This window comes from Candidatus Symbiopectobacterium sp. NZEC135 (genome assembly GCF_025962695.1).
The window spans coordinates 1-57,671 of record NZ_JAGFPF010000017.1 but is presented as its reverse complement, the minus strand read 5'-3'; the positions used below and the strand labels follow the sequence as shown (position 1 = coordinate 57,671).

Below are 57,671 nucleotides of genomic sequence, written 5' to 3'. Positions count from 1 at the left end.
GGTTATCCCGCCTCTGCCTCTACCTGCCGCTGGCGGCATTGCTGGCGTTTTTTGGCGCGCCGATGCTCAGCATTCTGTGGCACAGTCTGCTCGACGATCGTAGTGGCACGTTTGGTGTGTCGAACTATCTGGCGCTGATGAATGCGCCGGGCGTGTGGCGCGCGATGTGGAACAGTCTGGTGCTGGGTATTGTTACCACGCTGGTGACGCTGGCACTGGGGTTTATCGTCGCGTATGGGCTGGAATGCACGGCTATGCCCGCCAAACGTTTTATCTCTTTTGCCACGTCGCTGCCGGTATTAGCGCCCTCGTTGGTGCTCGGTCTCGGGCTGATTTTTCTGCTCGGGCGTAATGGCATCGTGGGAAACCTGCTTGGCGTGCGCCTCAATATTTACGGTTTTTGGGGATTGCTGATCGCCAACGTGCTGTATGCCTTGCCGCAGGCAATTTTGATCATTCGTGTCACGCTGCGCCAAAGCGATACCCGGCAGTATGAGGCGGCGAACGTGCTGGGCGCCACGGACTGGCGGCAGTTTTTGGACATCACCCTGCCGGGCGTGCGCTACGGCATACTGAGCGCGGCCTTTGTGGTGTTTACCATCACCATCACCGATTTTGGTAATGCGGTGGTGATAGGAGGGGATTTCTCGGTGCTGGCGACGGAGATTTACAGCCAGGTCAGCGGGCAAATGAAGTTTGGCATGGGGGCCGTGGTGGGGATTCTGTTATTACTGCCTGCGGCGGCATCCATCTGGATCGAGCGTGCCGCTTCACGTCGCCAGAAAACCATCGGCACGTCCTCCGCCATTGCGCATGTTCCTCAACCGTTGCAGCGCCGCGATATTCCGTTTTATTTGGTGAATATGACCATCGCGCTGTTGATTGTAACGGTGATTGCCACAGTGGTGATTGCCAGCATGATTCGCCTGTGGCCTTATCGCTTGGATTTGACGCTTAAGCATTACAACATCGATCTTGCCGGGGGGTATGCACCGCTCTGGACATCCATCTGGATCTCGGCGTTAGCGGCAGTTATCGGCACGCTGCTGCTGTTTTTGCTCACGTTTGGCATTCGTCGCCAGCCGGGGAAAAGTGCGGATTTTGCCGCGTTGCTCAGCGCGCTGCCCGTGGGCGTACCGGGGCTGGTGCTCGGGCTGTCGTATGTGTTCACGTTTAACACCGCCGATCTGCCGTGGGGGATGCTGTATGGCTCGGCAATTCTGGTGGCGCTGTGTAACTACTACCACTATCACACGCAGGGTTACACTACGATGATGATGGGGATGCGTAATGTACCCAACGCCATGGAGGATGCCACCACCGTGCTGGGCGGCGGCGTGGTGCGTATCCTGCGCGATGTGTATTTGCCTGCCATGCGATTGACCCTGATCTCTGTCGCCATGTTCCTGTTTATGCGTTCCATGGTAACCCTTTCGGCGGTGATTTTTCTGGTGACGCCATCGCTACCGCTTGGAGCGGTAACCGTGATGCGACTGGACGAAGCGGGTTTCACCTCGCAGGCAGCGGCTTTTTCTACGTGCATTATGGGGATTGTCGCTATAATGGCGCTGCTGCTTCATCTCTTGACGGCGAAACGCCAATGACCGCCGTTTACGCCTTTACGCCAGAGAATCACTATTGATGCTAGAAGAGACTCGCTTACACCGTATCCGCGCGCTGCTGTCCACATTGAATCGGGTCAGTACGGAAAAAATCATCCAGCATCTCGGTGTCTCGCGAGAGACGGTGCGGCGCGACATTCTGAAGCTGGAGTCCATGGGGGCATTACGCCGCGTTCATGGTGGGATTGTCGCAACATCGCTGGAGCCGGAACCGCCGCTGTCGGTGCGCAACGCCGTGCGTGAAAAAGAGAAGCAGGATATTGCTCGCGCTGCGGTGCAGCAGCTTAGCGCTGGGCAAACGCTGTTTATTGATGCGGGCAGCACCACGGCGTTGTTGGCAGATGAGCTACTGTCGATGCCCGGCATGACGGTGGTAACCAACAGCCTGAACGTTGCGCTGAAGCTGACTACGGCGGAATCGACGATGCACCATGAGGTGATTCTGCTTGGCGGCCATATGGGGCCGTCGATGCAGGCCACCAGCGGTGATTTGACGGTGAGCGAGATCCAGCGCTATCGCGCTGACGTTGCGCTGTTGTCACCGGTGGGGATCACCAGCGCTTCGGGTGCCAGCAGTTTCGCACACCATGAAGCCGCCATTGCTCGTGCCATGGTCAAGAATGCCAAAACGCGGATTATCCTGGCGGATAACAGCAAGATAGGTGTCACCAGCCGGGTGATTTACGCCACACCGCAGGAAATCGATATCATCATTACCGATGCAGGCTCGGTAGCTAAACCTGAATGGGAGCTGCTTCAGACGCAGTGTGCCCACGCCATCGTGGCGTGATCGGCAACGGTTTACACCGTTGCCGGGACTTCCGCGTGTTGCAATGCTTCTCCCAATGCCTGTCTGTGTGCCAGTAACGTTTGGCTGGTGCGATCGCGCGGGTAGGGCAGTGAAATTGGCAATAGCGCGCTGATGCGACCCGGTCGGTGCGACATCACGACCACTCTGTCGGCTAGGAACACTGCCTCTTCCACGTCGTGGGTTACCAGCAGAATAGTCAGCGTGGTGTGACGGCGGATCTCTGCCAGTCGATGCTGTAGCTGCTGTTTGGTCATGGCATCAAGCGCACCAAACGGCTCGTCGAGCAACAGAATTTTGGGGCGTGAGGCTAACCCCCGTGCGATGGCAACGCGCTGTGCCATGCCGCCTGACAACTGATGTGGCCAGGCATTGGCAAAGTCTTCTAATCCCATCATTTCAAGGTAGTGCGCAATCTGCTGTTCGGATTGTGCGGCGGAAAGGGGCAGGTTAATCATCCCCAGACGAATATTTTCCTTCACGCTCAACCATGGGAACAGGCGTGGTTCTTGAAACACCAGACTGACGTCAGGGTGAATACCCGTCAACGGTTGCCCATCAATGGTAATGGAACCTTGTTGCGACTGCTCCAGCCCGGCGGCCAACCGCAATAATGTCGATTTGCCACACCCACTGCTGCCGATAATGGCGACCAGTTCGCCGGGTGCCAACGACAGCGAGACATCCTGCAACACCGTGAAGGGCTGATGTTGTACGGTAAATTGCTTGGTAATGTGATGAAATTGCAAAGGCATGACGTCTCCTTAATGTCGGTTACTGGAAGCGCCAGGCGGTCAGGCGACGTTCAGCGAAGGTGATCAGGCGGGAAAACAGTGCGGCAACTAGCGCGATCAACACCACGCCAGCAATAATCCGATCGGATGCCAGCAATTGTTGAGCACGAATCATCATGCCCCCCAACCCCGCGCCAGACGGAATAAAATATTCAGCACCAATTGCGCCTGTCCAAGCGTGCATCAGCGCCAGCCGCAGGCCGGAAAACACCGGTGGCATCACCGAGGGCAGCACCAACTTGCTTAAGATGCGGTATGGCGAAAGACGCAGTACATAGGTGGCTTCACGCAGCGTTGGCGGTAATTGAGCAATCCCCTGACGCGTGGCAAGTAGCAGAGGAAAGAAGGCGGCGACAGACACAAACACCACCTTGGAGGTGTCATCCAGCCCGAACCAAGCGGTGATCAGCGGCAGCCAGGCGAAGAGGGCTACGCTGCGCACGGCGGAAAGTAGCGGGTTAAACAGCCGATCGGCGAGCGGCAAACCACCGAGCAGGGCACCGGCGGCGATACCAAGCAGGCTGCCGAGCAGAAATCCTTGCAGTGCGCGTGTCAGGCTGGCAAGCAGATCGGTGAGTAAATCCCCCTGGGTTAATCCATTGACCAACGTCTCAACCACATGCTGTGGTGCGGGCAGAAAGGCGGTGTTAAACCAGCCAAGCTGGCTGCCCACGCTCCACAACAGCAATAGCGTTAGCGGCGCATACCAGGGCGTTAATGAGGTGAAGGCAACACTGGGACTGAGGCTGTCTCGCCCTAATACCGGCGCGGGCCAGTGAATCCAGCGTTGCTCCAGCCTGAGCAGCAGCCGTTCTCCCACATACCCGCACAGGCCGATAATCAGAATGCAGACAAACACAAAATCCAGCATAAACAGCTGGCGGCTTTGTACCAGCAGGTAACCCAGCCCTTCACTCGAGGCGAGCAGTTCGACGGCAATCAGCGACACCCAGCCCTGTGAGAATGCCAGCCGGATGCCGGTCATTACGTAAGGTAACATCGTGGGGATAATCAGACGACGTAGAAATAGCGTGGGAGGAAGACGCAGACTGCGTGCCATCTCATACAGCTTTTGCGGCGTTTGTTGAATACCAGCACAGGTGTAAAGCGTTACCGGAACGGTGATAGATTTGATCAATACCGCTAGCTTTAGCGCTTCTCCGATACCCAACAGCAGCATCAACAGCGGGATCCAGGCCAGCGTAGGAATTTGCGCCACCACGGTGAACAGAGGCATAAACAGCGAATGACTGCGGCGGTGTAAACCGAACAGGCAACCCAATAACAGACCGCACAGGATGCCGCCACCAAGGCCGATAAATAAGCGTGCCAGGCTGATGGGCAACTGGTGTAGCAGTTCTTCGGGGATAAAGGTTAATGCGCCGCTGGCAACGGTTAGCGGGGAAGGCAGGATCTGTTCTGACATCCACTGATGGCGGCTAGCCAGCCACCACACGGCGAGCAGCAGCAACGGGACCAGCCAGGCGCTGTAACCGGTGTCGGAAAAGCGGTACGGTAGGGGGGAAACCGCCCCTGTCCGTGGAGCCTGTTGAGGGATCATCATGCTGGCGTTCCGCGTGGGCTATTTCTGGGTCAACAGGGAGAGGCGCGTAATCCCTGCCTGCTCCACATCGGCCAACAGCGCGGCAACCTCGCCGTAGTTGGCCTCTTTGTCTGCCTGCACCTGCACCACCAGATTGGCATTATTGGCTTTGGCCTGTTGCAAGTGGGCGGATAACCGATCGCGTGGGAAAGGATCTTTATTGATAAACAACTGCTGCTGGGCATCAATGCTGATCACCAAGGGATCGGTTCGCTCGGCAGGTGCGACGGCCGCGGTTTTTGGCAACTGCACCGGAATCGCATTGGTCAACATCGGTGCCGTGACGATAAACACCACCAAGAGCACCAGCATCACGTCTACCAGCGGGGTAATGTTCATTTCACTCATCATGTCGTCATCGTTACGGGAGGCGAAAGCCATATCACACCACCTCCCTGATGTTTTTTACGCTATAAGGCGTAGCGGATGGCGGTGTTACCTGAAAGTCGTGTGCCTGCAACAGGCTGAAAATATCGTGGGCGAAATCATCCATATCTGCCACGGCCAGTTTCAGACGACGCAAAAAGTAGTTGTAAATCAGCACCGCAGGAACGGCGACGGCAATACCAATACCGGTTGCAATCAGGGCATTACCGATGGGGCCCGCAACGGTATCCAGACTGGCTGAGCCGGATAGCCCAATGTGTTGTAGTGCTGCCATGATGCCCCACACTGTCCCGAACAGGCCGATAAACGGCGATGTGGTCCCGATACTGGCCAGCACGGCAAGTCCGGTTTCCAGCGTGCGGCGCTCGCGTTGGATCTGCTGTTGCAATGCGCGTTCTACGCGATCGGGCAGATGAAGCCCGAGTGTGAGTTTACCGTTTACGGGTTGTGGCGCTTGCAGTGCTGCCTGAGCGAGGTTCGCAAAGGCACCTGTCTCAGTAAGACTGTGGCTCAGCGAGTGGCTCAGATCGTCCTGTTGCCAAAAAAGGGCACGAAATTGCTGAGCGCGCCGCTGTAAACGGCGGTATTGCAGTAGTTTTAATACACCGAGCGTCCAGGTCAGCACGGAGAACAGCAGTAACAGCAGAATAACGCCCCCTTCAGGGGAAAGGAGTTCTACGTGTCCGAAAGTCATAACCACTACCTCATGAATTAAGCGAAAAATCGACGGGAACCACCACCCAACCGCTGACAGCCTGGCTGCCACGCTGTGCCGGAACGAAGGACCAGCGCAGCACCGTGTCTCGGGCGGCGTTGTCCAGCGCCGGATAGCCGCTGGATTTTTGGATAGTTAACGTTTGTACCTTGCCATCGGGACGCACCTGAACATTCAGCAACACCGTACCTTCCTGACCACGACTGATCGCCACCTCAGGGTAAGGCGGTGGAGGGTTGCGCAGGTAATCGGCGTTCGCCAGCGGCGGCGTCAGGGGCGCTTCCTGTGCTGCGCGGGTGACCGGTGCGGTCGTGGCGCTTGGGGCGTTGCTCGTCGATGCGACAGGTTCCTGCCGTACGGGCTGCGGTGTGGGCTTACGTTTGGCCGGTACCGCTTTTTTGACGGGCGGCGGTGTTTTCTTTTCCGGCGGCGCGGGCGTAATCGCATCTTCATCCACCGGTTTTACCGCATCCTCGGGTTCTTGCGGCACAACCGTTTCAGGTAATACGGTCTCTTCTGGGGGGGCGGTTTCTGCAATGCTAGGGGCAGGTTCTACACTGGGCGTCGCCGCCACCAGTTCCACGCTCACGGGCTGTGGCTGTGCAGGCACCGTAACCGGCATATCCGCTGCACGTGCCAGAAGCGTCAGCACGATCGCATGTAGCATTACAATGAAGAGCGCAGCCACTATGCGCTCTGGCTTAGAGCTATGCAGTATCGCTAACTGTTGCAAACGAAACCCTGCCAGAGAGGACGATGTCAACGGCACCTGAGCAACGTCATAAGAATACGGGCCACTGTTATTATCGGCATACACGAGTTGCGTCATGAATAATGACTCCTGACCGCGTTAATTTATCTATAGTCCGATTTTTCTCACTCACTCATTAATGTCAAAGCATGTATTTGCATATGGATATGCATTAATGCGTTTATTTATGAGGTGTGTTATTTTTTCGGGGCTATTTATTACCCATGCAGCGTAAGGGAAATAATTACGTTATTGCTAATGCATTCTTGGCATAGTTTTATTTCACGCGTTGCATACCGGATGAAAACCACCGTAACGCCTGATTTATCTGATTAGTTAACATAGAAATGCGTTTTTTGTATTAGTCAGTTTATTTGTCAGCGTTTACATCTGACAGGGAAATAATGTGATGCGATAGCGTGTTGTTCTATTAACAGCGACGCTGTCGCCGCGACAGATAGGGAAAATACCATAACGTTTGATGCAATGTTTCATGACAAGAAACGTTATGCGGGAAATTACAACCATCGGATATATAAATATGACAAGACGGGGAAGAACGTGGGCATTGGCCGGGCTGTTGGCATTTGGGCTGGCAACTGTAAGTGACGCATTGGCGCTGACCGAAATTCGCATTGCCGCGCCCGATATTGGCGCAGGCAGCAAACCCAGCGGCGGCGGATTACTGGATGTGATTCATAGTCAACAATTGCTGGAACATGAATTTGCCAAAGACGGTATTACGGTGCGCTGGACCTTTATCAAAGGCGCTGGGCCCATTATCAATGAAGCCTTTGGTAACCATCAGGTCGATGTGGCGTATCTGGGGGACCTGGCCAGTATCATAGGCCGTGCACGCGGGCTGGATACGCGTGTGATCGCCGTGGCATCACGAGGTATTAATCACTATCTGGCGGTAGCCAAAGGCTCCGGCATCACGCAACTTGCCGATCTTAAAGGGAAACGTGTCGGCCTGTTTCGCGGCACGGCCGCCGAGCTGTCGTTTGTGAACGCACTGGATTCACAGGGGGTAAAACCCGCCGATATCAAAATCATTAACCTGGATTTTGCTGCGTCCAGTGCGGCGTTGGCGGCTGGACAAATTGATGCCACCTGGGGCGGCAGCAACACGCTCTCTCTGCGCGACAAGGGGCTGGCGGATATTCCGCTCTCAACGCGGGACTTGCAAGGGGCTGGGCAACTGAGTGGTTTCGTGCTGGCGGATGGTGCTTTCGCCAATGCGAATCCAGATATCATCAAACGCTTCGTGAAGGTGCAGAGAGAAGCGGCGGCTTGGGCAAGCGATGATAAAAACAAAGATGCTTTCATTCGCCTGCTGGCAACCCAATCTGGCTATCCGGAAAATATTCTGCGCGTGGAGTGGGATACCTTGCCCCCGTTATCAGAGCGGCTGTCTCCTGAGCTGGATGCCCCCTATGTAGCAAAATTGAAAAAAGCAGTAGAACTGGCCTATGAGACGCGCCTGATTCGCCAACCTTTTGATGTGGATAGCTGGCTGGATAAAAGTCACCTGCAAGCCACGCCCTGATTTTTTCGGTTCCTCATTTTTCTATTACGCCCTTATTGCCGTGGCATTCACGGCAATAGGCACCCTTTTGTCTGTGCGGAGTCACACATGATGTTTACCAAGAAGTCGCTATGGCTACACCCGGCATTAATCGGTTGCGCGCTGGCGGTTCCCGTTAACGCGCTCGCGGCTGACAACGATACGTCCGAATCAGCCACCACCACTCCCGCGCCTGCCTCGGCGGTTCAGCTCAAGCGCGTAACGGTCAATGCGCGCCGGGCACAGTCGCAGCCCCCTGCGACGTTGGCCTCTGTGATCGACGGTCAAACGTTGGAGCAGGAGCGGCTATATCGCTTTGAAGATTTGTCGCAACTGGTCACCGGCCTGGATATTGATGCGGTGGATGCCATGGACACCACCGTCACCATTCGCGGCATTGGCGATGGTGGCGAGAGCGGCACCAATATCGGGATGCCGGGCAGCGTGGGCGTATTTCTTGATGGCGTCTATCTGTCGCGTCCGGGGGCGGTCTCCAACGATTTGTTGGATATCGACAACATTCGGGTCCTGAAAGGGGCGCAAGGGGCCGGGTTTGGCTTCAACACCACCGGTGGTGCTATTGATATTCACACCCGTAAACCCACCTTCAAACCGGAATATGCCCTGGAACAATCAGTGGGACAGCGCGGCTATTTGCAGTCGAGATTGATGGCATCTGGCCCACTGAGCGAGCATTGGGCGGGCAGAATTAACCTGTCGCGCACCGAGCGTGATGGGTTTGTCACCAACGTGCTCAATGGCAACAAACTCGGCGGTAGCACGCGAAATGGGGTACGTGGTCAACTGTTATACCAGCCAAGCGATGCGTTTAGTTTGCGAATCACCGGTGATTACAGTGATATCAAAGAAAACCCGGTGATGACGCTGATCGACAGCTACTCGGTAGGGGGAAGCGATCCTTTCCAAACCAAAGCGGACAGTCTGGGGATCAATACCATCAAAGGGCGGCAGGTAGCGCTTGATGATGAAAGCGAAAGCCGAGTAGCACAAGGTGGTGGCTCTATTGAAGCCAACTGGACGCTCAAGAGCGGTTACACACTGAATTCGCTCTCCTCGCTGCGCTATTTCCGCGTATTGCCGCAATCGGCCGATGCATTGAATATTCCGCTGTATCGCAACAGCGGTGCCGCGGTGCGCGATCGTACCTGGTCGCAGCGTTTGTGGCTAAATTCTCCCAAAGGCGGTGCGGTGGACTATACCGTGGGGGCCGATTATTGGGGTGAGAATCTGGATACCGATGCTCACACCTTCTACTACGACGATTCGCGCGTAACCCAGTGGCTTGGCAGCAGTAGCTATCGCGGCAAGGACATCCAGCGCATAGGGACATTGGACGATACGCTCTACTCGCTGTTTGGCCGTGGTACCTGGCATGCCAATGATGCACTGGATGTGACATTGGCACTGCGTCAAACCTGGGAGACGAAAGAGGGATCCTTTGTGCGCCGTAATCGCGCTAATTTCGATTCCGGGCCGCTGTCTCAGTCTAACCGTCTGCCTTCCGGCATGTTGAGTTTTAACTGGTTTGCCGCGCCGAATGTCACGCCTTATCTGACGTTGGCCTATGGTGAAAAATCGGGTGGGTTGAACGTCTCATCTGGGGCGGCAAAAGCGTTGGGTATCGATTCTCTGTACGTTAAACCGGAAAAGACCCGCTCGGCAGAACTTGGGGTGAAAACCAACTGGTTACAGCGCAAAGTGGAATGGAATACGGCGTTGTTCTGGAGCGTGGTGGAAGATTTCCAGACCAATGCTTATGACGTGGAAACGGATACCAGCTACCTGATTAATGCCGGTAAATTTCGCTCACGCGGTGGGGAAACGCAGTTGACGCTGCGCCCGCTTGATGGGTTAAGCATTAGCATGGCGGGGACGTTACTCGATGCTCGCTATCTCACCTTTAACAATGCCCGTTGCCCGGCAGAGGTGACGCTGGTGTCTGGTGCGCCGGCATCGTGCGATCTGTCTGGTCAGCGCGTGTTTAAATCGCCGCGTTTCAGCTACAACTCGCGGATACGCTATGACTGGCAAACGGCCAATAATCTGGATGCTTTTGTCTCTGGTCAGTGGTCATGGCGCGATTGGTCTTACGGCACCGTGAACAACTCTGCTTTCTCGCGTATTCCGGCCTACGGCATTCTCAACCTCTCCACTGGGGTCAGCGGGAAGCAGGGGGATAACCGCTGGCGTGTCTCGCTGTGGCTGAAGAATGCGTTGGATGAAACCTATTACCGCACGGTGAGAAACGGCGATTACAGTTCCGCCTATGGTGTGTTGGGTGAGCCGCGTACCTTTGGTGTCACCTTTGGCTATGACTTCAAGGGCTGAGGATATGCGTCATTTCTCTTTCTCCCGTCGCCGCTTTTTGCGTGATGGCACGCTGTTGGCGCTGTCTGCGCCGCTCTGGTCACCGGTGCTGGCTCAGCCATTTCGCGGTGACAGCGCGACACATGATGTTACCCCCGTCAGCCTGCGCTGGCTTGATGGGGAGACACCCGCGGCGTTTGCGGGGGTGACCTGGGGGGTTCCCTGGCCGCAAGGCCAGGTAGCGGGCGACAGTGGTTTCCAATTGCGCGATGCGCAGCAGCGCGACTATCCACTGCAAAGCTGGGCGCTGGCTCGCTGGCCGGACGGCTCTCTGAAATGGTCCGCGCACGCGTTGGGGGGCGAACAGCCTCCGGGCATCGGCTTGGCCCTGCGCCCCGTGCCTGCCATAACGGGGGACCTGTCGCACGGCGTGAGCGAAAACGATAACGGCTGGACGGTAGACACCGGGCGTATTCGCTGCCGCATTGCGCGATCCGGCAGTCATCTGATCGATGAAGTCTGGCAAGGGGAGCGACTGGCCTTAACGCGTGCGCGGTTAGTGCTGCGCGTGCAGCAGGGTGATGAATATGCAGAAACGCTGGCGCGACACACGTACCAAAGCCAGATCGACCGCGTGGAGGTTGAACAAAAAGGCTCGCAGCGAACGGTGATCGCGCTGTGGGGGCACCATCAACAGCCAGGAGAAAGCCGAATTCCCTTCGTTATTCGCCTGTATGCCTATGCTGACTCAGCTTCGCTGCGTGTGGTGCATACGTTGATCTACGATCTTGATGAGACGCGGCAACAGTTGGCGGGGATTGGGCTAGCGTTTGATGTTCCCTTGGCAGGTGAATTGCACGATCGCCACGTTCGTTTTGTCTCGGCAGACGGGGGTGTATTTGCTGAAGCGGTGCGCGGTCTGAGTGGGTTACGTCGCGATCCCGGCGCGGGGGCGATCGCCGCACAGCTCAGCGGTAAAGCCACGCCACCGGTAGCCGCGTTCTCTCCTGAAGTCGGAAAGCGGCTGGCCTATATCCCGGCATTTGGTAGCTATCGTTTGACACAGCATCATCCAGATGGGTTTCAGATCCACAAACGCACATCAGCAGGGCAGGGCTGGGTGTTGGCAGCAACCGGCGGACGTGCGGCGGGAGTTGGGTATCTGGGCACGCCGCAGGGCGGCGTTGCCTTTGGCGTTCGCCATTTTTGGCAAAGCTATCCGGCGAGTTTATCGCTGGAAGATGCCCACCGACATAGCGCCACTGTGACCATGTGGCTCTGGTCGCCCTGGGCGGAACCGATGGAGATGCGTGGTTACCATGATGGATTAGGCCAGGAGAATACGGCTGAGCAGTTGGAAGGGTTGGCGATCACCTATGAGGATTACGAGCCGGGGTTCTCCACGCCACAAGGTATTGCCCGCACCAGCGAGCTGTTTATCGATGTACTGCCCGCTACGCCGGATAACGCCCAATTGGTGCGTCTGGCACAGCGGATGCAGCAACCACCGTTGCTGGTGGCGCAGCCTGAGGATCTGGCGCGCGCCCGGGCTTTTGGCCCGTTGTGGTCACCGGCCCGAGGGGATTCGCCGCAGCGTAAACAACTGGAGGGGCAACTCGCTTGGTATTTCGAGCGTTATCAGCAGGAGGTTGAGCAGCGCAAATGGTACGGCTTCTGGGATTTCGGCGATGTGATGCACACTTATGATAGCGATCGTCATGTGTGGCGTTATGACGTGGGCGGCTACGCTTGGGATAACTCGGAACTCAGTACCGATCTCTGGTTATGGTACTACTTTTTGCACAGTGGGCGCGCTGATGTATTTCGTATGGCGGAGGCGATGACGCGCCACACCGGCGAGGTGGATGTTTACCATCAGGGACGTTTCTCCCCGCTGGGCTCCCGCCACAACGTGCGCCACTGGGGGGACAGCGCCAAGCAACTGCGCATTTCGACCGTTGCCAATCGCCGTTTTCTCTATTACCTGACGGCGGATGAGCGCATCGGTGAACTGCTGGATGAACAGGTTGAGGGGGCACGAGCGTTGGCTACGGTTTTGCCAGGACGCAAAATCGGTCAGGTTGCACCAACCGACCCGCACTGGGTCAATTTGGCGTTTGGCACGGACTGGGGTGCTGTAGCTGCCGCCTGGCTCACCGCCTGGGAGCGCCACGGCGATCCGGCTCAACGTGAACGTCTGCTTAACAGTATGCAAACCCTTGCTCGCCAGCCGCACGGCTTTTTTACCGGCAGCGCCGATTTCGATCCCCGTAGCGGGCGTTTTCAGCCTGCACCAGCGGAACAGATTGGCATTTCTCATTTGAGCGCTGTGTTTGGCCTGACGGAGGTTTGCAGTGAACTGCTCGATCTGCTGCCAGATCCTGATTTCACCCGCGCCTGGCTGGACTACTGCCGACTGTATAACGATCCCGCCGCGCTAAGTGCGTTTATTGGTCAGCGGGTGAAAAAAAACAACCTGGCACAAGGCCATGCCCGGCTGACTGCGTTTGCGGCACGCCGTTTAAACGATACGCCATTGGCGCAACGTGCCTGGCGAGAATTTAGCGGCGGGGGCGGTGGCATGGTTGCTGCCGTGGGTCACCTGCGCCACCTCACTCCCCCTGACGTGATGGCACCGCTTGACGAAGTCGCCTTTGATGACGGTGCGCCGCTATCAACCAACGCAGTAGCGCAGTGGGGACTGGCGGCGATCGCGCTACTGGCTCTGCTGGATGAGATCCCCCCTTCACTTTGAGCCTGCCGGTTGAGCAGGCAAGACAGGATAACGCACCATGACGGATTCAAACTGTACCGACACAACGATACTGGCCTCGCCAGCGGCGCAGGTATCGGAAGAGGAGCACAATCCTCATCATTTTTCGCTGCGCTGGTCACGGGATGCGCAGGGCGAACCGCTCATCTGGCGGGGGGAACAAGAAGATCCACTGCATACACATCTCACGCTGAACGATGACGCTCTGGCGTTTGAGAGTGCTGCGGGTCTGACGCTGTGGTTGGATAAACCTCTGGTGGGGAATTATCGTATCGCCTTTACCCGTGAAGTGCGTTTGGCGGGGGGCGCTTACGATCGATTGTCAGACGTTAACCAGTTTTGGGCTGCACGAGATCCGCAACGTAGCAATCTTTTTACTCGACGCGGGCAGTTGAATGAGTATGACAACCTCGCACTGTATTATGTCGGGATGGGCGGTAACTGGAACAGCACCACCCGTTTTCGCTACTACAATGGGCAGGGCGATCGCGCATTGCTAGGAGAATACACCGATGCTGCACACCTGCTGCAACCCGGCAGGCAATATCGCATTGTGATTGAAGTAGCGCAGGGAGAAACCCGCTTCTGGGTGGACAACACCCTTTACTTCAGTGCTCACCTGTCTGAATCCTCTCAAGCGGGTTATTTCGGTTTGCGTACTGTGTTTTCACACCAGGTTATCCGGGACTTCACCCTCACCTGCGGGTAACACATCCACTACCCCGTGCAGGTCTTGGTCGACCTGCACAAAGGTATCGATCAGCTTACGCGTCAGCAGTGACAATCGGGCATCGGCCAGTGACACAATGCCATAATGGGTATAAAACGCCTCGCTGTTGTCATCCAGTCCGGCAATCTTCAGCATGTGCAGCCCTTGCTGTGCCGAGGAGTGACCGTGGTTGGTGGTGCCGATCGCATCCGAATGGCGGATGGCTTCCAGTAGACTGTAGCCGTTTTCACATTCAATGTTGGTGCGGATGTCCTGTTTGCCGCTCAGTTCAACCAGTGCACGGTGTAAATTGGGCGGGCGAATGGTGGCCGCCAGCGGATAAGCAAACAACTGTTCGACGCTTATCTCTTCAAAGGCGGTCAGTGGATGCCCCTTGCGGCAGCAGAAACCCCAGCGGTGCTTGCTCAATGGCTGCACCCGGTAGCGGGTATCAAATTCATAGTTACGGGTGTCGGCGACGATAAAGCTCAGCGTTTCCGCCATCAGTCGCTCGCCGAGTGCCTGCCAGTTATCCACGCGAAACACCATGCGTACCTTGGGATAGTCGCGGGAGAAACGGCCAATCACCTGTGGCATCAACCAGGCTGCGGGAGCAGGACCGCAGCCAAAATGCACTTCTCCTGCTTCTTTTTCGTTGAATTGCTGAATATCGTTGAACAGATCCTGCGTTTGGTTGATCAATCGACGCGCATGATCCAACACCACGCGCCCTTTGGGGGTGGGTTGCAATGGGTTGTTGCGATCGATCAACCGCGCACCGAATGCGTGTTCCAGTGATTGGATGCTGCGGCTGAACGCCGATTGAGAAAGCTTCATCGCCTGCGCTGCCGCAGTGAAATTGCGATGTTCAATCAAGGCGATAAAATGCCGTAACTGGCGGAGATCGATATTCATATCAGCAGGATGCTTCCGAGCAGAAAAACGGACAATACTGCGCACGCTAACAGTATCCTGCGGTAAAAAAAAAGAATAAATCCCTTCGAGATATAGCGTGTAGTTATAAAAAAATCGAGCGGCTACCCCTCAGTGAGTAATAATAAAAAACGCTTTTGAATTTGAGGGATATATGTTCATGATAGCGCTAATCCCTTGTTAATCAGCAGGAGTAGCGAGCTATGTCAGTGTCGGCAAGAAATCAACTTTCTGGTGTGGTGGCGTCAGTAACGGAAGGCGCGGTCAATAATGAAGTGGTTCTGACGTTGGAAGGGGGGGAAACCCTGACCACCGTGATCACCCGTGCCAGCAGCAACACGCTGGGCCTGGTACCGGGTAAAGTGGCGATTGCACTGGTCAAGGCTCCTTGGGTGATTCTGGCTTCGGCCAACAGCGGCCTGGTGTTCTCCGCACGCAACCAATTTCGTGGCAAAGTGACCTCTGTTATTCCCGGCGCGGTCAACTCTACCATTCATTTGGTCACCGACAGCGGGTTGGCGTTGACCTCGACGATCACCAATGAAAGTGTGGCAGAGATGCAGGTCAGCGTGGGCAGTGAGCTGATTGCCCTGATTAAGGCCTCCAGCGTTATTTTAGCGACCAAAGCCTGACAAAGCCGCGTTCGGTATGCCATTACGGCTCGCGCTCTGGGCCGAGGGTGATGACTCTATCGGCGCTGGCGAGAGTCGATTCTCGATGCGCAATGATGATTCGGGTAATGTTCATCTGCCTGATCGCCAGATTGACAGCAGCTTCACTCTCTTTGTCCAGCGCGCTGGTGGCTTCATCCAGAAACAGAATGCCCGGTTTACGATAGAGGGCGCGAGCGATAAACAGGCGCTGTTTCTGTCCGCCAGAAAGCCCTTCACCCAGTTCCCCTATCAGGGTTTCATAGCCCATTGGCAATGCCATGATGGTGTCGTGAATGTAGCTGGCTCTGGCACACTCCATCATCCATGTGTCATCCATCTCTTGCTCAAAACCGCAGATGTTCTCGCGTATCGAGGCGCTGAACAGCCGATCTTCTTGTAATACACACCCGATCATTTTGCGGTAATTGTTCACGCCCATGTGCTGAATATCGTTACCGTCGATCAGGACCTTTCCAGATTCTGGCATAAACAGTCCGCACAGCACTTTCATCAGCGTGGTTTTTCCCACACCGGAGGGGCCAGCAATCGCCACGCTTTCTCCCGGCGCGATAGTGATGTTCAAATCGCAGAATACCGGGGCAGAAAGGCTGTCGTAACGAAAGCTCAACGCCTGAGTGGTTAATGCGCGCGGGCGCATGTCAGCCTGAGCACCGATCGTGGGCATGATGGCCTCTCGCTCACACAGTGCGATATCGCTGATGCGCTCGTTGTGCAGGCCCATCATGCGCAGTTGCAGAATAAACGCGACCAGCGAGGCAATGCGGTCAGAAAATTGGCTGCGAAACGCCGAGAACGCCACAAACATCCCAAGGGTCATCTGATTATCGATAACCAGATCGATACCGAACCACAGGATCACCACTTGATCGCAGGCGGCGATAAAGGTGTTCACACCGCCGAAGAGCAGATCCAGTCGGGTGATGCGGATGCCGGTATTGAGGGTGTCGACTTGCAGATTCAGCCAGTGGGTGTGCCGTCGTTCGCCCATGCCTTGCATCTTGATGGTGGCAATGCCGTACAGCGTCTCCATAAAATAGGAGCTGGCACGCGCGCTCCTGACCAGCGCCTCTTCAGACAACTGCCGATAGTAGCTGTAAGTAGCAAAACGGGTCAGGATATAGACAAGGGTGAAACCGCCCACCAACAGTGTCAGGTGGCCGCCATACAGCCACATCATAATCAGCACCCCCACCACCATGATGCTATCCATGATGGCACCGACCACGCTGGCGGTGAAGGTGGCTCGCAGCGTGTCGAGAGAGCCAAAGCGTGAGTGGATGTCTCCCAGTTTCCGCTTTTCGAAATAATCCAGCGGCAAATTCAGCAGGTGCATAAAGAGGCCTGATTGCCATTGCACGTTGATCAGCGTTCCCATCACCAGTGATGACCAGGCGCGAACCATACTGATGGCGGCCCGTAGCAGAATAAAAAACATCAGCGCAAGACAGATCAGGCTCAATAACCCGCGATCGGCGGCGGGAAGGGCATGATCCATGACCAACTGCGTGCCAACGGGAACGATAAGCGTGATGGCTTCGATGACCAGAGAAAGACAAAAAATCTTGATCAACGCCCCTTTGAGTCCGTGCACGCTGCGGATCAACTGCCAAGCGCTGAGGCGCTGTGTGACCTCTTCTGCCTTAAACTCACTGCCCGGCCACACCTCCAGCGCGACACCGGTGAAACTGCGTGATAGCTCGGCCAGTTCAACGGTGCGACGTCCCTGTGCCGGATCGTGCACCACAACGCGGTTATGCGTGGCGCTGACCAACACAACAAAATGGTTGAAGTTCCAGTGCAGGATACAAGGGGTTTTCAGCGCTTTAAGCTCGTGCAGATCCACCGTTAGCGCACGCGTTGTCATCCCCAACTGTGTGGCGAAGTCGTTCAATCCGGCAAGCGTGGTGCCACGGGTGGAGAGCCGAAACTGTTGGCGCAGTGCGTTCAGATCGATATTTTTACCGTAGTAGCTACAGATCATCGCCAGACAAGCCAGCCCGCATTCGGCTGATTCGGTCTGGTGCAGCATCGGGAGTCGGCGGCGCAACCCCAGATCCAACTGATCGATAATACTTTTGCGCCAACGGTTATTCATGTACCGGCCCTGTGGCGCTGTGTTTCATGTCGTAAAACGGCGCCAGCATCCACTGATATATTTTCCGCTTTTCGAGAAACAACGTGGTTTGCGCTTTCATCCCGTTTTCCAGATGGAGTATTTTTCCGTTGTAAGGGATCGTTTGTTTATCCGGTTTGACCAATACCTTGTAATAGGGAATCGCGGCGACACGGTTAGTCGGTGCGCCCTGATAGGTTTGCATTTCCTGTTGTGAGGCGGGCGCTTTTGAGATCAGTTGCACCGTGCCGGAGAATTGGCCAAATTTTCCAGCAGGAAAGGCCTCGTAGCGAATATTGACGTTGTCGTTGATGGCGATGTAAGGCACTGCATCGTTAGGTACCCAGATCACTAAGTAGAACGCGGAGACGGTATCCGGCATGATTTGCAGCAGACTATCGCCCACGTTAATCATTTGCCCCACGCTAACGCTTAAGGAGTCTATTTTTCCGCTGGATAACGCGCGAATAATAATTTCACCTTCTGCATCTGCATTCACCCGTTCCTTCTGTAATTCATAGCGTTGTAATTCCATATGATAAATTCGATTATCAAACTCGGCTTCCTGCGTACGCAGTTCGCTTTCCAGTCCGGTAATTTTTAATGCATTTTGTTCATTCTGAGTGTTTAAGCTAAGCAGGTTATTCTGTTGCTGATAATAAAGTGCTACCTGATTGATTAACTGATCCTTGTTAATTAAGCCTTTCATCTGATAACGGCGATAATTCTCCATGTTGGTTTTCATTATGCTTATACCTTCTTCAGCGCGCGTCAAAATGGCAGAAGAGCGTTCAAGAGCGTCACTGTATTGTTTTTTTTGTTTATTCAATGCCTCTAATGTGGATGATTTGCTCTTTTCAATACGTGAAATGATATTGTCGATACGCACCAACTGGTTTTCTATGTCTTTACGGTGGTTATCACTGACAACGCCACTGCGGGTGCTTTTACTGACATCAATACGATAAAGGGGATCGTTTTTTTTAATTTCTTGCCCTTCGGTAACATATTTCTTCACAACAAACCCCTGTACACCTGAATAAATACTCACGGGGCGAGGGTGTGTGCTAATTTCTCCCCCGACATTGACGCGTCGGGTGTAAGTGCCAAAAGTGACAAAGAGTATAAAAGAGAATAGAAAAAACAGGCAAACCAGCGCGGTTAACCACGGTGATATGCCAGGGAGTAAAAGGGCTTTTCCCTGCCATGGCATTTTTCTGTGTCCTAACGCTTCCTTGCGAAACACGCATACCTCTCTGCATATTATTTATAGCTAATACAGGGGTTAAACTTTCGAAAAACGCACCTATTCAACGGTGGTGCGCTATAGCATAGTTATTCCCCTACTGATGTCAATGTTGTGGGAGGGAATTCATATTTTTATAAAGGTAATGATTAATTTAAAAAATAAATAAAGAAAAAATAAAACAAAGGTTAAACCACTTTCAGTGAAGCGTTGGCAGGATGAAATAAATGAAGTTAGAATGAGCGAAAACGTAAAAAAGTTACATTCTATTTTCTCATCTTCTTGTATGCATGTTGATGTCTGCTTATGAGATGTGGAGCGAAAAATGTTATCAGAGATTTTTACTCCAGTATGGTTGCCAGTGATGTCCTACATTATTTTTTTGCGTAATAGAAAAACAAAAAAACATTTTGTTCATGTTTCATATATTGTGTTTGTTTCCTGTTTTGCTGGATTCTTCTATCCCTTATCAAAGGATATTCTACACGACACAGACATTCATTTTTCACTGGCAACAAGTTTGGTTTCTTCATTGGTATCAATCTTTTTAGATATGATAATTTTCTTTTTATTTGTATTTAACAGGAGGTCGTATGAGAGAAATTGATGAAAGCATGTTGATAACTATCTCGGGTGCAGGGAATGACCAGGCGAGCAGTAATAAGGAATTGCTTAACACGCTGGGAGAAAATATGGCGTGGGGCGCCGGGTTCGGCGCTATCGCTGGCCCTGGAGGTGGTGTCGCTGGCGCTGTAGGAGGGGCTGCGACTGGTGCAATACAAGCCGTTGTGCAGGAAGCGGTTAAACACGGCCCGGTCAATGTACCGATCCCTGTTGTTCCGATGGGGCCGACCTGGAACGGCAGCGGCGGTGGTGTGTCACCCTGTGCGATGGATAAAGAACTGGCCATTGCTCGTCCTCAATCGTGTTAAGTTCGTTAGTGGTATAACATTTATCGCAGGATGAATGTGCAGAAGGGCAGCATTTTGCAGCCCTTCTGTCGTTGTACCAACGATTATTTATTCGCCTTCATTTTAAAGGTTACATCGCCCCAGTTGACGCAAGCGAGTTCGACATCTTTAGTGTCAAATATATAGGGTGAAATTCAATTTTTTATCAAACTAATGCCCAATTTAATAAATAAATAAAGAAAAAATCAAACTGCTTTCGTGAAGTACTGGTAGGATGGAATGGATAATATCAGAATAAAAAACGTATTGAAGGTACATTGCATTTGCTTATTCTCTTGTGTGCCTATCGATGCCTAATCGTCAGGTTTGGAGCGAGACATGTTATCAGATATTTCTTCTCCAGTGTGGTTGTCAGTAATGTCTTATGTATTTTTTTTGCGAAAGAGGAAGGCAAAAAGTTATTTCTTACATATTTCATTTATTGTGTTTTTGTCCTGTTTTGTTGGATTCTTTTATCCCTTGTCAATAGATGATTTGCTCAGTATGGACATCCATTTTTCATTGGAAACGAGTCTGGTGTCTTCATTGGTATCAATGGTTTTAAATATGATAATTTTCTTTTTATTTGTATTTAACAGGAGGCAGTATGAGAGAAATTGAAGAGTGTATGTTGATAAATATCTCAGGTGCAGGGGGGAATCAAGCAGACGATAACTAGCAATTACTTAATTCTATAACTAATAATATGGCGTGGGGCGCAGGTATAGGCGCTATATGGGGGCCTGGCGGTGCAGTCGCAGGTGCCATATCGGGTGCTGCGGGGGCGGCGGTGCAAACGGTCGTGAGCGGTGCCGTTGAACACGGCCCGGTCAATGTACCGATCCCTGTTGTTCCGATGGGGCCGACCTGGAACGGCAGCGGCGGTGCGTCACCCTGTGCGATGGATAAAGAGCAGGCGATCTTTCGTCCTCAATCGTGTTGAATACCGACGAGTGACATAACATCGATTACAGTGTGAATGTGCAGAAGGGCAGCCAAAATGCTGCCCTTCTGTCGTTGTATCACCGATTATTCTGCGGAATCTTCCGGGTCCGGTTCGAGCACGTGATACGCCACGGCACAGAACAGTGAATTAAGGCGGCGAATATCCCCCAGCAGCCCCATATGCAGTGAGCTGGTTTCCAGACTCTGCGGATTTTGTTGATGTAAACGCTCAACGTGCGCATGGGAGTAGCGTCGTCCCAGCAGAATCAAACGGTGCTTGGCACGGCGCAGGCGTTTGGCGTTGGTCATGTCTCCGGTGAGAAACACCGACATTGCCAGTGAGAGGGAGCTGGTGAGGCGTTGATGCAGTGACAACAGTTCCTCCATACCTTCGGAGGATAAGGAGAGTCGGGCATCCAGCGCCTTGTTGGTGAACGACGATGAAATATGTTCGAGGATGCCGCCCGCCTGTTTCAGGTTTAACGCCGTATCGATCACTTCCGCCCAACGGCGTGAATCCTCCTCTCCCAGATCGTCTTGGCGAATCTGTGCCAGATAGAGCTTGATGGCACTGTGAAGCATATCGGCCTCTTCATCAAGGCGACTGATCTCGCGTTTTTGCTCTCTGTCACCCAACAACACCAGGCGAAAACGTTCCAGCATTTGCGCCACCACATCGCCCAGTCGCAGCGTTTCGCGTACCGCATTGGCGAGAGCAAGCGAAGGGGTATCCAGCGCGCTGTTGTCGAGATAGCGCGGTGCGGCGGTGGCGTTGTTGATATCCTCATGGGGCACCAAACGGCGACACAGACGCGCCATACTGCTCACCAGTGGCAGCATTATCAGGCAGCGCAGCAGGTTATAGACGACATGAAAATAGATGACGGCTTCGTCGGATGCGACGCCCGTGCGGCTTATCCACTGCGCTAACGGTGCCAGCCAGGGCAAAATCAACACGCAGCCGATAATCTTGAACAACATGCTGCCAAGGACCAATTGCCGTGCGCTGGCAGGTTGTCCGCGCCCTCCGAGTATCGCCAGCACACCGCTGCCGAGGTTGGCACCAATCACGATGCACAGTGCCATTTTCAGCGGCAGCAGTGCGGTCGCCGCCAGCGTCGCTGTCAGCAGTACGGCGGCAAGGCTGGAATAGCTGACCATGGCGAACACGGCCCCAAGCAGCAGCGCCAGCAGCGTGTCATCCGAAATAGAGGTGAAAATTACCAGAATGGCGCTGGAATGGGTGATGGGGGCTGCGGCGGCGACAATCAACTCAAGCGCCAGCAGGATCAATCCAAGGCCGATACCGACACGTTCCAACTGGCCGACGCGGGCTTTGCGGTTAGACAGAAATGCCACGATCCCGCAGAGCAACAGCAGGGGAGAAAGCCAGCCCAAGTCGAACGTCAGGATACGCGCCATGAGCGCGGTACCGACATCCGCCCCCAGCATAATCACCAATGCAGGGGAAAGCGCAATCAGTTGCTGTGATACAAAAGAGATGGCCAGCAGCGCAGTGGCGTTACTGCTTTGCACCAGCGCCGTTACGCCGATCCCCGCCAGAAACGCCATGCTGGTTTTCTTGATGCTGGCACTCAATATACGGCGCAGGTTTGCGCCATAAACTCGCATAATACCCGTGCGTACGATATGGGTACCCCATACCAGCAGTGCAACGGAAGAGAGCAAATGCAGCAGCGTCAACATAGTCTATCCTGATGAATCATTGTGGTTTCAAATGCAGGCCGCACTGATTGGATCTCCAGTCCAGCACACTAGATGCTAACGAAGTGTATCACATATCCCTCTGATATTTTATTTTGTCCTGAAATTATGGGTAAATAATAGAATTAAACACTGCCTTCAAGGGGGTAATCTGATAATTTTTCTTAATTGATGCCTCTGGCCTTATTGTAATATTACAAATCACCAACAAAAAGAGCCAGAATAATGCTGGCTTGAGCAAGGGGGAATTGAAGTGCCAAGATAGTGGGTTTTTCATGTTATTTATTCATGCGTAACGTGTAGACCAAAATTTCGACATATTATCCAATAAATTCAATGATAAATCATTATGCAGTTTCTGCATGGCGCATGCGAATCTGGTCTTTTGTTCACTCCGGTTTGTGTTTTCAACCGACATTGACGTTTCTGGAAAGCTGATTTGTCTTTTTGGTAAACCGATTTGGGGAATAAACCTTGACAATCTTAGTGAAAATAAAAAAGGATAGGTTGCTGCAATTGACTGAGTGTCATCCCTCGAGATGTATGCATAACGTTTACAACACCTAAAACGGATTTTTTTAACGGTTCCGTTTCTTATTCCGTTATCAATCTCAGCAATATTTCTGGCGTGTGCTGCACGCCGGACGCAGTTTTTTTGTTCATTTGTCGCGGCATCAGCGTGGAAAAAACGGCGCTGAGCGTGACATTTTTACCAACGCAGGGGACTCAAAAGGGGATTTGTATGTCGGAAGAGATCACGCAGCCAACGACGCAGCGTACGGGCCTACTCAGGAAAGCAGGGCCCTACATCGCGCTGGTGGGGGCGATTTTGTTTTTTTCAGGGCTATTTTTTAAGGTCAATGGGCTGAATTGGCTGGGTGCCTTCGATTTTACCACGCTGGGCGGTAGCTTTGGTGCCATCAAAGAGGGTGGAAACTTTATCGGAGCGGGCGGCATCAGTGCCAAAGCGGGCTTTATCTTCGCTCTGTCTCTGGTTCCTACGGTGATGCTGGCGTTGGGCGTGCTGGAAATTTTCACCCACTACGGTGCTATCCGCGCTGCGCACCGTCTGTTGACGCCACTGCTGCGTCCGCTGCTTGGCATTCCCGGTCTGACGGGGCTGGCGATGATCACCGATCTGCAAAGTACCGATGCCGGTGCGGCGCTGACCAAAGAGTTGAGCGATCGCGGCGATATCACGCAGAAAGATTTGGTGATCATGAGTGCATGGCAGTACTCCGGTGCCGGGCTTATCAATAACTACTTCACGATTGGCTCCGCGCTGTTTCTCTCCATGACGGCACCGATTGTGATTCCGCTGGTGCTGATGTTCATCATGAAGTTTGTCGGTGCTGCGCTGGTGCGCGTGGTGCTTAATACGGTTTATCGCAAGGATTTTCAGAATGAGCAATAACAGCCCAGCCAAGGTGTCCAACAACCCGTTCGATATTTTTGTGGTTGGGGCGCGTAAAGGCTTCAATATCGCTATCAATAACCTGCTGCCCAACGTGTTGATGGCTTATGTGATCGCGGAAATTCTGAATTTACTCGGCATTATGGCGCTGCTGGGCAAAGTGTTCGCACCGATCATGGGCCTGTTTGGCCTGCCCGGTGAAGCGATCACCGTGCTGCTGACCTCTTGGCTTTCCGCCTCGGCGGGCACTGGCGTTGCTGTCAGCCTGCTTTCCAAAGGGACGCTGGATGGTCATATGGTGACGATTCTGGCTCCGGCCATTTTCCTGATGGGCTCACAGTTACAGTACATGGGCCGCTTGCTCGGGGTGGCGGATGTGCCGAAAAAATACTGGCCGCTGCTGATGCTGACCAGCATTATCAACGCCATGATTGCCATGCTGATCATGCGCGTGTTTTTTGCCTGATGCTGTCGATGCCGCCACGGAGGTTGTTGTCCGGCATGATTGACCTCCTGCGGCACGCATAAAGAGAAAAGAGAGCGTAACTATGTCCATCGTATTAGAGCATTACAACTACCTGCACACCATTCCTGAGCTGGGTTTTCAGGAGTTTAAAACCTCGGACTACCTTGCCAGCAAAATGGAGGCGGCGGGATATCGCGTCACGCGCGGTATTAACGGCACGACCGGTATTGTGGCGGAATTAGACAGCGGCGAGCCCGGTCCGCTGCTGGCACTGCGCGCGGATATGGATGCGCTGGGCCACATCATCGACGGTGAGCATTGTGCTCGCCACACCTGTGGGCACGATGCGCACTCCTCGGTAGTATTGACGGCGGCGCAAGAGATTATCCGCGAAGGTATCGTCAAAAAAGGCCGTCTGCGCATTCTGTTCCAGCCCGCAGAAGAGCTGGGCACTGGAGCCATTGCCATGGTGGAAGGCGGCGCGCTGGACGATGTGGATATGATCCTCGGTTTCCACCTACGCCCGGTTGAAGAGTGTGTGCTGGGCGAAGCGGTGCCTGCAATGTACTATTCTGCCAGCAGTACCTTTGAAGTGACCTTCCACGGTAAGCCGGCGCACGGCGCGCGTCCTCATCTGGGGGTAAACGCATTAGAGGCTGCTGCGCAGGCAGTGATGGCGGTTAAAGCCATTCCACTGCCGCCACATTTGACCTGGAGCGTCAAGGCAACCCGCTTCCTGTGCGACGCCGGTGTGACCAACTCGATTCCAGATCGCGCCACGGTGTGCTGGGATTTACGTTCTGCACAGAACGACCTGATGCAAACGCTGAAAGAGAAAGTCAAACTGGCGATTGAGCACAGCGCTGCCGCGCTGGGTGCTACCGCTGATGTGGTGCTGACCAAAGAGATTCCGGCAGCGGAAATTCATGACGAAGCCACTTTGCTTATCAGCGAGGCGATTGTTGATGTGCTTGGCCCGCAGGGGCTGACCGAGCCGAAAAGCACTGCGGGCGGTGAAGATTTCTTCTTCTACCCGCGTCTGCGTCCCGAGGTGAAAGCGGGCTTTTGGGGATTGGGCACCAACCTGAAACCCGGCTTGCATCACCCGGACATGCATTTCGATCTCAACTCACTGGAAGTGGGTGTGCGCGTGTTTAAACGCTGCGTAGAGAAAGCGTTAGGCTAAATACCTCCAACGCCCCTGCCGGGGCGTTTTTCCTGCATTAATCCCCATTTTTTTGATATCGCGCTGCCGACTGTCGGGCGCTATCTGCTAGTGTGTGACAGATATTTTTTATCAGGACGCACTGCTGTGAATACCCCGTTGCTACAGGTTGAACATCTTGAAGTTGCGCTGGCGCATACATCACGTGCGCTGCTGCACGATGTGTCATTTTCGCTGGTACCGCATCGTTGCCTTGGGGTGATTGGAGAGAGTGGCAGTGGCAAAAGCCTGCTGTGCCGCGCGCTGTTGGGGCTGCTCAATACCGCTTTTGTTTGTCGCGGCAACATGCGTTTTGCTGACGATGAACCACTAGGGTTTCATGATGCCGCGCTGCGCCGCTATCGCGGACGGGACATCAGCCTGATTCCACAACACCCGATGACAGCCTTCGATCCGCTGCAACCCATCGGGAAGCAGATGGTGGAAACCCTGTGCGCGCATTTGGCGCTGCGGCTACGTGAGGCCAAAGAGAAGGCCATCGCATTGCTGCAACAGGTGCGTCTGGAAAATGCGGCTAAGCGCTTTGATGATTACCCCGCCCAACTGAGCGGCGGCATGTTGCAGAGGGTGACGATTGCCATTGCGCTCGGGCTGTCTCCACGCCTGCTGATTGCCGATGAGCCCACCAGTGCGCTGGATGCGGTTACGCAGGCGGAGATCGTACAGCTGTTTGCTGAACTTCGCTCCCGTAATGCGATGACGCTGCTGTTTGTGTCTCACGATCTGGGCGCTATCCAGCGCCTGGCAGACCGTGTGATGGTCATGCATCAGGGGAGGGTGGTGGAACAGGGGGAAACCGATGCTGTGCTGAGCCATCCTCACCATGCGCATACCCGTTATCTGGTGGAGGCGCGGCAGGCGATGTTACGTCGCTACGCCCAGTGGGTTCCGCCCGTTGCCGTGCAGGAGGCGGGAGCATGAGCGTCTGGCTTGAAGCACGTGACCTGAGTCAGCGCTATCAACTGCGCGCCACGGGAGAATGGCAGGCTGCGCTGCAATCCGTTTCGTTCAGCATTGCACGCGGTGAATGCGTGGGGATCGTCGGTGCCAGTGGCAGTGGGAAAAGCACGTTGGGGCGCGTGTTGCTTGGCCTTGAGCGCCCTGAGGTAGGAGAGGTAATACTGGCGGGCACGTCGCTGTATGAAAAATCGGGCCTGTGGCGACGCGGCATCGGCAACGGTGGGCGCGTTGGCGCGGTGTTTCAGGATTATGCTTCCTCGGTAAATCCCTTGATGTGCATTACCGACATTGTGGCCGAGCCCCTGCGGTTACAGCGGCGGTTAGGTCGGATGGCGGCGCGCGAACGCGCGGGGGCGTTACTGCATCAGGTAGGATTGGACGACACGCTTGGCATACGCTATCCGCACCAGCTTAGCGGTGGACAGATGCAGCGCGTGTGCATCGCCCGCGCCATCGCCTGTGAGCCTGAACTGGTGGTGCTGGATGAAGCGGTTAGCGCACTCGATGTGGCGGTTCAGAGACAAATTCTTGATTTATTAGCTGAGTTACGGCAACGTCTGGGCCTAACTTATCTGTTTATCAGCCACGATCTCACGGCCGTGACCTATTTGTGTCAACGCGTGTTATTTTTGCATCAGGGCCGAGTCATTGAACAGGTGAATGATATGGCGGCGTTGGGGCACGTTCAGCACCCTGCTGCTCGCCGCCTGTTAACGTCGGTAATGGCGTTCTGACGCTGCTTGAGGTGCGTTTTCTCCATGTCCTCTCCCGCTCCTGCGCTGGCTCGCGTAAGCTATGTCAGCTATCTGGCACTGGTATTTCCCTTTGTTATTTCTACGCTGACCACGCCGTTGCTCGGTGCGGTGGATACCGCGCTGGTAGGGCATCTGCCCGATCCGGCCTTTATTGGTGGTGTGGCGATAGGTGCGGTCATTTTTAGCACCCTCTACTGGCTGTTTGGTTTTCTGCGTGTGAGTACCACCGGTTTTACGGCGCAGGCGCTGGACGACCCGCGTTTGCTGACCAGCGCGTTGTTTCGCCCGCTGCTGATGGCGGTGGTCATCGGCTTGGCGTTTGTGGCGTTGCAGTACCCTATTTTCTCGGCCAGCATGGCGTTGCTCAAACCGGATGCCGCCGTGCGCCAGCACGCCCATGATTTCTTTTTCATTCTGATCTGGGGGGCTCCTTTTACCCTGGTGAACTACGTCTGTCTGGGCTGGCTGATGGGGCGTTTGAAAACCCGCGCCGTGCTGCTTAATCAGATTGGCATCAATGTGCTGAATATGGTGTTGGCGCTGTGGTTTGTGCGTGGGTTGGAATGGGGGGTGCCGGGCATTGCCGGTGCTACGCTGATCGCGCAAATCAGCGGCACGCTGTTGGGCTTGCGTCTGATTCATCGCTATCTGACACCGAACAAGGCCGCCATGTCGCCTTCCGCCTTGCTCTCGTGGCGCGAGTTTAAAGCCATCATGATGGTAAATGGCGATCTGATGCTGCGTACGGTATGCCTGCTGGTGGTGACGAATCACTTTGTGGCGACCGGCGCGTCCTTTGGCACAGAAATGCTGGCCGCCAACGCGGTGCTGTTTCAGATTCACTATTTGATGGCGTATCTGTTTGACGGTTTTGCCAATGCGTCCAGCGTGTTTAGCGGCCGTGCGCGCGGGGCTAACGACGCTGACCACTTCCGTCAGACGTTGCGCTATTCTGCGCTGTCTACGCTGTGGATGTCGGGATTGCTGGCGCTGTTATGGGCCTGGCAGGGAGATAGCGTTATCGGCTGGTTTACTCATCAGGGGGAGATTGTCGCGCTGTGTCAACGCTATAGCCTCTGGCTGATGGTGTTTCCGCTGTGTGGCGCAGCAGGCATTATTTTTTACGGCGTGTTTACCGGTATCACCTACACTGCACCGGTGCGCAATTCCATGTTGCTGGCGCTCATGGCCTGGTTTGTCGCGTGGTACTTTTTGGTGCCGGTGTACGGCAATCACGGTTTGTGGCTGGCGTATCTGGCATTCAGCCTCGGACGTTCGGGCTTTTTACTGCTGTGGCTGCCCGGTGCGAGCCGTCGTCTCAGCCACGTGCACGCCCTATAAATTCACAGTCCCCTTCCACGCGCGGTGGAAGGGGAGAGTACCGGTTAGCGCAAACGTAGCGCAGAGGCTTGTTCCACACGGAAGAAGCGCACGGCGTTACGCAACTGCTCACCTTGCTCGGTCAGCGATTCTGCCGCGGTCGCGGATTCCTCTACCAGCGCGGCGTTCTGCTGAGTGACCTGATCCATCTGATCGATGGCAACGCTGATCTCCTTGATCCCGATATGTTGTTCATCAGACGCCATCGAAATATCCGCCACGATTTTGGATACCTGATTAACGGAATCCACCACGTCGGTCATCGCTTTGCCCGCTTTGTCAGCCTGTTGGGAGCCTTCGGTGATCTTCTCTACCGTGCCCTCGATCAGTGCTTTGATCTCCTTGGCGGCATCGGCACTTTTCTGTGCCAGCGTACGCACTTCACCGGCAACCACGGCAAACCCTTTGCCTTCGCTGCCAGCACGGGCCGCTTCCACCGCCGCGTTCAGTGCAAGGATATTGGTTTGGAAGGCAATGCCCTCGATCACAGCGATAATATTGACGATCTTCTGCGAACTGTGAGAAATTTCCTGCATCCGCGCCAGCATATCGTTAACGATCTCACCGCCCTGTGACGCGGTATCAGAGGTCTTCTGTGCCAATGAACTGGCTTCGCGGGCGTTATCCGCATTTTGTCGTACCGTTTGCGTTAATTGCTGCATGTTAGACGAGGTTTGCAGCAGCGAAGCGGCCTGCTCTTCGGTGCGTTGTGACAGATCGCTATTGCCTTGGGCGATCTCATTTGACGCCATGGTGATGGATTCACTGCCGTCAATAATATTACGCACGGTGTCTGCCAGCCGCTGATTCATATGGCTGATGGCTGCCAGCAGGCTGTGGTTGTCCCCCGGACGCAGGGCGATGGCCGTCAGCAGGTTGCCAGTGGAGATTTCGTTCATGATTTCCATGGCATAGCGTGGTTCACCGCCTAATTGACGAGAGATGCTGCGTGAAATAACCAGCGCCAATGCGCACGACATCACCACTGCCAGTAGCAGCATGCCGAGCAGCGTGTATTTCGCGTCCTGATAGCCTTTGCTGGCCTCGCGGGCTGCGGCGTTACCTTTTTCAATTTCCAGATCGACCAGTTTGGCCAGATCTTTCATCAACTGACCACGATATTGTGATGATACTGCGCCGCTGATGCGTGAAGCCTCTTCCAGTTGACCTTTGCTGACGGCATTGATCACGTCCTGATTTACGGCGCTAAACTTCCCGAAGCCCTCAATAATCGGGTCTAACAATGGTTTCTGACCGCTATCGGTCAGCAGTTTGGTGTAGCTGTCCAGCGCGCGCTGGAAGATCGCGGTATCTTCCAGTAACTCAACGCGATGTCCTTCACGTTCTTTGTCGGTGACCGAGGCGATATATTGGATCTGTTGCAGGCGAATCTCGGACAGCGTGCCCCGCATTTCCAGCGTGTAGCGCACGCCGGGCAAGCGGCTATCACGGTAGGATTCGATATTCTGGTTGTTGAGATGCAACTGATACAACGCGGCGCTACCGAGCAACAACATCAGTATGATCAATATTGAAAAACCGGAAAGCAGTTTGGTTAACAGTGAAAGCTGAGACAGTTTTTTTATCATCATAAAATACCAGGGGGGAATGTTATTCAGGGTAACGGCACGCTGAGGGAATTCTTTATCCGAATTAAAACGCTGCGACACTTTTTTGTTTCTTTTTACATGTTCATCAAAAAACGCGTTTTTTTCGGTTGATTTTTATTGTCTTTCAGCGATTGTTGCTGGCGCTTCAGCCTGTTGTGGCGCGGCTTTGTGCACCGTGTGGGTTTTTCATCACGCCATGGCATTATGAATAAAAAATAGACAAATAAAGCCCCGCTGAGAAATTAAAAAATAATAGGTGTGATCATTATTGCTACAATAAATTTCACTGAAAATAAGGCCACATAGTTCCCCTCATTCGTCATCAGGAATGTCATGATGAGGTGAAGCCGCGCATCGTGGCGCTAAACGGTAATGTTATACAGAGAGTGTGTTATGTCGCGCGCCCAACGCTTACTCGCGTTATTACAGCTATTACGCCAGCACCGTTTCCCGGTGAGAGGTGAGCAGTTAGCCGAGCAACTTGGCGTCAGCCTGCGCACGCTCTATCGCGATATTCGCACGCTGCAAGCGCAAGGGGCCAATATCGAGGGGGAGGCCGGCGTGGGTTATCTGCTGCGCCCCGGGTTTATGCTGCCGCCGCTGATGTTTTCCCCTGAAGAGTTGGAAGCTATTGCGCTGGGAGCCCGCTGGGTGAATGAACGCGGTGACAGCCACCTCGCCGCCGCTGCACAATCGGCGCTGGGAAAAATTGGTGCGGTGCTTCCGCAGCCGTTGCACTATGTGATGGAACACTCTGGGCTACGCGTTGGCCTGAGCGAAGCGCATAAAAGTGATGACGACGTGATGTATCAACTGAGGTTGGCGATTCGTCAGGAGCAGAGGATAGACATTGTCTATCGTGACCTTAAAAACCAGCCCTCAACGCGTACGCTATGGCCATTAGCATTGGGGTATTTCGATCAAACGCAACTGCTGGCGGCCTGGTGCGAACTGCGGCAGGATTTCCGTCATTTCCGCACCGATCGCATCGTGACGCTGACGCGTTTGCCCGGCCGCTTTCCGAAACGCCGTGAGCACGTGCTGCAAGCCTGGCGAAAAAGCGTGTTTGACATGGAAACGCCGCCAGACCAAAAGCCTACTGACAGAAACTGACACCCGATATCGATAACGTGCTCACAGGCCTGATGCCGCTTGCGCAGGCTCTATCATTGTGACAAGGAGTACGTGATGACGTTTGCCCCAAACAGCCTGATCCTGTATGTGCAGGATGTCGATGCCAGCGCCTGCTTTTATCAAACCGTGCTTGGCGCGCCGCCGTTGGAAACTTTCCCCGATTTCACCCTGTTTGCGCTACAGCCTGAATTCTCTCTCGGTTTACAGGCGCGTCAGGGCATATTTCCACCGCCGCAGCCGCAGGTGGGCGGCACCGAACTGTGCATGAGTCAAGCAACGGACAGCGATGTGGATGCGCTATACCGCGCGTGGGTCGCACAGGGCGTCACCATCGTGGCTGAACCTACGCGTCTGGAGTTCGGTTACACCTTTGTGGCGCAGGATCCGGATGGTCATCGACTGCGGGTTTGTGCAACGGATGTCTCGCAGTATCAGTAGGGTATAACCCCTGAGGTGATAACACTGCGACGTACTCATCGCGTCGCGGTGCTAGTCTGCTTATTGTTTAATCGAGGTAAAACACCGGTTTCAGTACGTCGCTCACCGGGCTGTTATCCGGGTTGGCGGGCATCACGTCGCTCATGTGTTTCCACCAACGCTGGCAGACGTCAGTCTGTGCCACTGCATCCCACTGTGCTTCTGACTCGATTTCGACATACCCAAACAGCAGATGACGTTTTTCGTCGAGAAAGATGCTGTAGTGGTGTGCACCGTGTGCCTTCAGCACCTTGGCCAGTTCCGGCCAGATGGGGTTGTGGCGGTGTTGATATTCGTCGTGACACGCGGGGAATACCGACATAACAAAGGCTTTGCGTAGCATGGGTAACTCCAAGGGTTAATCGGGCCGTCATCCTCCGCCTGTGGCGGAGGATGACATGTGGAGAGGATTACACCTTCAGTGCCGCTTCCATCGGCGTGACACCGAAGCGTTTGCCCAGCGCAATCAGCTCTTCCGTGGTGATGGTCTGCTTTTTGCCGCCCATGGAACGCACTTTGACCATTACTTCTGCCGCTTTTTCAGCGGTGTCGATCAGGCCAAAGGCGTCGTCCAGCGTCGGGCCGGTGCCGAAGATGCCGTGGAACGGCCACAGCACCAGCGAGTGAGACTGCATCTGCTCCGCCGTCGCGGTGCCAATGGCGTCGGTGCCCGGCACCATCCACGGTACAATGCCTACGCCGTCAGGGAACACCACCAGACATTCGGTGCTGCCTTCCCACAGCTCGCGGGTAAAGGCGGCGCTGTTCAGATCCAGCACATAGCTCAGTGCAATCAGGTTGGTGGCATGGCAATGCATGATGATGCGATCGCGTCCCTGGCTGGCCGCCATGCGCACGATGTGCGACTGGAAGTGCGCCGCCAGCTCAGAGGTAGGCAAACCGCCGCCGGTCAAGCCCCAGAAAATACGGTAGCCTTTGCCATCGTCATCCACCTGCAACAACACCAGCGTATCCGCCGGATCTAACTGCACGTTACGGAAGAACTTGCCCGAACCGGTCACGATAAACCAGCAGCCTGCCAGCTCTGGCATCGCCAGTGACAGCGCTTCGTGGCGTGGCGTCGGGGTGAAATCACTCTCATAGGGCGTGACGTCTTTGGCATCGAGGCGCAGGCTGACGTTGCCGCCATTGCGTTCGTCCCAGCCTTTGAGCCACATATCGCTGGTGGCTTTAATCATGCCTTGTACAAACCAGGAAGACAGAATTGCTTGCATAATCACTTACCCTTGACGTTGACGAAGAATGGTTTGTTCATAATGGCGTACCTGTTGCAGCCATTCGCTGCCCGGCGTCACATCGTGGCGCTGGCAGTAGTGTTCCCACACGGCTTGCCACGGCAGCGATTTTTGCTCTTCAAGCAGTGCAAGACGCGCGGTGTAGTCGCCCTCTTGTTCCAACTGGCGCAGTTGCTCTGTGGGTTCCAGCAGGGCGCGCAGCAGCGCCTTTTTCATGTTGCGCGTGCCGATAACCCAGGCGGCAACGCGGTTGATGGAGGCATCAAAGAAATCGAGGCCGATATGCACGCGGTCGAACAGGTTGTGGCGCACGATCTCATGGGCGATAGCTTGCGTTTCGTCGTCCAACAGCACCACGTGATCGCTATCCCAGCGTACCGGGCGGCTGACGTGCAGTAACAGGCGCGGTACGTACAACATGGCGCTGGAGATCTTGTCGGAGATCACTTCCGTTGGGTGGAAGTGGCCTGCATCAAGGCACAGCGCGGTGCCGCGACTGGTGGCGTAGCCAAGATAGAATTCGTTGGAGCCCACGGTGAAGCTCTCTGCGCCGATGCCGAACAGCTTGCTTTCGACCGCATCAATGTGGTGCTGCGCATCCAGCGGCTCGGCAATCACTTCATCCAACGCGTTTAACAGGCGCTGGCGAAATGCCAGACGATCGATGGTGAGGTCTTTCATGCCGTCTGGTACCCAGATGTTCATCACGGAAGGCGTGCCGAGTTCGCGGCCAAAATAGGCGGAGATGCGGCGACTGGCCTGACAGTGTTCAATCCAGAAACGGCGCACGCTCTCATCCGGGTGGGAGAGGGTGAAGCCGTCGCTGCTGAGCGGGTGCGAGAAACAGGTAGGGTTAAAATCTAGCCCCAAATGCTGTTCTTTGGCCCAGTCCACCCAGCGGCTGAAGTGTTTCGGTTCGATGGCGTTACGTGCGACAGGTTCATCGGACTCCAGATAAATCGCATGCAGGTTCAGACGCTTCGGCCCCGGAATCAGGCGGAAAGCCTGTTCCAGATCGGCGCGCAGTTCATCGGCGCTGCGCGCTTTGCCCGGATGGTTGCCGGTCGCGGCAATACCGCCGGTGAGTGCGCCCGCGGACTGCTCGAAACCCACCACATCGTCCCCCTGCCAGCAATGCATGGAGACGGGGATGTTATCCAGTTGCTTCAGGGCAGCCTCGGCATCAACGTTGAGCGCGGCATAGCGCGCCTTGGCCAACTGCCAGGCCGATTCAATGGCGGTATTCATACGGTAAGCTCCTCAGTGGCGTGGCACAGCGCCTCAAAACGGCGCCAGTGTCCGGCAAAATCGTCAATAGAACGCGGGATAAAACGGTGTAATGGGAAGCTCTGCGCCAGTTGCTGGCGAAAAGCGGTAAGATCGGGGACGGCGTCAAGCGCCATCAATTGGCAGCCGATATTGCCGAGCGTCGAGGCTTCCACCGGGCCCGCCAACACCGGTATCTGGCAGACATCGGCGCAGAGTTGGTTGAGAAACGCGTTCTGACACCCGCCGCCCACAATGTGTAACTGGCGTAACGGTGTGCCGCGCAGTTCTCCTAACTCCAGCAGGACGCGACGGTACAGTAGCGCCAGGCTGTCAAAGATGCAGCGGGCGAACTCGGCTTGGCTAACGGGCTCACTTTGCTGGTGCTCGCGGCAGAAATCGCGAATGGCCTCACACATCGATGGCGGATTGATAAATCGTTCGTCATTCGGATTGATTAAACGCGTGAACGGCGGTAATGCGCTGGCATCGCGGATCAATGCGGGTAAATCGGTAACGTTCATCTCCAGCGCCACGCGTTGCAGTAACCACATGCCCATGATGTTTTTCAGGACGCGGTAGGTGCCGTTGATGCCGCCTTCGTTAGTGACATTCGCCGCCAGCGCACGCGTATCGTGGTAGGGCACATCACTTTCAATGCCCATCAGCGACCAGGTGCCGGAGCTGAGGTAGGCGCTGTCGCCTTCAGTCAGCGGCGCGGCCACCACGGCGCTGCCGGTGTCGTGTGTGGCAACGGTAATCACCGGTATGGCATCGCCTGTCGGGGCGGTCCAGGCACCGAGCGTTTTTCCGGGTTGTGCTGGGGTACTGAACCATCTGGCGGGTAGATCGAGCCACGCCAGCAGCGACGCATCCCAGTTTTTGGTGTGCAAATTGAGCAGTTGAGTGGTGCTGGCGTTGGTGTATTCACAGCCGAGGCTACCGGTAAGACGGTAGTGGAGATAGTCCGGGATCATCAGAAAATGGGCAATGCTGTCGATGTTGCCGGGGTTGGCGTTGCGCCAGGCTTTCAACTGATACAGGGTATTGAATGGCAAAAACTGAATGCCCGTCAGATGATAGATATGCTCGGCACCCAGTTCCGCAATGGCTTGCGCCATCACGCCATCGGTGCGGTGATCGCGGTAGGCATAGGGCAGATCGACGCGTTCTCCGGCAGCATCCAGCAGTACGTAATCCACACCCCAGCTATCGATGCCGATGCTGTCAGGGCGGATGCCGCTGTCGGTGATGCGATGCAAGCCAGTGAGAATTTCCTGTTCCAGCGCATCCAGATCCCACAGATGGTGCCCGTCCCGTTCTACCAGGCGGTTGGTAAACCGATGGATCTCTTTGAGCGCCAGTTGCCTGTTCTCGACTTGCCATGTTGCCAGCATGACCCGGCCACTGGAGGCACCTAAATCCACTGCGACAATATTTTTCACCGCCATTGCCGTTCCTCTTTCACTGATTCATGTTGCGCAGTGTAAAGCGCCGGCAAGCGCGTCGCCTTCCCGTGAATGCCATAGGACAGAGCGGGTTGGCAAAATGGCAAAGCTGGCCGTGAAAGGCGTCACACTTCGTTGATATCAGTGCGCGTTATTTCGTGCCTGTTGCTCCTGTGATCCTACCCACACTTCCGTGAATTGGCGGTGAAATCTTTGAAAAATGACGTCACCCTGAAAACCAAGCGTCGGGATTTGAAGGTGAAATCTCAGCGGGGTAGGTAGGCTGTTTTCTATCGATGTTTGCAGTGTTGCAAAGCAGAAAAACAGGGGGCTTGAAATGACGTTGCTACAAGGTGATGAGTTTTTCGTTTCTCGCTCAGTGACCGTTGCCGTGGAGCCGCGTGCGCCGCAACAGGCGTTTCCTGAGCATTATCATGATTTCTGGGAAATCGTGCTGGTGGAGCAGGGGGCGGGCGTGCATGTTTTCAACGACCAGCCGTTTGCGTTATGCAGCGGTGCAGTGTTCTTTATCCGCGATAACGATCGCCACCTGTTCGAAGACGTTGACGGCCTGTTCCTGACCAATGTGCTCTATCGTTCGCCGCGCGGTTTTCGCTTTTTGTCGGATATTGCGTCCTTCCTGCCCTACGGGCCCAACGGTGAGTGGCAAGGACAGTGGCAGGTCAATGCGCCGACCATGCAGCAGTTGAAAGGATTGCTGGAGCGCCTGTCGCTGTTAGCCCAGCGCGACACGCCGGAAGATATCGCCGCCAGCGAAAGCGTGTTTTTGCAAATTCTGGTGTTATTGCGCCAAAAATGTTTCCAGACTCAGAGTCTGGAGGGCGATCGCCACGGGGTGCAGGCGCTGCTCGGTTGGCTGCAAAACAATTACTGTGAAGAGGTGAACTGGGGGGCATTGTCCGATCGCTTTGCGCTGCCGTTGCGTACCCTGCACCGGCAATTGAAGCAGAATACCGGCATGACGCCACAGCGCTATCTCAACCGTTTACGCTTGCTGGAAGCGCGCCGTCGCTTGCAGCAGAGCGATGAATCGATTACGACCATTGCGCATGCGTGCGGTTTCAGCGACAGTAATCACTTTTCCACGCAGTTTCGCAAGGCGTTCTCTGTGGCACCCAAATCCGTACGTCAGCATACGGGGAGTGCTGCGGAATAACACAACGCCAGTGCGGGTGAGGTGAGTGTGACCATGACGCGCGGTTTGAAGCTGCAAACGGAAGACTATTTCCTTACCGATAAACAGGCGGTACGGGTGGCAGAGCGTCACCCTCAGCCTGACTTTCCTCTGCATCATCATGATTTCGAAGAGTTAGTCATCGTGTGGCGCGGCAACGGTCTGCACCTGTGGAACGACGTGCCCTATCGCATTACGCGTGGCGATCTGTTCTACGTCAGCGCCAACGATCGCCACAGCTATGAGTCGGTAAACGATCTGGAATTGGACAATATCCTGTTTGTTCGCGATCGACTGACGCTGCCCGCAGACTGGCATAACCTGCTGCCGGGAGGGGATGTGCCGCAGTCTCAGCGTTACTGGTGCCTGGGTTCGGCGGGTATGGATACGTTGCGTGACAAGGTGGATGATTTGGCTCAGGAGTGCATGAAGTCAGACACGCTGTCGTTGCAGCTTAGCGAAGTCTTGTTGTTGCAGATTGCGCTGTTGGCGCTGCGTTACCGCCATTTACCCGATAGCCCACAACTGGCCGATGCGCACCAGTTGGATCTGCTGATGCTGGCGCTGAGAGCCAGTATCGGCAGCCCCTTCCGTTTTGATGCATTTTGTCAGCAGCATGACTTTAGCGTGCGCGGCTTGGGGGCGCGCTTTAAGCAGGAAACCGGGATGAGCGTGGCCCAATACCTGCGCCAACTGCGGTTGTGCAAAGCGATGGAGCTGTTGCGTTATGACAGGCAGACCATTGGTGAAGTGGCGGCGCAGTGCGGTTTTGACGACAGTAACTACTTCTCGGTGGTGTTCCATCAGGCGCAGGGCATATCACCCAGCGCCTATCGCCAGCGCTTTCTGGCAGGATGAACGGGTAAACTCAGCGAGTAACCTCGTCCACATCCGGTGCGTGGGTAATACGGTTACGCAGATCGCGGCGCACAATTTCCACCAGCCAGAAGCAGAACATGTGGCCGAAAATTTCGGAGAAGTGTTCAGCGAACGGCTGATCCCACGGTGCCGGCACGGTGCCCATCAGCGGCAGCAGGAAGACGTGGAACACCACGTGCAGCACCAGACCATACAGCGCACCTTGCCACAGTTTAATTTTCGGCCACACTTCTGCCACCACGCAATAGATCACCGCGAACGTGATGGAGAAGCCGAAGTGCATGATAAAGCTCATGATCGGGCGAGGGTTGCCGTTGTACAGATAGCTCAGGTGAGACATATCGAAAGACATGCCCATTTGCTGCAACAGTTGCTGCGGCGGGTTGGTCAGGTCACGCAGGGGCGTACGCGGCGGGAAGGGGATCTCCCAGCCAAATTTAGCCAGGGCGCAGACCACACCCGCAATGAGCCCCACCAGCAGTGCCACCAGAATTTTATCCCTTGTGGTGCGTAGTTGCATTTCTCTTTCTCCTTTAATAACGGATTTTTACCGCTGTTTATTTCTAAAAATGGCGTAAAACGCCATAGACAATAGCGTTATAAGTAGGTGATTTGAGTGGATAATACGCCTGAAGGGATTTATTTTCTAACGTGAAATAAAAGCGAGGTTTACATAACTCGTTGTTTTATAGGTAAAACACCAATATTACATAATATTTGATTATGTAAGTATTATTGACCATGTGACATTATCTTGTTGTTATGACTGAATATTGTTGCGTCTTTTGCGAGCGGTGGTGCAATGTTGGCGGGGTGTTACAGGCCGCTTCGGCGGCGTTTGCCTCCAAGCGACATACCGAGGTAGCGCATGGTCAACCCGTAGTTGATATTCCCAATGCCCCACATGGCACCGAACAAAAACACCGGCAGCAGGGTAGAAAAACTGAATGAACCGAAATAGCCCCAAAAATCGGGCAGCAACAGGGCGCTGATGCTCCAGGGTAAAATAATCCAGGAGAAGAAACCGCCCAATGACCACATGGTTTCCCATGACCAGTGACGGACCTTTTTGAACGGGGCATAGAAACAGGCCGCGCTGGCAGCACCGACAAAATGCCAGAAAAGCCCGAGAAGAATTGCGCTATTCATAGAACCCTCTTGTTTTCATTCTAATCAGAGTAGGAGTACGTGTAGGAACGCATCGTAGGGGATGGTTCGATAGAGCAAGTGTAAAAAGTGAACGAGGGGGCGACCTTCCGCTCCATGCCACTACCAGCACGTCACACGGCAAGATGCGAAAGGTGAATGCCACTGGCGTCACAAAAATAACCAAAGGAAAGAATGAAATAGCGTTTCAAGTGGAAGGGCGTTTAAGCATTGACGAAGCACGGCACGCTCGGGTTATTCTACGGGTTTGGGGTCCCCCTCGGGCTGAAAGTGGAGTAAAGCAACGTGAAAATTACGGATGTCAAAACCATCCTGGCGAATCGCTACCTGTTTGTCGAAATTCACACGGACGACGGTCTTGTCGGGATCGGTGAATCAGGTACATGGGGGTTTCTGGATGCCTCCATGGGGGCGGTGGAAGCGCTAAAAACCTATCTGATCGGGCAAGATCCGCTGCGCATTGAGCATCACTGGCAGTATATGTACCGTTGTTGGCATTTTCGCGGTGCGGCTATCATGGGAGCGATCAGCGCCATCGACATCGCGCTGTGGGATATTGCGGGCAAATTCTACGACACTCCCGTCTACAACTTGCTGGGCGGTCGCTGCCGCGACAAGGCGCGGGTCTATGCCCATGCCGGTGGTAAAACCACGGAAGAGACCATCGCCAATCTGAAAAAGATGAAAGCGCAAGGCTTTACCGCGATTGGGCACCTGACGCCGTTTCTGGATGAGTCGCGCGGCGATCCCTATTTCATCACCCATGCGAAAGAAATCGGCGAAGCCATCGAACGCATTGGCGCTTATCGCGAAGCGGTGGGGAATGATGTCGATCTCTGTATCGAAGTCCATCGCCGCCTGAAACCACACGATGCGATTGTGTTTGCACAGGGTATCGCACCTTATCTGCCTTACTTTATTGAAGATCCGATCGGAGCGGATAACTTTGATTCGATGGCGCAGGTCGCAGACAAAATCAACGTGCCGATTGCCACCGGCGAACGTCTGAACAACCTGCAAGAGTTTGCCATGCTGATCAAGCGCAATGCGGTCTCCTACGTGCGGCCAGACGTGTGCATGTGCGGAGGCATCACCGGCGCGAAGAAAATCGCAGCGCTGGCCGAAGCGCATGACTTGATGGTGGTTCCGCATAACCCGCTCAGCCCGGTCTCTACGGCCGCTTGCTTGCAAATTGCGGTGAGCATCCCCAACTTTGCTCTGCTGGAGTATCCCGGCGACGATCAACCGGCGCTGTCGGAGAAATTTGGTGCCACCGGCGTGGAAAATGGCGTATTGAAGCGGGATGTGGTCAAGAGCACCTTCAAGTGCGTTGACGGTTTTATGGAGATCCCCACGGCGCCGGGCATTGGCATCGAACTGGCGGATGATGTGGCAGAAAAATATCCCTACCGTCGACGTCCGCTGAAAACGCGTCTGCATGTAGATGGTTCGGTGGTCGATCAGTAAACTGTGCGTTTTGCCGTCGCGTGCCCATTACACGACGGTGGTTATTCACCTGCAAAAAGAAGAACTATGGAACGTTTTATTGAAAACCTGATGTACACCTCGCGTTGGCTGCTGGCCCCGATCTATCTGGGACTGTCGCTTGGGTTGCTGGCGCTGATGCTCAAATTTTTCCAGGAAGTGTTTCACATTCTGCCAAGCGTCTTTGCATTGGCAGAGGCCGATTTGATCCTGGTGTTGCTGTCGCTGATTGATATGACGCTGGTGGGCGGCCTGTTGGTGATGGTGATGCTGTCTGGCTATGAGAACTTTGTCTCGACGCTGAACATTGATGAGGATCGGGAGAAACTGAGCTGGCTTGGCAAAATGGACTCTGGCTCACTCAAGAATAAAGTCGCGGCATCGATCGTCGCCATCTCTTCCATCCATTTGCTGCGCGTGTTTATGGATGCGCGCAACACGCCGGATAACAAGCTGATGTGGTATGTGATTATCCACCTGACGTTTGTGCTGTCGGCGTTTCTGATGGGCTATCTGGATAAAGCCACGCGCCACGAAAAGAAGTGAGGTTAACGGTACGCCTACTCTGGCGTACCGCTCCATTTACTGCGGGGTAGCGGCTTGCGCCAGCCATTCCGGCAGGTCATTTAATCCCATCGCCTGACGCACCAGCACCGGTTTTACCCCCGGCAGGCGGTTTGCCAGCGTCAGGCCAATATCACGCAGCAGTTTTTTCGCCGGGTTCTCTCCGTTAAACAGTTCCCTGAACCCTTGCATGCTGGCTAACATCAGCGCGGCACTGTGCTTGCGCTGGCGTTCATAGCGTCGCAGGTAGAGGTGTTGCCCGAAATCCTTACCTTGCCCCTGTAAGCGTTTGATTTCGGCGATAAGCGTAGCGACATCCATAAATCCGAGGTTGACGCCCTGTCCGGCGAGCGGGTGGATGGTGTGTGCCGCATCGCCCACCAGCGCCAGCCGATGCGCGGCAAAGCTGCGCGCATAGCGCCCGGTTAACGGGTGTGTTTGCCGGGCACTGAGGGTGGTACACCGCCCAAGATGCGTGTCAAAGGCGATCGCCAGTTGCTGGTCGAAAGCCTCCCCGGGCAGCGCCAGCATGGCGTCGGCCTGCAACGGTGGCAGCGACCAGACAATCGAGCACAGGTTTGCCTCCGCTAACGGCAGAAATGCCAGAATGCCATCGCCGTGAAACACTTGGCGCGCCACGCCCTCGTGTGGGCGTTCGGTGCGCACGGTTGCTACCAGCGCGTGATGGCCGTAATCCCAGAACGTCAGAGGAATATCGGCTTGCTGACGTAGCCAGGAGTGGGCGCCGTCTGCGCCGACCACCAAGCGCGCTGTGAGCATGGTGCCATCGTCCAGCGTGATAAACGCTTCGTTCTCGCCCCAGGCCACCTGCTGCAATACCGCCGGTGCTATCAGGGTAATGTCTTTTGCTTTCTCGGCTCGCTGCCACAGGGCGCGTTGAATGACATCGTTTTCGATAATGTGGCCGAGGCGGGAAAAACCATAGGCCTCGCCCTCGAAATGGATATTGCCGAAGCTGTCTTTGTCCCACACATACATGCCGTTATAGGGGCTGATGCGTTCGGCTTCGATCGCTTGCCAGACATCGAGATGACGCAGCAGGCATTCGCTGGCCGCGTTAATGGCGGAGACGCGTAGCGCATAAGCCCCGTCTGCTGCCGTCTGTGGCGGCGTGCGCTGTTCCAGAACGGCGATGCGCAGCCCGGACTGTTGTAGCCCACAGGCCAGTGCCAGACCCACCATGCCGCCGCCCGCGATAACCACATCAAATGATTGCATAAGCCCTGTTTCCTGTTGCTTGCATTAACGACTGACCCAACCCAACGTGCGGCGCGCAAAGGTATCACGCACGGGCGCAACGGTATTCATGGTCATCAAACCCAGATTGCGGCCCACTTCCAGTGGGGTAATGCTGTTGGCGAACAGACGTACCAGACCGTCTGTTAGCGCGATGGTCGCCTGCTGATCGGGTTCTCGGCGCTGGGCGTAGCGGCTCAGCACGCGATAGCTGCCAGTATCTTCCTGATGTGCGGCGGCCTGTGTCAGGGTTTCTGCCAGCGACATCACGTCGCGTAGCCCAAGGTTGAATCCTTGTCCGGCAATCGGGTGCAGCGTTTGCGCCGCATTGCCCACCAGCGCCACACGATGCGCGATATGACGTGCCGCCGTCACCAATCGCAGCGGGTAGGTGTGACGTTCGCCGATGTGGGTAATCGCGCCCAATCGCCAGCCAAAGGCGCGTTGCAGCGCCGCGCGGCATTCGGCCTCGCTCCAGGCGGCCACCTGAGCCTGATGTGATAACGGGTGGCACCATACCAGTGAACTGCGTCCACCGCGCATTGGCAACAGGGCCAACGGGCCGTCAGGGGTAAAGCGCTCAAAGGCTTTGCCCGCGTGAGGCAGTTGGGTGCGGATGTTGGCAATAACGGCAAACTGCGGATACTCCTCGGTCTGCCACTGCATACCGCAGGCCTGCGCCAGCGCGGAGGAAGAGCCGTCTGCCGCCACCAACAGCTGCCCGTGCAGCGTACTGCCGTCATCCAGTTGCAGGGTGGCCTGTTCTTTACTGCGTTCAACGTGTACGACCTTGCGCGGACAGTGCACGCGCACGCCCGGTGCATTGTGGAGTAACCGAAACAGCGCTTGCCCAACCTGATGGAGTTCTACCACGTAACCCAACGCGGCGGTGCGATAATCACTGGCCTGCATGTTGACCACGCCGGCGTGGCCGCGATCGCTGACGTGCACTGAGGTGATGGGTTCCGCGTCACTGGCGATAGCTTGCCAGACACCGATACGCTTGAGCTGCTGCACGGTGCCTTCCGCCAGTGCGATAGCGCGGGCGTCGAAGCCGGGATGTGCGCTGTCCAGCGGTGAGTGTGCTTCAATCACCTCGACGGGAAGGGTACCGCCGGAAAGGGCGGAAATGGCCAGCGCCAGCGTTGCGCCCGCCATGCCTGCGCCGACTATCAGGATTGTCATCGCGATTATCTCGCAACCTGGCGTGCGGCACGGGCCTGTGCCATCAACGCTTCAATGTCGTCGGCGTCTTTTACGACGCCCGCCGTCAGTACGTCGTTACCGCTGTCAGTAATCACAATGTCATCCTCGATACGGATACCGATGCCGCGATACTCATGGGGCACTTTGGCGTCTGGCGCGATATAGAGCCCCGGTTCGACCGTGAGCACCATGCCGGGTTCCAACAAACGGCTGCGTTCTGACGCGCCGTAATCGCCAACATCGTGCACGTCCAATCCCAGCCAATGGCTGAGTCCGTGCATATAGAACGCGCGGTGCGCCTGTTCGGCGATCAGTTCATCGACGCTACCTTTCAGCACGCCGAGTTTAACCAACCCGTCGACCATGATACGAATCACTTGCTCATTCACTTCACGAATGCTGACACCGGGCTTAAACAGCGTCAGTGCTTTGCGCTGTGACGCCAGCACAATGTCGTAAATCGCGCGCTGTGGGGCGCTGAATTTGCCGCTCACCGGGAAGGTCCGCGTGATATCACCGGCATAGCCCTGATATTCGCAGCCCGCGTCAATCAGCACTAAATCGCCCTCGCGCATTCGCCGTTCGTTTTCGGTGTAGTGCAGAATGCAGCCGTTATCACCGCTGCCGACAATGGTGTTATACGACGGATAGCGCGCACCGTGGCGGGTAAATTCATGATGAATTTCCCCTTCCAACTGGTATTCGTACATGTCGGGTTCGCAGGTTGTCATGGCGCGGGTATGGGCTTTGGCGGTGATCTCTCCGGCCCGGCGCATCAGCTCCAGCTCTTTCGGGGATTTAAACAGGCGCATCTCGTGCACCCAGGGGCGCCAGTCGGTCAGCGTCGGCGGTGCGATGAGCCCCTGACGCGTGCCGTTTCGCAGCGTTTCCAGCGCGTTAAACAGCAGGCGGTCCGCGTACTCGTACAGCCCCTGAGCGTGATAAATCACGTCCAGTCCGTTGAGCAGCAGGTGCAATTGCGCATTGATATCGCTAAAGGGCAGCGCGCGATCGACATTCAAGCGCGACGGGGCCGCTTCCTGCCCCAGACGGCGTCCAAACCAGATTTCCGCCGTGACATCGCGCACGCGGTTGAACAGGACGGTGTGGTGATGGTGCTCATCGCTTTTTACCAGTAACAGCACCGCTTCCGGCTCGTTAAACCCGGTGAAGTACCAGAAATCGCTGTTCTGGCGATAAGGGTACTCACTGTCAGCGCTGCGCGTGGCTTCCGGTGCGGCAAAAAAGATCGCTGCGCTGGCGGGAGCCATTTTTTCCAGCAACTGCTGGCGGCGGCGAGTATATTCCTGACCAAAAGCGTCTTGTTGAATCATCACCTGCTCCTGTGTGATGCGCATTCGGTAATTCCCCTCCTGCGTGGGAACCCCTGCGGGTAAGGGTGGATGCGCGATTAATGTAGCGTTGGTTTTTTCTTCTCCGGTGCGGTCTGTACCGGGCGTGTATATTCACTGTGGCAGAGAATGGCGGACACTCTGACGTATTCGATGATCTCTTCTAGTGATTGCGCCAGTTCTTCCTGATCTTCATCTTCGTCATAACCGAGCTGGGCAATATTGCGCAAATCGTCGATGGCTTCTTTCAGTTCGCCCTGTGCCTTGTTCAGACGTGGCTGAACGACGCCTAGTCCGAGCAGAAAGTGATTGACCCAACCGGCCAGCGCGTCGGCGCGATCAAACACGCTTACTGTCGTGTTGTCGTCATCCGGCAGCAGCAGTTGAAATTCAAATCCACTCTCTTCCAGCGCTTCTTTGGTGACCTGATACAGCGTTTGCAGGGGCTGAGAAACCAGGTGAGAAAACGCCAGACCATCGTTTGTCAGCTCGTGTAACAACGTTTTCCAACTGTCATCGGTGTTGCCCCCGCACAGGATACCGCTGATAAGCCCGTGCATTTCCGCTGCCGTCAGTGCAACTTGTTGCTGTGTCAGGAGCGCGTCTAGGGTTTCATAGCCGGGATACGTGGTTTCTATGGACATGTGCTTTGTTCATCGTTGGCGGGTTGGTATCGTGTTATGCTACCACCAAGCTCGGCTGCTATGCCAGAAAGGGCTTGTTTCTTCTATGTTGAGTTATTATAGTGGCGCCCGCGTGAAGGGGCTGTCACCAGTCCGTGATATGAATTTTTTCTGCGGCGCAGAAAACGAAATGAGGCAGGAAAGGGGCATGTCTGCACAACCAGTAGATATTCAAATCTTTGGCCGTTCGTTAAGAGTCAATTGTCCGCCGGAACAACAGGAAGCGTTGAATCAGGCTGCGGAAGATCTTAACCAGCGGTTGCAGGATCTCAAAGTGCGCACACGCGTAACCAACACGGAACAATTGGTGTTTATCGCTGCACTGAACGTATGCCATGAGTTGGCGCAAGAGCGCCTGAAAACGCGCGATTACGCAGCAAATATGGAGCAGCGCATCCGTATGTTGCAGCAGACCATCGAGCAGGCCTTGCTGGAGCAAGGGCGCATAACCGATCGTCAGGGCACGCCTTTCGAGTGAGTCGAAAAAGTCTAGCGTTTTGGTTTTTTACATTGATTTTTGTTAGTTGACCGATGTTTTTCGCTATAAAGCGTGATAGAGTTACTGACGAGTAAAGAATAAAATTTCTCTGAGGTGTTTGTCTGCGGGTCAGTCCCCTGAGCCGATATTTCAAACCAACAGAATGTAACGCTCCGCAACCGGTGAGCATGCTCGGTTCGTCCGAGAAGCCTTATGGTTGCGACGGTATGTTCACCTTGAACCAAGGGTTCAAGGGTTACCACCTGCGGCGGCATCTCGGAGATCCCTTCTCTCCTTTCTTTTCCCTGTTATTGCCTATGACTTCTGCGTCCATGCCCATTTCGCCACAGCAACAGCGTCAGGCCATGCGCGACCGCGTGCGTCAGTTGCGCCGTGCGCTCACGCAGGAACAACAAGCCCGGTTTGCCCAGCAGATTGCTGAACGTGCGTTGGAACAACCTGAAGTGCAGCAGGCACAGCGGATTGCGCTGTTTTTGTCGTTTGACGGTGAGCTGGATACCCAGCCGTTGATTGCCCATCTGTGGCAGCAGGGAAAGGCGGTGTATCTGCCGGTACTGCACCCGTTTTCGCCGGGGCATTTGCTGTTTTTACACTACGACGCGCAGACACCGCTGGTGAAGAATCGCCTGAAGATCTTTGAGCCACGTCTGGATGTGCGCCGCGTGTTGCCGCTCATCCAACTCGATGTGCTGTTTACGCCGTTGGTGGCGTTCGATGCGCAGGGACAACGTCTGGGCATGGGCGGTGGGTTTTATGACCGAACCTTACAGCGCTGGCAACAGCGGGGGCCATACCCGATTGGCTTGGCCCATGATTGCCAGCAGGTCGATGCCATCCCGAACGAAGCGTGGGACATCCCGTTGCCCGCCATTCTGACCCCCTCTCGCCGCTGGCAGTGGTAATCCGTCGTTGATTAGAGCGTCGGCGTATCCGGCCCGCCAGACGTGCGGTGCGACAGCATTTGCTGTACCAGTTCTACGCAGCGCAGGAAGCGCGAATCATAATCTGATTCGGTCACGTGTACGTAAGGGGCGTTATTCTTCACCAGCATGGTTTTGAGCAGCGTTTGGAACGCACTGCGTGCGGTACTGCTACCCAGGCTACGTAAACCATCTGCGACCCACGGCGTATTGTTTTCCAACAGGATCACCAGATCAAACCGGTATTCGTCAATCAACGCCTGAACAAAGGGGTGTTCGCGCCCTTCATACTGCTTGCAAAATGCCTGGGTGGTGATGAAGTCGGTGTCGATAAAGGCCACTTTGTTGGCATATTTCACAGCAAAATCAATATATTGAGCTTGCCCTAACGCGATTTTGTCGTAATCGGAATATTGCAGCGCCATCTCATCGCCGCCCAGATGGGAAAAGACATAATCCCGGCCAAACTCCCAGGCGCTGGTGGTGTTGAAAATATTGGCGAGCTTGTTGACCAGCGTCGATTTACCGCTGGATTCACCGCCGAGAATGGCAACGGTGCGCACGAAAAAGGGCTTCACTTCGGTGGGAATATAGTCCCAATAGCGGAACGGATCGTGACGGATCTGTGCACCGCTGATGTTCATAAATGAGCGTTCCGGGTCAACCAACACCGCGTCGATGCCTAACTGTTCGCGATACTGCGGGGCATCTTTGGCTTCGCTGGTATAGACAAAGTTGGGTTCAATCGCCTTCTCTTGCATAAAGGCCTTGATACCGCGACTCCAAATATCCCAGCCGTGCGGGTAAGGCTCCATGCCTTCTTCGTTAAAGGCGTGAATGCGGATATTCTTCTGATATTTAAAGGTTTGTAACAGCCAACGCAGACGATCGCTCACGGTGGGCTGCTGCGACATGGCGCTGTGCTCAAACAGCAGGCGGTCGCGTGATTCGTCGTAACCCAGGATCACATGCAATTCATCAACCTGACTACAGGCGCGCTGGATCAGGTAGATATGGCCGGTATGCAGCGGATAAAACTTGCCGAACACCACCCCGATGGTTTTGTCGTGGCGGGGAAATTCCAGTTCCAGAAAGCGGTGCAGCGCTTCCAGCTTTTGAGCGCTGGGGTTTTTGATCTTGGCATTCAGCAACTGGCTGAGATAGCCCTTGGTCATATCGGTTGCATCGGCAACCTGCTGAAGGGTACACCCTTTCTTGCGGATGGCGGGTTTCAGGTAATCAAAAGATGACATTGTCAGGCACTCTTGGTTTAGCACGTGTGTTTAGCATGCTAAACCAAGATACCACAAGCTTTCTCAACCTGCGCGCATGTTCCCGACGGTTGGGCGTTAAAGATCGTCGAGGATCGCCAGTGCGTCAGTCAGCTTTTTCACGCCAAACACCTGCATGTTGGCGGGTGGGCGTTTGGGCGCATTAGCATGCGGGACGATGGCGCGCTTGAAGCCGTGCTTGGCCGCTTCGGAAATACGTTCTTGACCGCTGGGCACTGGCCTTATTTCACCGGAGAGCCCCACTTCGCCGAACACCACCAGATCCTGCGGCAGCGGCCTGTCGCGCAGGCTTGAGACCAACGACAGCAGCAGTGCCAGATCGGCGCTGGTTTCAGTGACTTTTACGCCACCCACCACGTTCACGAACACATCCTGATCCGCCATTTGCAGTCCACCGTGGCGGTGTAGCACGGCCAGCAGGAGTGCCAGTCGGTTCTGTTCCAGACCGACGGCAACGCGACGTGGGTTGGCCATCATCGAGTGATCGACCAGCGCCTGAATCTCTACCAGCAGCGGGCGTGTGCCTTCCCACACCACCATCACGGAGCTGCCGGACATGACTTCATCCCCCCGGCTGAGGAAAATGGCGGAGGGGTTGCTAACTTCGCGCAATCCCTGCTCGGTCATGGCGAACACCCCCAATTCGTTGACGGCGCCGAAACGGTTTTTGTGGCTGCGCAGGGTGCGAAAACGGGAATCTGCATCACCGTCGAGCAGCACGGAGCAGTCAATGCAGTGCTCCAGCACCTTGGGACCCGCCAATGAACCATCTTTGGTGACGTGGCCCACCATCACGATAGCGACACCGCGGGTTTTGGCAAAACGGGTGAGGTAGGCGGCGGTTTCCCGCACCTGTGCCACGCTGCCGGGTGAGGATTGGATATCGGCCAGATGCATCACCTGAATCGAGTCGATCACCATTAGCCTGGGCTGCTCCTGCTCGGCAATCAGGCAGATTTGCTCAATGCTGGTTTCGGACAGCATGTTGAGATGCTGGGTCGGCAGGCCCAAGCGGTGCGCGCGCATCGCTACCTGTTGTAGCGACTCTTCCCCGGTGACGTACAGGGTTTTCATCTGCTCGGAGAGTTTGCACAAGGTTTGCAGCAGCAGGGTACTTTTCCCCGCGCCGGGGTTGCCCCCGATCAGAATGGCGCTGCCGGGGACCACGCCGCCGCCCAACACGCGATCGAACTCGCTAAAGCCGGTGGAAAAACGCGGCAGCGCTTCCAGGCTGATGTCAGAGAGCTTTTGTACCCGGCTGATGCCTTCATGGTCGCCCGCATAGCCGGTACGGCGATCGGTGCGGGACGTCGCGGCGGCGGCCAGTCGCACTTCGGTAATGGTGTTCCAGGCGTTACAGGCACTGCATTGGCCCTGCCAGCGCGGGTAATCAGCACCACATTCGTTGCAAACGAAGGCGCGTTTAACGGCTTTTGCCACGGTTCACCTCACTGCTGTTAGCGTTTTTCGTGCCGCAGGCTGCCGCTCAGCACGCACATAACGCCGGTTAAATCGGCGTGGCGGATACTGACGGGGGCCTGTTCATTCACTTTGGGTTTGGCATGATAGGCGATGCCGAGCCCGGATGCCTTGATCATCACCAGATCGTTGGCCCCGTCACCGATGGCAATGGTCTGCTCTTCGGGGATCTCCAACTGTTCCGCCAGTTGGCGCAGGGTTTTGGCTTTATATTTTGCATCGACGATCGGGCCTACCACTTCACCGGTCAACTTACCGTCGCGCAGGCCCATTTCGTTAGCCACTGCTGCCACCAGGCCAAGTTTCTCTTTCAAATGATCGGCGAAATAGGTAAAGCCGCCAGACGCAATGGCGACGTGCCAGCCCGCAGCCTGTAACTGCTCGACCATGTAGGTCAGCCCCGGCATTAGCGGCAGATTTTTACGCACTTTTTGCAGGATATCGGCATCGGCTCCCTTCAGGGTGCTCACGCGCTCGCGCAGACTGGCAGCGAAATCCAGCTCACCGCGCATCGCCCGTTCGGTGATCGCCGCCACCTTCTCTCCGGTGCCGGCCAGTTTGGCGATTTCATCAATGCATTCAATCTGAATGGCGGTGGAATCCATGTCCATCACCAGCAAACCGGGCGCGCGCAGCGTCGGCGTGTTGCACATCGGGGCCACATCCATCCCCAGTTCATGAGCCAGTTTGGTGGCGCGTGGCGTGAGCGAACCGGCCAAACGCACCACCTGATAATCTTCCACATTCCAGGCGCTGACGATCACCATCGCTGCACCGAGCTTGCGCTGGTAACGCGAGAGCAAATTTTTATCGAGTACGTCGCCGTAGAGCAGCCAGCCGGTGTCCCCCGCGCGGTAGTCGAGCGGCATCACTTCATCACCGCTGAGTGATAACGGCAGTCCCGGCCAACAGTTAATCTCGTTAGGGAGATCGCGGTAGGTCTGACTATTCGGCATGGGGCATCCTCTTCTGGCAAAAATAGCGCGTACTGACGCGGGTAAACATAACAGAACATCACTCAGAAAACAGGGCAACAAGCTATCCTATCGCTATCGCTTCTGGCAACATGAAAGTATGCAAATCGCTCAGGGATTCTCATGGTCCACACCCGGTTAAAATTCCGCTTACACCGCACCGCTATTGTACTGATATGCCTGGCGCTGCTGGTTGCCCTGATGCAGGGGGCGTCCTATTTCAGCCTGAGTCATCAAATGGCGCGTTCCGAGCAGGTTGAAGACATTGCGCGCACGCTGGCGCGGCAGGTTGCATTCAGCCTGACACCGCTGATGGAAAGCAACGATGATAACAGCCAGAAAATCAGTACGATGCTGGCGCAATTAACGCAAAATAGCCGCATTCTGGACGCGGCACTCTATCAGCAGGACGGTTCATTGATTGCCCGAACTGGAGAAGAGGTTGTGGTACGCGATCGGCTGGCGCTGGATGGCAAGCGGGTGGGGAGTTATTTCAACCACCAAATCGTGCAGCCCATCAACGGCAAGGATGGCCCGATCGGGTTTCTGCGCATGACGCTCGATACTCACGTGTTGGCGACCGAAGCCAAGCAGGTCGATAACACCACCAATATCTTGCGTCTGATGATTCTGTTGGCATTAGCGATCGGCATTATTCTGGCCCGCACGCTGTTGCAGCACCGTCGCAGCCGCTGGCAGCAGTCGCCCTATCTCCTCACCGCCAGTACGCCGATAAAAGAGGATGATGAACGCGCGCCAACCGCATCAACGGAAAAAACGGATAGGCCTGATTAGCCTGACGCAGTGATACCCAGTCCGCTAACGACACGGCATACTCGTCTTACCGTTGAGCTAGCGCCTTTCTCGTCCGCGCGGGAACAAGATTAACGTTTGCGCGCCACGATAAACAGGCGCGGGAATGCCAGCAGGCGTTTGCCGTTGGCGTGTGGCGGGTAGGCGGTTTCCAACTGTTGGCGATAGCTATCAAGGAAGGCGGCCTGTTCGGCATCATCAAGCGGTGCCAGGAAAGGGCGCAGGCCGGTAGCGCGCAGCCAATCGACAATCGCCTGAGCGTCGTCCATCGGGTGATAGTAGGTGGTGCGCCACAGATCGACGTCGCAACCGGCATTCGTCAGCAGATCGTAATAAGCGCTGCTGGTAAGCAGGCGTTGGCGCACACTGGCGGTATCGCCAATTTTCTCGTGCCAGCGTCCCTGTTCGGCCACCGCACGCATCAGTCGGTGGCTAGGCTCGTCCAGATTATCCGGCATCTGTACCGCCAGCATGCCCCCTTGCGCTAACTGCCGTGCCAGGTGCGGAAATAACTGTGCGTGCTCCGGCACCCATTGCAACGAAGCGTTGGCATAAATCACATCCTGTGGCTGTGCGGGCTGCCAGGTGGCGATATCCGCTAGCTCAAACTGTTGTTGCGGCAGACGTTCGCGCGCTTGCGCCAGCATGGCTGCCGAGCTATCAACGCCGGTCACCGCCGCGTGCGGCCACGCCTGCGCTAATAGCTCAGTGCTGTTACCCGGCCCGCAGCCCAGATCGCTGACAGTGTTGGGATTCGAATGGGCAATGCGTGCAACCAGTTCCTGTGCAGGGCGGGTGCGTTCATTGGCAAAGCGTAAATAGAGTGCGGGGTTCCAATCGTTCATCGTTGCTCCTGATGGGTAGCAGAGGCGGCAGGGTGAAAACAGCATGCCAGATTTCTTTCTCCGGTGCTTGCGGGGATACATTGCCTTTTATTTCCAGCGTATTGCGCGAATATGCGCCGATTGATTGTGTCTCACCCACAAATCAGGGAAAATACCCGGCTAATACGTTTTTTTCCCACTTTGCCTGACGCGAACATCCTGATGCCGATGCTCTCGCCGGGTGGTTAACATAAGAAACCTGAAAATCATGTCTCCAAGTGAATACGCCCGCGAAGTTGCGAAACGCAGAACGTTCGCCATTATCTCCCACCCCGATGCCGGTAAAACCACCATTACCGAGAAGGTACTGCTGTTCGGACAGGCCATTCAGACCGCCGGGACGGTGAAAGGGCGCGGCTCGAACCAGCACGCTAAGTCAGACTGGATGGAGATGGAAAAGCAGCGTGGTATCTCTATCACCACGTCCGTGATGCAGTTCCCGTATCGGGAGGCGCTGGTCAATCTGCTGGATACCCCGGGGCACGAAGACTTCTCCGAAGATACTTACCGCACGTTGACGGCAGTGGACTGCTGCCTGATGGTGATCGATGCGGCAAAAGGCGTGGAAGATCGTACCCGTAAGCTGATGGAAGTGACGCGTCTGCGTGATACGCCGATCCTGACGTTCATGAACAAGCTTGACCGCGATATCCGCGATCCGATGGAAGTGCTGGATGAGGTCGAGAGTGAGCTGAAAATCGACTGTGCGCCGATCACCTGGCCGATTGGCTGCGGCAAGCTGTTCAAGGGCGTTTACCACCTGTACAAAGACGAAACCTACCTTTACCAGACCGGGAAGGGCCACACTATTCAGGAAGTGCGTATTGTCAAAGGGCTAAATAACCCGGATCTGGATAAAGCCGTCGGTGAAGATCTGGCTGCACAGCTGCGTGAGGAACTGGAGTTGGTGCAGGGCGCTTCTCATGAGTTTGAGCTGGAGGCTTTCCTGTCTGGTGCCTTGACGCCGGTGTTCTTTGGCACCGCGCTGGGCAACTTCGGTGTCGACCATATGCTGGATGGACTGGTCGCCTGGGCTCCTGCGCCGATGCCGCGCAATACGGATACCCGCACCGTGACCGCGCAGGAAGAGAAATTCACGGGTTTCGTGTTCAAGATTCAGGCGAACATGGACCCGAAACACCGTGACCGCGTCGCCTTTATGCGCGTGGTATCCGGCAAGTATGAAAAGAGCATGAAGCTGCGTCAGGTGCGTACCGGCAAGGATGTGGTTATTTCCGATGCGCTGACCTTTATGGCGGGTGATCGTTCCCATGTGGAAGAAGCATTCCCCGGCGATATCATTGGGTTGCACAACCACGGCACCATCCAGATTGGTGATACCTTTACCCAAGGTGAAGAGATGAAATTCACCGGTATCCCGAACTTTGCGCCGGAACTGTTCCGCCGTATCCGTCTGCGCGATCCGTTAAAGCAGAAACAGTTGCTTAAAGGGCTGGTGCAGCTTTCGGAAGAGGGCGCGGTGCAGGTGTTCCGCCCGCTGGCCAACAACGATTTGATTGTCGGGGCCGTGGGGGTGTTGCAGTTTGACGTGGTGGTGGCACGCTTGAAATCAGAGTACAACGTGGAAGCCATCTATGAATCGGTCAACGTCTCTACCGCGCGTTGGGTTGAGTGTGCCGATGCGAAGAAATTTGAAGAGTTCAAGCGTAAGAATGAATTGCATTTGGCGCTCGATGGTGGCGACAACCTGGCTTATGTGGCACCGACTATGGTGAACCTGAATTTGACGCAGGAACGCTACCCGGATGTCACTTTCTTCAAAACCCGCGAGCACTGATTTTTCGGCAACTGCGGTATAGTCGGTTAAAAAACCGGCGTTTAAAAGGATTCGGGCATAGCGTCCGGTTTTTTAAACGCCGGGTCTATTTTATTGTTATTTATCAAATTGTTGACTTGATTTTATTTGATTTCCTCCCGCCCTTTTTTCCCACGGACAAATCCGAAATGCCACCGAAAAGGGACTTTTCCTCCCTATTCCGCTAGGAATCGTCGTTCCATGCACTATAGTTAATATCGCGTTAACAATTAGTGAGTTTCACTGCTGGTGATAAACCATGTAGTGCGTTATATCGACTACTTGGTATTTGGCAACGTTAAACGCTTGGTTTTTGCTGAGTTGCATTGAGTGCCAACACCCGCGTGATTGATGTCCGCGTGGACCATAGCAAAAGGAAATAATCGATGAAAAACATCCTTAACGCAAAAACGATGATGGCTGTTGTACTGGGTAGCCTGCTGACGGCAGGCAATGCACTGGCAGAAGAGACGCTGGGGCAGAAAGTGCAGCAGGCCGCGACAACGACGGGCGCAAAAATTGACAGTTCTCTCCAGAAAGCCTCTGGCTATATGGATGACAGCACCATTACCGCCAAGGTGAAAAGTGCCCTGATGGATGATAAAGGAATCGAGAGCGGGGACATCTCCGTCTCCACCACCAAAGGCGTGGTTACGCTGACCGGCTTTGTCCCTAGCCAGGCGGTGGCAGCACAAGCTGTCGCGGTGGCGACCAAGACAGAAGGCGTGCAGTCGGTGAGTGACAAACTGCAAATCAAGGATAATGCCACTCAGTCAGTGGGTTCTTATACCGATGATGCAGTCATCACCAGCAGCATCAAGGCCAAACTGCTGGCTGATAAAATCGTGCCGTCGCGCCACGTGAAAGTGGAAACCCAGGAAGGGGTGGTGCAACTGAGCGGTAACGTGAAAAACACTGCGCAATCAGCGCGCGCAGAGAGTATTGCTAAGGCAGTATCCGGTGTGAAAAGCGTTAAAAACGATCTGACTGTCACCCATTAACGGGCCTATACCCTAAATAATTCGAGTTGCAGGACAAAACGTTCTCGTTTTGTCCTGCAGCTTGAAGTACGACGGGTATATCGGCCTTTAATGCTCACGTAGTCGGCGGAGGGTAACCTCCGCCATCCTCACGCCAATTAGCACGTGGTGTCGTAAGCATCAAACACAGGTGGAAACGCAGCGGTATGCGTAATTAACCTCAGGATGAGCGCCACTCACCCTCATTAAGGTAAGGAGAGCGTATGTTTCGTTGGGGCATTATTTTTCTGGTGATCGCACTGATTGCGGCGGCGTTGGGATTCGGCGGACTGGCAGGTACCGCAGCGGGGGCGGCCAAAATTGTCTTTATTGTCGGGATTATCCTGTTTTTGATCAGTCTGTTTGCGGGACGTAAGCGACCCTAACTATACCCGTCATACTTCGAGTTACAGGTGCGTTGGCTGCGTTCACTCACCCGAATCACTTACCTGAGTAAGCTCATCGGGATGAATGAACCTCATCCCTGAGGTTCACCCTACGGGCCAGCGCAGGCGCTGTTCAAATTTGTTCCAGACAAATTTGTCTTTCACTTGCCGCCTTCCTGTAACTCGAATTATTTAGGGTATAGAAGTACCACAATCGCCATTTGTCTGAAATGTTAGCCTGCGCACGGGGTGTTAACGAAAATCAATCTGAACCATAATAAGATTGTCATCGTCACCCCGCATACTGTTTGCGATGCTTGCTGAACGTTGGTGTGATTACGGTGCGGTTTGTTCGGGAGGTTCGTGATGAATAGCGATATCGTGGTAGGTCGATGGAAGCAGTTGAGAGGGAACTTCTGGGCGCTGTGGGCCGAGTGGTTTGACAGCGATTGTGCCTGGCTGGAAAGTAACAATGATTATCTCGCCGGTATCTTGCAGGAAGATTACGGTCTGCAAGAGGGCGATGAATTGTCTGATGCTGCAGTGCAGACGGGAAAAAGTTCGGCAACGCTGCACTGATTTAACGCTGTACTGATTTTACGTTGTGCTTGTTTAACGTTGCGCTAAGGCCGCGTTATACTAAGGCATGGATCGTTTCCTCAGACCGTTTTCCTTTATAGATACCCATTGTCACTTTGATTTTCCGCCGTTTGGCGAAAATGAAGTGGCAAGTATTGCGCTCGCCGCTACAGCCGGGGTAACGCATATCCTGGTGCCTGCGGTTGAGTCCCGTTATTTTGCGCGCATCACTGCGCTTTCTCACACTCACCCCGCGATTTTTGCTGCCCTTGGTTTGCATCCACTCTACGTTGCTCATCATCAGGACCACGATCTGGATCTGCTTGAACAGCAACTACGCCAACGCGATGACAGGCTGATCGCGGTAGGGGAAATCGGGCTGGATCTGTACATGCCTGAACCCCGTTTCGAACGCCAATGCGAACTTCTGGAAGCGCAACTGGCGCTGGCAAAGCGCTATGACTTGCCGGTGATGCTGCACTCCCGACGCACGCACGATCGTTTGGCGCAGTTATTGCGCCGTATTGATGTGCCGCGCAAAGGTGTGGTGCACGGATTTGCTGGCAGTGAGCAGCAGGCGCTGGCCTTTATCAAATTGGGATACTGCATTGGTGTCGGTGGCACCATTACCTATCCACGCGCCAACAAAACCCGTCAGGCGATTTCTCGCCTTCCTCTCGATAGCCTGTTGCTGGAAACTGATGCGCCCGATATGCCGCTCAATGGTTTTCAGGGGCAACCCAATCGCCCCGAGCGTGCGGCAAATGTGTTTCACACCCTGTGTGAGTTGCGCACAGAGCCGCCGGAGGTGATAGCGGATGCGCTGTATCGCAACACCTGTCGCCTGTTTACCTTGCCCGGCATTGACGCTAACGGTGGGGTAGCAAGCGCCGTTTCTCAAAGCGAGAAATAGCAATACCTTATCGCTACTCTCGTTAATAGTGCAAAAAATCGACGCTCTGCACCGTTATCGATCTTCTTCCCTGCACCGCTACATCGCGCGGTTGCTCGCAAACGCGCTGCGCGCATGGCCAATGGATAGCGATTTATTATTGCTCAATACGCAACAACGGCAGCGGCGCAGCGGTTTCTCGTTTTGAGAAAGCAACTATCTTAAATCAGTAACAAGCTGGTAACCCGGTTGGCGTCACTCTTGCAAAAACACCCTGAACCAGGATGAACGATGAT

52 protein-coding genes, 1 other RNA gene and 1 pseudogene (1 of these 54 running past the window's edge) are annotated in these 57,671 nt (G+C 54.9%); 30 read left to right on the top strand and 24 right to left on the bottom strand.

The window, feature by feature from the left end; all coding sequences use genetic code 11:
• Positions 1-1,604, top strand: partial view of an ABC transporter permease subunit gene (locus J5224_RS11145; protein ID WP_264625449.1) — the 3' portion only. It extends 43 nt beyond the left edge of the window; 1,604 of the gene's 1,647 nt are visible here — the last part of the coding sequence; its start codon lies beyond the left edge, outside the window; the stop codon is at positions 1,602-1,604.
• Positions 1,605-1,641: 37 nt separating this feature from the next.
• Entirely contained in the window at positions 1,642-2,412 is a 771-nt protein-coding gene (locus tag J5224_RS11140; RefSeq protein WP_264625448.1) for a DeoR/GlpR family DNA-binding transcription regulator, read from the top strand.
• Between the two features lie 11 nt (positions 2,413-2,423).
• On the opposite strand, the gene J5224_RS11135 is transcribed toward J5224_RS11140, so the two are convergent.
• Genes J5224_RS11135 through J5224_RS11115 form a run of 5 tightly spaced genes read right to left on the bottom strand, consistent with a single transcriptional unit; the run spans position 2,424 to position 6,758 of the window.
• On the bottom strand, positions 2,424-3,185 hold the full coding sequence (locus J5224_RS11135) for an ABC transporter ATP-binding protein (RefSeq protein ID WP_264625447.1): 762 nt from the start codon (positions 3,183-3,185) through the stop codon (positions 2,424-2,426).
• A 19-nt stretch (positions 3,186-3,204) separates the two neighbouring features.
• A complete protein-coding gene (locus tag J5224_RS11130; RefSeq protein WP_264625472.1) occupies positions 3,205-4,785 on the bottom strand; it encodes an ABC transporter permease in 1,581 nt (526 codons plus the stop codon).
• A gap of 21 nt (positions 4,786-4,806) precedes the next feature.
• Positions 4,807-5,208: an ExbD/TolR family protein gene (locus J5224_RS11125; protein ID WP_264625446.1), complete on the bottom strand. Its 402-nt coding sequence runs from the start codon at positions 5,206-5,208 to the stop codon at positions 4,807-4,809.
• A 1-nt stretch (position 5,209) separates the two neighbouring features.
• Positions 5,210-5,908, bottom strand: coding sequence for a MotA/TolQ/ExbB proton channel family protein (locus J5224_RS11120; protein ID WP_264625445.1), 699 nt, complete (start codon positions 5,906-5,908; stop codon positions 5,210-5,212).
• Between the two features lie 10 nt (positions 5,909-5,918).
• Entirely contained in the window at positions 5,919-6,758 is an 840-nt protein-coding gene (locus tag J5224_RS11115) for an energy transducer TonB (RefSeq protein WP_264625444.1), read from the bottom strand.
• A 463-nt stretch (positions 6,759-7,221) separates the two neighbouring features.
• On the opposite strand from J5224_RS11115, the gene J5224_RS11110 reads away from it, so the two are divergent.
• The 4 genes from J5224_RS11110 (at position 7,222) to J5224_RS11095 (ending at position 14,057) form a co-directional block, all read left to right on the top strand.
• Positions 7,222-8,229, top strand: coding sequence for an ABC transporter substrate-binding protein (locus J5224_RS11110; protein WP_264625443.1), 1,008 nt, complete (start codon positions 7,222-7,224; stop codon positions 8,227-8,229).
• Positions 8,230-8,316: 87 nt separating this feature from the next.
• Positions 8,317-10,596 (top strand): TonB-dependent receptor, encoded by a 2,280-nt coding sequence (locus tag J5224_RS11105; protein WP_264625442.1) that lies wholly within the window; start codon positions 8,317-8,319, stop codon positions 10,594-10,596.
• A gap of 4 nt (positions 10,597-10,600) precedes the next feature.
• Positions 10,601-13,330 carry a Tat pathway signal sequence domain protein gene (locus J5224_RS11100; RefSeq protein ID WP_264625441.1) on the top strand — a complete coding sequence of 910 codons (2,730 nt, stop codon included), beginning with the start codon at positions 10,601-10,603 and terminating at the stop codon, positions 13,328-13,330.
• A gap of 37 nt (positions 13,331-13,367) precedes the next feature.
• Complete coding sequence (locus J5224_RS11095) at positions 13,368-14,057, top strand: DUF6250 domain-containing protein (RefSeq protein WP_264625440.1); 690 nt, start codon at positions 13,368-13,370, stop codon at positions 14,055-14,057.
• Here J5224_RS11095 and J5224_RS11090 read toward each other — a convergent pair.
• Positions 14,016-14,972 (bottom strand): LysR family transcriptional regulator, encoded by a 957-nt coding sequence (locus J5224_RS11090; RefSeq protein WP_264625439.1) that lies wholly within the window; start codon positions 14,970-14,972, stop codon positions 14,016-14,018. The genes J5224_RS11095 and J5224_RS11090 overlap by 42 nt on opposite strands.
• 221 nt (positions 14,973-15,193) lie before the next feature.
• Between J5224_RS11090 and J5224_RS11085 the strand changes: the two genes are divergently transcribed.
• On the top strand, positions 15,194-15,622 hold the full coding sequence (locus J5224_RS11085; protein WP_264625438.1) for a TOBE domain-containing protein: 429 nt from the start codon (positions 15,194-15,196) through the stop codon (positions 15,620-15,622).
• Positions 15,623-15,644: 22 nt separating this feature from the next.
• Here the strand turns inward: J5224_RS11085 and J5224_RS11080 are convergent, their stop codons facing one another.
• Together J5224_RS11080 and J5224_RS11075 are read right to left on the bottom strand one after the other, a co-directional pair.
• On the bottom strand, positions 15,645-17,759 hold the full coding sequence (locus tag J5224_RS11080; protein WP_264625437.1) for a peptidase domain-containing ABC transporter: 2,115 nt from the start codon (positions 17,757-17,759) through the stop codon (positions 15,645-15,647).
• Entirely contained in the window at positions 17,752-19,023 is a 1,272-nt protein-coding gene (locus J5224_RS11075) for an HlyD family secretion protein (protein ID WP_264625436.1), read from the bottom strand. The genes J5224_RS11080 and J5224_RS11075 overlap by 8 nt, the downstream gene beginning before the upstream one ends.
• A 593-nt stretch (positions 19,024-19,616) precedes the next feature.
• On the opposite strand from J5224_RS11075, the gene J5224_RS11070 reads away from it, so the two are divergent.
• Together J5224_RS11070 and J5224_RS35545 are read left to right on the top strand one after the other, a co-directional pair.
• Positions 19,617-19,955, top strand: a complete 339-nt coding sequence (locus J5224_RS11070; protein WP_264625435.1) for a microcin — start codon at positions 19,617-19,619, stop codon at positions 19,953-19,955.
• Between the two features lie 808 nt (positions 19,956-20,763).
• On the top strand, positions 20,764-20,916 hold the full coding sequence (locus J5224_RS35545; protein WP_319802432.1) for a hypothetical protein: 153 nt from the start codon (positions 20,764-20,766) through the stop codon (positions 20,914-20,916).
• An 86-nt stretch (positions 20,917-21,002) separates the two neighbouring features.
• On the opposite strand, the gene J5224_RS11060 is transcribed toward J5224_RS35545, so the two are convergent.
• The gene (locus J5224_RS11060; RefSeq protein WP_264625434.1) at positions 21,003-22,625 is read right to left on the bottom strand and encodes a Na/Pi cotransporter family protein; all 1,623 of its coding nucleotides are present in this window, start codon (positions 22,623-22,625) and stop codon (positions 21,003-21,005) included.
• A gap of 760 nt (positions 22,626-23,385) precedes the next feature.
• Between J5224_RS11060 and J5224_RS11055 the strand changes: the two genes are divergently transcribed.
• The 6 genes from J5224_RS11055 to J5224_RS11030 all read left to right on the top strand — a co-directional run bounded on the left by J5224_RS11055 (position 23,386) and on the right by J5224_RS11030 (position 28,804).
• Positions 23,386-24,057 (top strand): nucleoside recognition domain-containing protein, encoded by a 672-nt coding sequence (locus tag J5224_RS11055; protein ID WP_264625433.1) that lies wholly within the window; start codon positions 23,386-23,388, stop codon positions 24,055-24,057.
• A complete protein-coding gene (locus J5224_RS11050; RefSeq protein WP_264625432.1) occupies positions 24,047-24,523 on the top strand; it encodes a YjiG family protein in 477 nt (158 codons plus the stop codon). The genes J5224_RS11055 and J5224_RS11050 overlap by 11 nt, the downstream gene beginning before the upstream one ends.
• A gap of 82 nt (positions 24,524-24,605) precedes the next feature.
• On the top strand, positions 24,606-25,709 hold the full coding sequence (locus tag J5224_RS11045) for a M20 peptidase aminoacylase family protein (protein WP_264625431.1): 1,104 nt from the start codon (positions 24,606-24,608) through the stop codon (positions 25,707-25,709).
• A gap of 126 nt (positions 25,710-25,835) precedes the next feature.
• On the top strand, positions 25,836-26,669 hold the full coding sequence (locus J5224_RS11040; RefSeq protein ID WP_264625430.1) for an ABC transporter ATP-binding protein: 834 nt from the start codon (positions 25,836-25,838) through the stop codon (positions 26,667-26,669).
• Positions 26,666-27,442, top strand: a complete 777-nt coding sequence (locus J5224_RS11035) for an ABC transporter ATP-binding protein (RefSeq protein ID WP_264625429.1) — start codon at positions 26,666-26,668, stop codon at positions 27,440-27,442. The genes J5224_RS11040 and J5224_RS11035 overlap by 4 nt, the downstream gene beginning before the upstream one ends.
• A 24-nt stretch (positions 27,443-27,466) precedes the next feature.
• A complete protein-coding gene (locus J5224_RS11030; RefSeq protein ID WP_264625428.1) occupies positions 27,467-28,804 on the top strand; it encodes an MATE family efflux transporter in 1,338 nt (445 codons plus the stop codon).
• Between the two features lie 44 nt (positions 28,805-28,848).
• On the opposite strand, the gene J5224_RS11025 is transcribed toward J5224_RS11030, so the two are convergent.
• Entirely contained in the window at positions 28,849-30,435 is a 1,587-nt protein-coding gene (locus tag J5224_RS11025) for a methyl-accepting chemotaxis protein (protein WP_264625427.1), read from the bottom strand.
• A 411-nt stretch (positions 30,436-30,846) separates the two neighbouring features.
• On the opposite strand from J5224_RS11025, the gene J5224_RS11020 reads away from it, so the two are divergent.
• Both J5224_RS11020 and J5224_RS11015 read left to right on the top strand, forming a co-directional pair.
• A complete protein-coding gene (locus tag J5224_RS11020) occupies positions 30,847-31,566 on the top strand; it encodes a helix-turn-helix transcriptional regulator (RefSeq protein ID WP_264625426.1) in 720 nt (239 codons plus the stop codon).
• A gap of 75 nt (positions 31,567-31,641) precedes the next feature.
• A complete protein-coding gene (locus J5224_RS11015; protein ID WP_264625425.1) occupies positions 31,642-32,025 on the top strand; it encodes a VOC family protein in 384 nt (127 codons plus the stop codon).
• A gap of 67 nt (positions 32,026-32,092) precedes the next feature.
• Here the strand turns inward: J5224_RS11015 and rhaM are convergent, their stop codons facing one another.
• The 4 genes from rhaM to rhaB all read right to left on the bottom strand — a co-directional run bounded on the left by rhaM (position 32,093) and on the right by rhaB (position 36,037).
• Complete coding sequence (gene rhaM / locus J5224_RS11010) at positions 32,093-32,407, bottom strand: L-rhamnose mutarotase (RefSeq protein WP_264625424.1); 315 nt, start codon at positions 32,405-32,407, stop codon at positions 32,093-32,095.
• 67 nt (positions 32,408-32,474) lie between these two features.
• A complete protein-coding gene (gene rhaD / locus J5224_RS11005; RefSeq protein ID WP_264625423.1) occupies positions 32,475-33,299 on the bottom strand; it encodes a rhamnulose-1-phosphate aldolase in 825 nt (274 codons plus the stop codon).
• Between the two features lie 6 nt (positions 33,300-33,305).
• A complete protein-coding gene (locus J5224_RS11000; RefSeq protein WP_264625422.1) occupies positions 33,306-34,568 on the bottom strand; it encodes an L-rhamnose isomerase in 1,263 nt (420 codons plus the stop codon).
• Positions 34,565-36,037 carry a rhamnulokinase gene (gene rhaB, locus J5224_RS10995; protein WP_264625421.1) on the bottom strand — a complete coding sequence of 491 codons (1,473 nt, stop codon included), beginning with the start codon at positions 36,035-36,037 and terminating at the stop codon, positions 34,565-34,567. The genes J5224_RS11000 and rhaB overlap by 4 nt, the downstream gene beginning before the upstream one ends.
• A 334-nt stretch (positions 36,038-36,371) precedes the next feature.
• On the opposite strand from rhaB, the gene rhaS reads away from it, so the two are divergent.
• Both rhaS and J5224_RS10985 read left to right on the top strand, forming a co-directional pair.
• A complete protein-coding gene (gene rhaS / locus J5224_RS10990) occupies positions 36,372-37,211 on the top strand; it encodes an HTH-type transcriptional activator RhaS (protein ID WP_264625420.1) in 840 nt (279 codons plus the stop codon).
• Between the two features lie 33 nt (positions 37,212-37,244).
• Positions 37,245-38,087: a helix-turn-helix domain-containing protein gene (locus tag J5224_RS10985; RefSeq protein ID WP_264625419.1), complete on the top strand. Its 843-nt coding sequence runs from the start codon at positions 37,245-37,247 to the stop codon at positions 38,085-38,087.
• A gap of 10 nt (positions 38,088-38,097) precedes the next feature.
• On the opposite strand, the gene J5224_RS10980 is transcribed toward J5224_RS10985, so the two are convergent.
• Both J5224_RS10980 and J5224_RS10975 read right to left on the bottom strand, forming a co-directional pair.
• Complete coding sequence (locus J5224_RS10980; RefSeq protein WP_264625418.1) at positions 38,098-38,628, bottom strand: YagU family protein; 531 nt, start codon at positions 38,626-38,628, stop codon at positions 38,098-38,100.
• Positions 38,629-38,951: 323 nt separating this feature from the next.
• Positions 38,952-39,257: pseudogene (locus tag J5224_RS10975) on the bottom strand (L-rhamnose/proton symporter RhaT); the annotation flags it as partial.
• 303 nt (positions 39,258-39,560) lie between these two features.
• On the opposite strand from J5224_RS10975, the gene dgoD reads away from it, so the two are divergent.
• Both dgoD and J5224_RS10965 read left to right on the top strand, forming a co-directional pair.
• Positions 39,561-40,742: a galactonate dehydratase gene (dgoD, locus tag J5224_RS10970; protein WP_264625417.1), complete on the top strand. Its 1,182-nt coding sequence runs from the start codon at positions 39,561-39,563 to the stop codon at positions 40,740-40,742.
• 66 nt (positions 40,743-40,808) lie between these two features.
• Positions 40,809-41,306 (top strand): TIGR00645 family protein, encoded by a 498-nt coding sequence (locus tag J5224_RS10965; protein WP_264625416.1) that lies wholly within the window; start codon positions 40,809-40,811, stop codon positions 41,304-41,306.
• Between the two features lie 36 nt (positions 41,307-41,342).
• On the opposite strand, the gene ubiI is transcribed toward J5224_RS10965, so the two are convergent.
• The 4 genes from ubiI to J5224_RS10945 are packed head-to-tail and all read right to left on the bottom strand — an operon-like array spanning position 41,343 to position 45,783.
• Complete coding sequence (gene ubiI / locus J5224_RS10960; protein ID WP_264625415.1) at positions 41,343-42,563, bottom strand: FAD-dependent 2-octaprenylphenol hydroxylase; 1,221 nt, start codon at positions 42,561-42,563, stop codon at positions 41,343-41,345.
• 24 nt (positions 42,564-42,587) lie between these two features.
• Positions 42,588-43,766 (bottom strand): 2-octaprenyl-6-methoxyphenyl hydroxylase, encoded by a 1,179-nt coding sequence (ubiH, locus tag J5224_RS10955; protein WP_264625414.1) that lies wholly within the window; start codon positions 43,764-43,766, stop codon positions 42,588-42,590.
• A 5-nt stretch (positions 43,767-43,771) separates the two neighbouring features.
• Positions 43,772-45,145: a Xaa-Pro aminopeptidase gene (pepP, locus tag J5224_RS10950; protein ID WP_264625413.1), complete on the bottom strand. Its 1,374-nt coding sequence runs from the start codon at positions 45,143-45,145 to the stop codon at positions 43,772-43,774.
• Positions 45,146-45,198: 53 nt separating this feature from the next.
• Positions 45,199-45,783 (bottom strand): YecA family protein, encoded by a 585-nt coding sequence (locus J5224_RS10945; RefSeq protein ID WP_264625412.1) that lies wholly within the window; start codon positions 45,781-45,783, stop codon positions 45,199-45,201.
• Positions 45,784-45,970: 187 nt separating this feature from the next.
• Between J5224_RS10945 and zapA the strand changes: the two genes are divergently transcribed.
• The 3 genes from zapA to J5224_RS10930 all read left to right on the top strand — a co-directional run bounded on the left by zapA (position 45,971) and on the right by J5224_RS10930 (position 47,223).
• A complete protein-coding gene (gene zapA / locus J5224_RS10940) occupies positions 45,971-46,300 on the top strand; it encodes a cell division protein ZapA (RefSeq protein ID WP_264625411.1) in 330 nt (109 codons plus the stop codon).
• Between the two features lie 103 nt (positions 46,301-46,403).
• Positions 46,404-46,587: non-coding RNA, 6S RNA (gene ssrS / locus J5224_RS10935), on the top strand.
• A 30-nt stretch (positions 46,588-46,617) separates the two neighbouring features.
• On the top strand, positions 46,618-47,223 hold the full coding sequence (locus J5224_RS10930) for a 5-formyltetrahydrofolate cyclo-ligase (protein WP_264625410.1): 606 nt from the start codon (positions 46,618-46,620) through the stop codon (positions 47,221-47,223).
• A gap of 11 nt (positions 47,224-47,234) precedes the next feature.
• Here the strand turns inward: J5224_RS10930 and nadR are convergent, their stop codons facing one another.
• The 3 genes from nadR to serB all read right to left on the bottom strand — a co-directional run bounded on the left by nadR (position 47,235) and on the right by serB (position 50,968).
• Positions 47,235-48,494, bottom strand: a complete 1,260-nt coding sequence (nadR, locus tag J5224_RS10925) for a multifunctional transcriptional regulator/nicotinamide-nucleotide adenylyltransferase/ribosylnicotinamide kinase NadR (protein ID WP_264625409.1) — start codon at positions 48,492-48,494, stop codon at positions 47,235-47,237.
• A 96-nt stretch (positions 48,495-48,590) separates the two neighbouring features.
• Complete coding sequence (gene radA, locus J5224_RS10920) at positions 48,591-49,973, bottom strand: DNA repair protein RadA (protein WP_222159329.1); 1,383 nt, start codon at positions 49,971-49,973, stop codon at positions 48,591-48,593.
• A 17-nt stretch (positions 49,974-49,990) separates the two neighbouring features.
• On the bottom strand, positions 49,991-50,968 hold the full coding sequence (gene serB / locus J5224_RS10915; protein WP_264625408.1) for a phosphoserine phosphatase: 978 nt from the start codon (positions 50,966-50,968) through the stop codon (positions 49,991-49,993).
• Between the two features lie 141 nt (positions 50,969-51,109).
• Here serB and J5224_RS10910 point away from each other — a divergent pair, with 141 nt between their 5' ends.
• The gene (locus J5224_RS10910) at positions 51,110-51,781 is read left to right on the top strand and encodes a YtjB family periplasmic protein (RefSeq protein ID WP_264625407.1); all 672 of its coding nucleotides are present in this window, start codon (positions 51,110-51,112) and stop codon (positions 51,779-51,781) included.
• A gap of 89 nt (positions 51,782-51,870) precedes the next feature.
• Here J5224_RS10910 and tam read toward each other — a convergent pair whose 3' ends face one another.
• Positions 51,871-52,644, bottom strand: a complete 774-nt coding sequence (tam, locus tag J5224_RS10905; protein ID WP_264625406.1) for a trans-aconitate 2-methyltransferase — start codon at positions 52,642-52,644, stop codon at positions 51,871-51,873.
• A gap of 247 nt (positions 52,645-52,891) precedes the next feature.
• Here tam and prfC point away from each other — a divergent pair, with 247 nt between their 5' ends.
• The 5 genes from prfC (at position 52,892) to J5224_RS10880 (ending at position 57,396) form a co-directional block, all read left to right on the top strand.
• Complete coding sequence (gene prfC / locus J5224_RS10900; RefSeq protein ID WP_222159332.1) at positions 52,892-54,481, top strand: peptide chain release factor 3; 1,590 nt, start codon at positions 52,892-52,894, stop codon at positions 54,479-54,481.
• A gap of 404 nt (positions 54,482-54,885) precedes the next feature.
• Positions 54,886-55,500, top strand: a complete 615-nt coding sequence (gene osmY, locus J5224_RS10895) for a molecular chaperone OsmY (protein ID WP_264625405.1) — start codon at positions 54,886-54,888, stop codon at positions 55,498-55,500.
• A 242-nt stretch (positions 55,501-55,742) separates the two neighbouring features.
• The gene (locus J5224_RS10890) at positions 55,743-55,904 is read left to right on the top strand and encodes a DUF1328 domain-containing protein (RefSeq protein WP_195315711.1); all 162 of its coding nucleotides are present in this window, start codon (positions 55,743-55,745) and stop codon (positions 55,902-55,904) included.
• A gap of 366 nt (positions 55,905-56,270) precedes the next feature.
• Positions 56,271-56,483, top strand: a complete 213-nt coding sequence (locus J5224_RS10885; protein ID WP_264625404.1) for a CsbD family protein — start codon at positions 56,271-56,273, stop codon at positions 56,481-56,483.
• Between the two features lie 67 nt (positions 56,484-56,550).
• The gene (locus tag J5224_RS10880; RefSeq protein WP_264625403.1) at positions 56,551-57,396 is read left to right on the top strand and encodes a TatD family hydrolase; all 846 of its coding nucleotides are present in this window, start codon (positions 56,551-56,553) and stop codon (positions 57,394-57,396) included.
• Positions 57,397-57,671: the final 275 nt, after the last annotated feature.

Excerpts from the sequence above, each read along its gene's own strand:
- serB (WP_264625408.1), bottom strand. The coding sequence starts at position 50,968 with ATGCCGAATAGTCAGACCTACCGCGATCTCCCTAACGAGATTAACTGT.
- J5224_RS11140 (WP_264625448.1), top strand. The coding sequence starts at position 1,642 with ATGCTAGAAGAGACTCGCTTACACCGTATCCGCGCGCTGCTGTCCACA.
- J5224_RS10890 (WP_195315711.1), top strand. The coding sequence starts at position 55,743 with ATGTTTCGTTGGGGCATTATTTTTCTGGTGATCGCACTGATTGCGGCG.
- rhaM (WP_264625424.1), bottom strand. The coding sequence starts at position 32,407 with ATGCTACGCAAAGCCTTTGTTATGTCGGTATTCCCCGCGTGTCACGAC.
- J5224_RS10985 (WP_264625419.1), top strand. The coding sequence starts at position 37,245 with ATGACGCGCGGTTTGAAGCTGCAAACGGAAGACTATTTCCTTACCGAT.
- J5224_RS11090 (WP_264625439.1), bottom strand. The coding sequence starts at position 14,972 with ATGAATATCGATCTCCGCCAGTTACGGCATTTTATCGCCTTGATTGAA.
- pepP (WP_264625413.1), bottom strand. The coding sequence starts at position 45,145 with ATGCGCATCACACAGGAGCAGGTGATGATTCAACAAGACGCTTTTGGT.
- J5224_RS10930 (WP_264625410.1), top strand. The coding sequence starts at position 46,618 with ATGACTTCTGCGTCCATGCCCATTTCGCCACAGCAACAGCGTCAGGCC.
- J5224_RS11125 (WP_264625446.1), bottom strand. The coding sequence starts at position 5,208 with ATGGCTTTCGCCTCCCGTAACGATGACGACATGATGAGTGAAATGAAC.
- J5224_RS11000 (WP_264625422.1), bottom strand. The coding sequence starts at position 34,568 with ATGAATACCGCCATTGAATCGGCCTGGCAGTTGGCCAAGGCGCGCTAT.
- J5224_RS11110 (WP_264625443.1), top strand. The coding sequence starts at position 7,222 with ATGACAAGACGGGGAAGAACGTGGGCATTGGCCGGGCTGTTGGCATTT.
- J5224_RS10945 (WP_264625412.1), bottom strand. The coding sequence starts at position 45,783 with ATGTCCATAGAAACCACGTATCCCGGCTATGAAACCCTAGACGCGCTC.
- J5224_RS11020 (WP_264625426.1), top strand. The coding sequence starts at position 30,847 with ATGTCGCGCGCCCAACGCTTACTCGCGTTATTACAGCTATTACGCCAG.
- J5224_RS11055 (WP_264625433.1), top strand. The coding sequence starts at position 23,386 with ATGTCGGAAGAGATCACGCAGCCAACGACGCAGCGTACGGGCCTACTC.
- rhaB (WP_264625421.1), bottom strand. The coding sequence starts at position 36,037 with ATGGCGGTGAAAAATATTGTCGCAGTGGATTTAGGTGCCTCCAGTGGC.
- J5224_RS11095 (WP_264625440.1), top strand. The coding sequence starts at position 13,368 with ATGACGGATTCAAACTGTACCGACACAACGATACTGGCCTCGCCAGCG.
- J5224_RS11030 (WP_264625428.1), top strand. The coding sequence starts at position 27,467 with ATGTCCTCTCCCGCTCCTGCGCTGGCTCGCGTAAGCTATGTCAGCTAT.
- rhaD (WP_264625423.1), bottom strand. The coding sequence starts at position 33,299 with ATGCAAGCAATTCTGTCTTCCTGGTTTGTACAAGGCATGATTAAAGCC.
- J5224_RS11015 (WP_264625425.1), top strand. The coding sequence starts at position 31,642 with ATGACGTTTGCCCCAAACAGCCTGATCCTGTATGTGCAGGATGTCGAT.
- J5224_RS11135 (WP_264625447.1), bottom strand. The coding sequence starts at position 3,185 with ATGCCTTTGCAATTTCATCACATTACCAAGCAATTTACCGTACAACAT.
- J5224_RS11120 (WP_264625445.1), bottom strand. The coding sequence starts at position 5,908 with ATGACTTTCGGACACGTAGAACTCCTTTCCCCTGAAGGGGGCGTTATT.
- J5224_RS11130 (WP_264625472.1), bottom strand. The coding sequence starts at position 4,785 with ATGATCCCTCAACAGGCTCCACGGACAGGGGCGGTTTCCCCCCTACCG.
- J5224_RS11080 (WP_264625437.1), bottom strand. The coding sequence starts at position 17,759 with ATGAATAACCGTTGGCGCAAAAGTATTATCGATCAGTTGGATCTGGGG.
- J5224_RS11045 (WP_264625431.1), top strand. The coding sequence starts at position 24,606 with ATGTCCATCGTATTAGAGCATTACAACTACCTGCACACCATTCCTGAG.
- nadR (WP_264625409.1), bottom strand. The coding sequence starts at position 48,494 with ATGTCATCTTTTGATTACCTGAAACCCGCCATCCGCAAGAAAGGGTGT.
- osmY (WP_264625405.1), top strand. The coding sequence starts at position 54,886 with ATGAAAAACATCCTTAACGCAAAAACGATGATGGCTGTTGTACTGGGT.
- J5224_RS10980 (WP_264625418.1), bottom strand. The coding sequence starts at position 38,628 with ATGCAACTACGCACCACAAGGGATAAAATTCTGGTGGCACTGCTGGTG.
- prfC (WP_222159332.1), top strand. The coding sequence starts at position 52,892 with ATGTCTCCAAGTGAATACGCCCGCGAAGTTGCGAAACGCAGAACGTTC.
- J5224_RS10880 (WP_264625403.1), top strand. The coding sequence starts at position 56,551 with ATGGATCGTTTCCTCAGACCGTTTTCCTTTATAGATACCCATTGTCAC.
- ubiI (WP_264625415.1), bottom strand. The coding sequence starts at position 42,563 with ATGCAATCATTTGATGTGGTTATCGCGGGCGGCGGCATGGTGGGTCTG.
- J5224_RS11105 (WP_264625442.1), top strand. The coding sequence starts at position 8,317 with ATGATGTTTACCAAGAAGTCGCTATGGCTACACCCGGCATTAATCGGT.
- J5224_RS11050 (WP_264625432.1), top strand. The coding sequence starts at position 24,047 with ATGAGCAATAACAGCCCAGCCAAGGTGTCCAACAACCCGTTCGATATT.
- J5224_RS11060 (WP_264625434.1), bottom strand. The coding sequence starts at position 22,625 with ATGTTGACGCTGCTGCATTTGCTCTCTTCCGTTGCACTGCTGGTATGG.
- J5224_RS10885 (WP_264625404.1), top strand. The coding sequence starts at position 56,271 with ATGAATAGCGATATCGTGGTAGGTCGATGGAAGCAGTTGAGAGGGAAC.
- ubiH (WP_264625414.1), bottom strand. The coding sequence starts at position 43,766 with ATGACAATCCTGATAGTCGGCGCAGGCATGGCGGGCGCAACGCTGGCG.
- tam (WP_264625406.1), bottom strand. The coding sequence starts at position 52,644 with ATGAACGATTGGAACCCCGCACTCTATTTACGCTTTGCCAATGAACGC.
- J5224_RS11085 (WP_264625438.1), top strand. The coding sequence starts at position 15,194 with ATGTCAGTGTCGGCAAGAAATCAACTTTCTGGTGTGGTGGCGTCAGTA.
- J5224_RS11115 (WP_264625444.1), bottom strand. The coding sequence starts at position 6,758 with ATGACGCAACTCGTGTATGCCGATAATAACAGTGGCCCGTATTCTTAT.
- J5224_RS11070 (WP_264625435.1), top strand. The coding sequence starts at position 19,617 with ATGAGAGAAATTGATGAAAGCATGTTGATAACTATCTCGGGTGCAGGG.
- J5224_RS11025 (WP_264625427.1), bottom strand. The coding sequence starts at position 30,435 with ATGATGATAAAAAAACTGTCTCAGCTTTCACTGTTAACCAAACTGCTT.
- J5224_RS10965 (WP_264625416.1), top strand. The coding sequence starts at position 40,809 with ATGGAACGTTTTATTGAAAACCTGATGTACACCTCGCGTTGGCTGCTG.
- zapA (WP_264625411.1), top strand. The coding sequence starts at position 45,971 with ATGTCTGCACAACCAGTAGATATTCAAATCTTTGGCCGTTCGTTAAGA.
- J5224_RS11100 (WP_264625441.1), top strand. The coding sequence starts at position 10,601 with ATGCGTCATTTCTCTTTCTCCCGTCGCCGCTTTTTGCGTGATGGCACG.
- J5224_RS10910 (WP_264625407.1), top strand. The coding sequence starts at position 51,110 with ATGGTCCACACCCGGTTAAAATTCCGCTTACACCGCACCGCTATTGTA.
- rhaS (WP_264625420.1), top strand. The coding sequence starts at position 36,372 with ATGACGTTGCTACAAGGTGATGAGTTTTTCGTTTCTCGCTCAGTGACC.
- J5224_RS11035 (WP_264625429.1), top strand. The coding sequence starts at position 26,666 with ATGAGCGTCTGGCTTGAAGCACGTGACCTGAGTCAGCGCTATCAACTG.